The following is a 54,744-nucleotide window of genomic DNA, read 5'->3' on the forward strand; positions in this document are numbered from 1 at the left end:
GCCGGGATCAAGGCGCTGCTCGCCCAGGTCGCCGCCCCGGGCCGGCACTCGGTGCTGCTCGACGCGCTCGGCGGCGCCGTCGCCAGGGTCCGCCCCGACGCCACCGCCTTCCCGCACCGTAAGGCGTTGTTCAGCGTGCAGTACTACGCCCACTTCTCCGCTGCCGCCGCCTGGACCCGCGCCGCCCACGCCGCCATGCGGCCGCACTTCGGCGACCACGCGTACGTGAACTACGTCGACCCGGACCTCAAGAACTGGCGGCAGCAGTACTACGGTGCCAACGCCGCACGGCTGGCCCAGGTCAAGGCGGCGTACGACCCCGGCAGGCTGTTCCGCCTCCCCCAGGGCGTCTGAGGCCGCGGGCGCTCACGGGATCGCGGGTCCGCCGGGCTGACGGGATCACGGAGGGGGCCGCGGGCCTACGGGGTGCGGAAGGGCTCGATGCCGGCCGTGATGAACGTGGCCAGGGCGCGGACGTCCTCGTCGAGCACTCCGGGCGGGTGGTGGGCGAACCGCTGCGACGCCTGCCCGGCCGCCATGCCGAGCACGCTGGTGGTGACGATGCGTTCGAGCCGTTCGACGTGCTCGCCGCCGACGCCCGCCTGCCGGAGCAGGTCGTGGATGTGCGCGCGGACCTCGCGTGCGGCCGCGGAGGCCGCCGGCCTGCTCAGCAGCAGGCTGAAGGCCGCCGGATGCCGCGACGCCACCGCCCGTGCACGGCCGGCGATGTGGACGAGCGCGTCCGGCCAGGCGTCACCCCCGGCCGCCGGCCCCGGCGCGGACACGCCCTCCATGATGTCGGCCATCAGCAGCTCGACGATGCCGTCCAGCAGATCGGCCTTGTTCGCGACGTGCCGGTAGAGCGCCATCGGCGTCACCGCCAGCCGCTTGGCGATCGAGTGCATGCTCACGGCCGGCACGCCGTCGGCGTCGGCGACGTCGAGCGCGGCGGCCAGGACCGCCGTGCGGTCGATCGTCTTCGGGCGTGGCACCGGGCACCTCCGAGAAGTGAATGTATATGGCATATACTTACGCTGTGCGACCGTACTTCCGCCGTGTGCCGCGGCACACCGGCTGGGTTCTCCCGCTGTCCGCCGTCGCGTTCGTCGTGGTCTTCCTGCTGATCATGGCCGATGGCGACGCCGCGTACGCGCTGCGGGTGCTGGTGCGTCAGGACTCGAGCATCACCGACGTCCAGTGGAAACGGCACAGCTCGGTGTCGCCGGCCACGACGCCCCGGCCGTGGCGGACGACCGGCGACTGCCCGATCCGCCGGTCGCTGCCCACCGAGAACGCGCAGAGCATCGTGGTCGTCCACGACGGCCGGCTGACGTGCGAGTGGTACGGCAACGGAGGGGCGCCCGATCGCCCGGCCGCCGCGTTCTCGGTGTCCAAGACGGTGATCTCGCTGCTCGTGTCACGGGCCGTCGCGGACGGCACGATCGGCGGTCTCGACATGCCCGTCACCCGGGCCGTTCCCGAACTGGGCGCCAGGGACCCCCGGTTCGCCGCCATCACGCTGGCCGACCTGATCGACATGCGCTCGGGCATCGCCTTCTCCGACGACATCTCGTTTCCCTGGCTCAACCGGGACTATCCGTCGGTCTACTACGCGACCGACCTGGCCAGGACCGTCGTCCGGCGGCCGGAGATCGTGAGCCCGCCGGGGCCGTTCACCTACAACGACTACGCGCCCAACCTCGTCGGTTTGGCGTACCGGCGCCTGACCGGCACCCTGCTCACGGGGCGACCACTGCAACGCCTGTGGAACGACATGGGCGCGGAGCATCCCGCCGAATGGTGCCTCGACGACCACGGATTCCCCTACCACGAGAGCGGTCTCGTGGTGACGGCCCGCGACCTCGCCCGGGTCGGTCAGCTCGTGCTCGACGGGGGCCGGGTCGCCGGACGCCGGGTAGCGCCCCCGGCGTTCCTGGATCGCAGCCTCGACCCGGCCAATCGTGCCCCCGTGACCACCTTCGCCGGCATCGGCGTCGGATACCGCAACGGATGGTGGATCCTCCCCCGCGGCGACGGCGGACGCGACCTCGCCGCGATGGGCGCACACGGTCAGATCATGGTGGTCTCCCCGTCCACCCGGACGGTGATCGTCCGCATGGGCGACGACTACCAGACCAACATCCAGATCGCCGCCACTCTCCAGAGACTGGCCGGCCGGTTGGCGTCCGTCACCCCCGCCTGATCATGCTTCTCGGCGCCGCCTCGCCGTGCGAGGCGCTGTGGCGCCGGCCCGGCAAGCCGCCGCGCCGGAAGGCAGGCGACCCGCGAACCCGAGACACCAGCCGGCTAGATGACTACGGTCCCGGCCTCGCGGAGAATGCTTTGACAATCGGCACTCTCGGCCGCGTTTTTGTCAGAAGCGGCGATGATCCCGGAGGTGTCCGCGATGACGATCGCCCGCCGGCAACTCCCTTGGTCACCGCCGAAGTGATCTCATCGTTGGCGACCGGCTCGCCGCTTCCCTCGAAGGTCGGCCAGTCGAGCGGTTCGCCCCACACGCGGTTCGCCGTCGCAGCCAAGTGGATGCCCTCGCGGATGATCTCCGCCTCGAGAATGCCCCGGCGCTTCGCGGCCTCCTTGATGAGAGCAAGGTCCTCAGGATCGGCGTATACGTTCGTTCTCTTCATGGACATGTACCAACGCTGACACACGTGCTTCCCCACTGAGAGGCGTGCGGGCGATGTCGAATCACCAGCCCTTCGTCACCGACTGTGATAGTTAGTTTGCCGAGAGCAATCACTCGGGGGGATGTCCATGAACGTTTCTCGATCTCGCGCGTACCTGGCCGCCGGTCTCGGCGCCGCCACGGCGGGGGTGCTGGGCCTGGCCCTGACGATCGTCCCGTCGGTCGCCGAGGGCGCGTCGGGCGGCCGCGGCGCGAGCACCAGGCCGGTCGCCGACCCCTCGCCGAAGCAGGCGGGCGGCCACACCGTGCTGACGTGCGCGGTCGGCACCAACGGTCAGCCGATCACCGCCGACCCGGCGGTCGGCAAGGACGCCCGCACGGTGACCGCCAAGGGAGCGCTGACGCTCACGGGCTGCGCCTCTCCCGACGGGAGCTTCCCCAACATCCGCTCCGGAACCGCCACCCTCCAGGGCAGCGCGCAGGCGTCCTGCACCGGCGTCCAGAACGTCACCGGCACGGGCACCATCACCTGGAAGGACGCCCAGGGCCAGACGCTGGGCACCTCCACGATCCGCCCCAACCTCGAAGCGATCAACGCGTACAACCCGGGCGACATGATGCTGGTCGGCGAGGTCACCGAAGGCAGGATGAAGGGCAAGCGGATCGCCGGGAAGGCCGCGCCGACCTCGGACGTCAGCCAGTGCTCCAGCAAGGGCGTGAGCAGCGTCCAGGGCAGCGGCACCGTCGCCTTCATCGCCGTCGACACACCGAAGTAGCGCGGTTCGATGCCGTCGGATGGGCCCGTGCTGCGGGTGCGGGACGTGCGGAAGGGCTACCGGGGCGGCCCGGTCCTGTGTGGAGTGGATCTCGATCTGCCGCCCGGCCGGGTGGTGGGGGTCGTCGGGGAGAACGGCGCGGGCAAGACCACGCTGCTGCGCGTCCTCGCCGGCGACCTGCGGCCGGACGGCGGATCGGTGCGCTCCACCGGGCGCGTCGGTCACTGCCCGCAGGAAACGGTGCTGCACGACGCGTTCACGGTCGAGCAGCATCTGCGGTTCTTCCAGGTCGCGTACGGCCTGGAGAGCCCGCACAGGGCCGAGGAGCTCCTCGACGCCCTGCGGTTCTCCGGCTCCCGCCGGGCCCGTCCCGCCACCCTGAGCGGCGGCACTCGGCAGAAGCTGAACCTCGTCCTGGCCCTGATGCACGACCCGGACGTGCTCCTGCTCGACGAGCCCTATCAGGGCTTCGACTGGGAGACGTACGTCCGGTTCTGGGACCTGGCCGAGGAACTGCGCGCACGTGGCCGCTCGGTGCTGGTGGTCTCCCACCTCGCGTACGACGTGGCCCGCCTCGACACGCTCCATCGGCTGGAGGGCGGCGTGCTGCGGATCGCGGACCGGACCGGCGCGTTATGAGACGCCGTTGGAGCTGCTACGCCACCGCCGTGCGGATGACGCTCGTGGAGCATCTGCGCAACCGGCTGGCTCTCGTGATCGTCGTGGGCTTCATCCCGGTGTGGGCGATCGTTATCTACGCCCTGTCCCTGGAGGTCGCCCTCCCCTTCCATCTTCGCGCCGCCGGCCGGGTCGTCACCCTGCCGGCCAACGTCCTCAACCAGCTGGCCGGAGCGCTGCAGATCTCGGCGCTGATCACCGGGTTCATGATGTTCGTGACCACGATGAACGCGGCGTCCTTCGATCGCCGCCTGGTGCGGTCCGGCTTCCCGCGGCTGTGCCTGATCGCGGCGAAGCTGACCGCGCTGGTGGCGGTCGCGCTCTGCGTCGCGCTCTACGCGACCGGCCTGATCTGCCTGACCCACCCGACCGCGCAACCCCTGCTGCTCGCCGCCGCGCTCTTCGGTGGGGCGCTCATCTACGGCGGGATCGGCGTCGCGCTCGCCGCGGTGCTGACCAGCGACCTGGCCGGTCTGGTCCTCGTCACCGTGATCTGCTCGGTGGACCTGGCCCTGCAGAGCCCGCTCGCCACTCCGGCCGCGGCCAGCGTCGTGGTGCGCTACCTGCCCGATTACGGACCGATGCAGTGGGCCGTCTCGTCCGTTGCTCTGCACACGACACCATGGAACGCCGCGGGCCCGGCCGTGTGCTGGGCGCTGGTCACGGCGGCCCTCGGCATCCGCGCGTTCGCGCACCGCACACGCGTACACCGGCCGGCCACGGCGCGTCCATGAGTCCTCGTCTGGAGTCCCCATGACATCGCAGTTCTTCCCCGCCTTGGAGACCGACCTGGGACGGGTGCGCGAGATCCTCGGCCTCGCAGGCGTACGGGGCCGGCCCGATCTCGCCACGCTCAGCAGGCAGCCGGGCGGCCACGGCCGCCTGATCCGGCCCACTTTGACCCTGCTTTCGTATTATCTGCTCGCCGGTGCGGAGCGGGCCGCCGGCGTCCGTGCCGTACGCGCGGCGGCGGCCGTCGAGCTGCTGCACATGGCGTCGCTCTATCACGACGACGTCATCGACGACGCGCGGCAGCGCAGGGGCGGGCCGAGCGTCAACAGCGTGTGGGGCGCGCGCATGGCGGTCCTGGCCGGCGACCTCCTGGTCGTCAACAGCAGCCGGATGCTCGCCGAGCTGGGCGAACGCGAGGCGCTCGTGGCCGCCGAGGCCGGCGAACGCGCCTGCACGGGTGTCATCGCCGAGACCGCCGACCGCTTCCTGCTCTCCCGCACCGAAGAGTCCTACATGGAGGTGACCGGCGCCAAGACGGCGGAGCTGCTGTCCCTGGCCTGCCGGCTGGGCGCCATGCAGGCCGGGCGGGGACCGGAGGAGGAGCATGCGCTGGCGCGGTTCGGCTGGCATCTCGGCATGGCCTACCAGATGCGCGACGACATCCTCGACCTGACCGCGACGTCCGGGCACCTGGGGAAACCGGCCAACTCCGACATCGTGGAGGGCGTCTACACCCTCCCCGTGATCAGGGCGCTGGCCCGCGAGCCCGAGCTCGCCCGGCTGCTGCGCCGCGGTCTGACGGCGGCCGACGCCGAGACCGCCCGGCGACTGGTCCTGTCCAGCGGAGCCGTGGACGAGGCGCGCCGGGTCGCCGACGCCCACATGGAGGCGGCGGTCCGGCGACTCGACGGCCTCGGCGATCCGCGGTCGCGTGAGGCGCTGGCCGGCTACGCGCGCTCGGTCATGAGCACGGGCGGACCGGCTGGCCCGGCCCTCGTCACCGTGCCCGCACAGTCACCCTCACCGGCACCGGCACCGGCCGGTGTCCCCGGGCTGATGCGGCAGCGGGTGCAGGAGCGGCTGGACGCCTGGTTGGTGGAGACCGGGCTCGCCGCCACGCCGGAGGAGGCCCGTCATCCGCGATGGGGCGGCATGGCCGGGGCCGCAGCGCGAATGTGGCCGGGCGCCGACGCCGAGCAGGTCGAGACGCTGGCCCGGTGGATGCTGGTGTGCTACGTGCTCGACGACCTCCTGGAGGACCCGGAGCTCACCGATCCCGGAGAGGTCGTCCGGCTGCGGCAGCGGCTAACCCTGCTCATCCGCGGGCTCGGCCACACCCCACGGGCCGGTGGGGCGGTCGCCACCGCTCTGGCCCGGGCGTGGGCGGGGATCCGCCCGATGCAGCCGCCCTCGTGGCGGGCACGCGCCCTGGACCACCTCGCGGACTGGCTGGCGGCGTGCGAACGCGAGGCGTGCCATCGGCTCAGCGGGTTCGTCCCCAGCCTGCGCGACCAGCTCCCGCTGCGCCTGCGCAGCGCCGGGCCCGACCTCGCCCTGGACCTCTTCGAGGTGACGTACGGCGGGCGGATCGACCCGGGCGTGCGTGACCATCCGCTCTTCCGGCGGGCGCTCGACCTCGGGCTGGCCACCGCGCTCGCGGAGAACGACCTGCGGACCCTGGAACAGGACGAGGCCATCGGCGCCCCCTACAACCTGGTCAGGGTGCTCCGCCACGAGACCGGCCGCACCAGGCAGGAGGCGATCGACGAGGTGACCCGGCAGGTCGAGGACGGCCATGCCCAGCTCGACGCCATGCTCGCCTCGGCTCCCGCGCTGCTGCGGGCCGCCGCGGGCGACACCGCCCCCGGGCCCGACTTCGGTCTCCTGCACCTCATCCAGGAGCGGCTCCCCAGTTGGCGCGGTCTGCACGGCACCGACCGCTACAGCCGTACGGCCACCGGAAGCGGACCCGACCTGGCCCGGCTGCGCCGGGAGATCCTGCTCGATCGCGCCGAGGCCGGCGCGGCACGCTGACGCCGCCCTGCCGAGCGCTCCCGTCGAGGCGCGCAGGGAGCGTTTGACCTGGTAGTTCGTCCCCATTTAGCGTGAAGTGGTGGCCACCAGCGCGCCGCTCACGCGTCGGGTCGGCAACCTTCCGGCCGAGCTGACGAGTTTCGTGGGCCGCAGGCGGGACCTCACCGAGATTCGCCGGTTGCAGAACGTCTCGCGCCTGGTGACCCTGACGGGAGCGGGGGGCGTCGGCAAGACCCGCCTCGCTCTGCGGGCCGCCGCCGAGCAGCACCGGGCGTTCGACGCGGTCTGGCTGATCGACCTGGCCGCCCTCGACGACCCGGAGCTGGTCACCGAGACGGTGGCGGCGACCATGGGCGTGCGGGACCAGTCGGAGAAATCCTCCGTCACCTCGCTGATCCAGGCGCTGTCGGCACAGCGGACGCTGCTCGTGCTCGACAACTGCGAGCACCTGCGAGACGCCTGCGCGACGCTCGCCGACCGGCTCCTGCGGGCCGTACCCGATTTACGGATCATCGCCACCAGCCGCCAGTCGCTCGGCATCATGGGCGAGCACCAGATGAAGGTGGCGCCGCTCCCGCTTCCCGAGCCGGACCGGCGGCTCCCGGGCGAAGCGCTGGAGCTGTACGACGGAGTCCTCCTGTTCCTGGAGCGGGCGGCGGCCGTCGTGCCCGGGTTCCACCTGACAGCGGACAACAAGGACGCCGTGGTCGAGCTGTGCCGCCGGCTGGACGGGATCCCGCTGGCGATCGAACTGGCCGCCGTACGGCTGAGGGCGCTGTCGGTCGACGCGCTGCTCGAACGACTCGACAACAGGTATGGCCTGCTGGCGAGCGGGAGCCCGACCCTCGCCCCGCGCCAGCGGACCCTGCACGCACTGGTGGACTGGAGCTTTCAACTGCTCTCCCCGCCCGAGCGCACGCTGTGCAGCCGTGTTTCGATCTTCCCCGGCCACTTCGATCTCGCAGCCGTGGAGGCGGTCTGCACCGGCGGCGGCATCGAACAGCACGACGTGCTCGATCTGATCGACGCGCTGCTGGACAAGTCGCTACTGCTGCGTGAGGAGCACGAGGGCCAGGTCCGCTACCGCATGCTGGAGACGCTGCGGGAGTTCGGCAGGCATCGGCTGGAGGGGCCCGGCGAGCGGCGGGCGCTGGCCCGGCGCCATCGCGACCACTACCTCCGCCTGGTCGAGCGGGCGGTGGCCGAATGGTTCGGCCCCGCCCAGTTGACGTGGTACACCCGGTTGCGGCTGGAGCTGGCACATCTGCGCGCGGCCATGGAATTCTGCCTCGACGAGCCCGGCGAGGCGGAGACCGGGCTGCGCATGGCCGCGCTCCTGTTCGATCCCCTCTGGATGCCCAACGCGTTCTACAGCGAGGGCCGTTACTGGCTCGACCGGTTGCTGAAGGCGGCTCCGGCGCTGACCGCCGTACGGGCCGAGGCCCTGTGCACCGCCGCGCACTTGGCGTTCATGCAGGCCGACCCGACGACGGGGGAGCTTCGCATCGGCGAGGGCCGGGCGCTGGCCGAGAAGCTGGGCGACACCAGGATCCTGGCCTGGGCGTCGCTGATCGCCGGCATAGCGAGGCACCAGAGCGGCGACCACGCGCGGGCGGCCGTCCTCCTGGAGGAGGCCGTCGCGGGGCTCGCCGCCGCCGGGGAGGGCATCGCTCTCGTCGTCGGCCTCTTCGCGCTCGGGGCCGCGGTCGGCTACCTGGGCGACTCGGAACGGGCGGCGCTGTTACTCGAGCGCAGTCTCGCGATCGCCGAGCGCCATGGTGAGCGCTGGATCCGGTCCTGGGTGCTGACCGTGTACGCCATCCAGGCCTGGCAGCGGGGGGACACCGCCCGGGCGAAGTCTTTGGCCCGGGAGAGCCTGCGGATCGGCCGCGGCTTCGACGACCGTCTCGCCATCGGGACCTCGATGGAGGCGCTCGGCTGGATCACGCAGAGCGAGGGCCGGCACACCGCCGCCGCCCGCATGTTGGGCGCCGCGGTGGGGGTGTGCCGGACGGCCGGAATCAGCCCCTTGTGGATGACGCAGCACGGCGAGTTCCACGAGCGGTGTGTGCACGCGCTCCGGGCGCCGATGGGCGAGCGGGCCCTCGACCGCGCGCTGCGCCAGGGCGCGCGGTTGACGCTCGACGACGCCATCGCCGAGGCGCTCGGCGAGCCGGCGGACGCGCGCGGAATCGAGGACCGTGGCGAGGAACCGCAGGAGGCCGCCGTACCGGAGACGTCACCGCTGACCAGGCGCGAGAGCGAGATCGCCGAGCTGATAGCCCAGGGAATGAGCAACCGGGACATCTCCTCGGCACTCGTCATCGCCCTCAGAACCACGGAGGGCCACGTCGAGCACATCCTGACCAAGCTCGGCTTCAACTCCCGCGCCCAGATCGCCGCCTGGGTGACCGCACGCAGGGCAGGCGGTCAGGACGGCCGGGATCGCGGCGAAGCCACGCCGCCTCACCGTTCACGCTGAGGAACGCGCCGGTTCGCGGCGAGACGGTCGAGCCATTCGCCGAGCACGTGACGTTCGCCGTCGGTCAGGGCCGTGGCATCGGGCAGCGCGGCGCGCAGCGCCATCGCGGCCGCGGCGGGTCCGGGGGTCTCGACCGCGGGAGCGTCGGTGGTGATGGCGGCGATCGCCGCGTCGCGTGCCACCTCGGACAGTCGCGGGTCACGCTCCTCCGCGGGCATGGCGAGCAGGGCGAAGACCGTGCCGCAACCCGCGGCGTGCACGACGTCGGCCGCGAGGCGCTCGCCGACCTTCAGCCTGCCTGCGGCGGCGATCGCGCGGATGCGCTCCCCCAGCATGCGGAAGGCGGCGACGGCGGCGGGCGACCTCCGTCCCGGCGTGGGATCGCCGTACATCAGCGAGAACAGGGCGGGGTTCGCCAGCCCGAAGCCGACGTGCAGGTCCCATCCGGCCCGCAACCCTTCGACCGGGTCGGCGGCGGGCGGGCCGGCCTTCTTGTCCCGGAGGTATGAGCGGAAGCCATGCTCGGCGACCGCCTCGAGCAGGCCCTCCTTGTCGCCGAACAACCTATAGATCGTCGGCGCCTGGGTTCCCGCGGCGGCGGCCACCGCCCTGGTCGAGAGGGCGTCGCGCCCGCCGCTCGCGAGCAGCCGCGCCGCCACCGACACGATGTGCGCCCGCGTCCTGTCGCGGCCACTCTCCATCTCGCTCGCCGTCTCGCTCGCCGTCTCGCTCTCGGGTTCGCTCACGATTCCAACGATAGCAGCAATTTGATATCAGTGATTTTCCAGTGTTAGCGTGCTCTCGATATCACCGATAGCACACCGACAACACGGGAGATCGCCATGATCATCGTCTCCGGAGCGACCGGTCAGCTCGGCCGCGGCGTCGTCGAGCACCTGCTCGCACGCATCCCCGCCGACCGGATCGGCGTCAGCGTCCGCGACACTTCAAAAGCCGAGGACCTCACCCAGCGCGGCGTACGCGTCCGGCGCGGCGACTTCGACGACCCCGCGAGCCTGGCGAACGCGTTCGAGGGCGCGTCGCGGGTGCTGATCGTCTCCGGTCCGGCCGACGCCCGTCCGCACCGTACGGCGATAGAGGCGGCCAGGGCGGCGGGCGCCGAGCGGATCGGCTACACCAGCCACATGGGCGCGAACCCGGCCTCGCCCTTCCTTCCGATGCCGTCGCACGCCGAGACCGAGCAGGACCTGCGTGCGTCCGGGGTCGCGTTCACCGCGCTGCGCAACGGCTTCTACGCGACCACCGCGATCCAGCTCGTGCAGCAGGCGCTCCGGACCGGCACGCTCGTCGCGCCGGAGGACGGCCCGGTCTCCTGGACCGCCCACGCCGACCTCGCCGAGGCGGCCGCCGTCGCGCTGACCGAGGAGGGCCGGCTCGACGGGATCACGCCGCCGCTGACCGGCCCCGAGGCGCTCGACCTCACCGACGTCGCCGCGATCGCCTCCGATCTGACGGGACGCGAGATCACCCGCGTCACCGTCCCGGACGAGGAGTGGGTCGCGGGCATGGTGGCGCGCGGCGTTCCCGAGCAGCAGGCCCGGTTCCTGCTGGGCATGTTCGAGGCCAGCCGCCGAGGAGAGTTCGCCGAGGTCGGCCCGGCGCTCGGGGAGCTGCTCGGCCGCGAGCCGACCGCGCTCCGCTACCTGCTCGCGAACCGATAAGGGGTTGTCCGCCGGGCCGGAACCGCGCGACGCTGCGGCTGTGAACGAAAACCGGCGAAAATTGACCGATGCTCACGGCGTCGCGGTGATGAGCTACCTGAAAGGCGAGCGTGACGGCCTCCCCTGGGCTTACGCGATCGAGGACATCGGCCCGGACGCCGCCGAGGCGATCACGTCGCGGCTTCGGGGCTGGGCCGTCTCGGCGCCGATCGAGCTCGGCCGCACGCTGCTGGAGCGAGGCGGCCGGCTGCTGCGGCACATGACCGTGATGCAGTGTGATCTGCCGATCGCCCGGCCCGTCGAGGCCGCCGCTCCGGACGGCTTCCGGGTGGTTTCCTGCGACCGGGCGCCCGCCGACATCTTCCCGGCGTGGTTCGCGGCCTACCCGCCCGGCCATCCCGACCACCGTCCCCGGGACGGCGAGAAGGCCCTGAACGAAGAGCTCGTTCCACTGCTCAACGGCGAGATGATCGGTCCCCTGCTGGCGTGCAGCGTCCTCGCCGTACGGGGCGGCTCTCCCGGCGAGGTGGTGGGCGGCGTCATCGTCACCGACTCGGACCGGGGGCCGTGGGTCGCTGATGTGTTCCGGCACCCGGAGCGGTCGCCGCGGGGTCTCGGCACGGTCATGCTGTCGGCGGCCCTGGCCCGCGCCGGGGCGGACGGTCTGCCCTGTCTCGGTTTGGTGGTCACCGAGGGCAACCCCGCCCGCCGCGTGTACGAGAGGCTCGGGTTCCGCGTGATCGACACCACCCTGACGGTTCAGATCTGACGCCTGCCGCTCCGAGGAAACTTTCATCGGCCGGGCTCGCCCACCTGCCGCTCCGCGCTTCCCACGCCGTCACGGATGGCCGCCGGGCACCAGCGAATCTACTTATGGGTGAAGCGGCGAACAGGAGGCGCGAATGGCGCAGCACGAGGAAACGTACGGCGGAAACCGGCGTGGACGGCTCGCCGGCCGATCGATGATCGTGGGAGCGCTCGTCGCGGCGGGGATCGGCCTCGGCCCGGCCGCGGCCCACGCCGACACCTGGCGGACGGCGACCGCCACGGCATGGGGTCAGACCCAGACCACCGCGTCGGCCGCGGCCCAGGCCGGCGCCCGTGGCGAGCTCACCAGACTGGCCGCTCAGCTGGGAGAGGTCTGCACGAACGTGACCTCGTCGGCCACCCTCCAGTACGCCGTTCCCAGCGGGGGCGGTTACGTGTACGGCGGGACGGCGACCGGCCTGTGCGCGCCGGCGTCCCCGTCTCCCTACACCGTGCCGCGCAGCGCGACTGGTCGCGGTCAGGGCAGCACATCCTCGGCGGCCACGCAGAACGGCGCGGCGGCGGCACGCACCGCCATCCTCGCGGCCGGCGCCGACTGCACCGGCTACCAGACGACCGGCGTGACCACCGTGTACGCGACTCCTGACAGCAGCTGGTACATCTACGACGTCACGGTGTCCGCTCTCTGCGTGCAATAGGTCCTGCCTGCGGAGCCGGCCGCGTCCGGGGCGTTATCCGGCGTAATTCCCTTCGGGCTCTCTCGTTTTCCGGGTCGATTTCCCTGTCGCGAAATTCGGCGACCTCACCAAGTCCACGGATAAAGTGTCAGGAAACCGTGTGAGGAGGCCGGAAGTGTTGGTCGACTGGCTGGCGGCGGTGGCCGCGGCGGGCGGCACCGCGGTGGTGCAGGCCGCGGGCACGGACGTGTGGGTGACTGTGCGGCAGCGGGTCGCGCGGGTGCTCGGCCACGACGATCCCGAGCGTGAGCAGGCGGAACTGACGCGGCTGGATCAGACCGCGACGGATCTCGCCTCGCTCGCGCCGGGGGAGGCGGCCTTGGTACGGGCACGGCAGGAGGCGTCCTGGACGACCCGATTCGAGATGCTGCTGGAAAGTCTCGACGAGGCCGGACGCGAACGGGTCGCCCGCGAGCTGAACGACATCGCCGACCAGGCCCGGCAGGCGTCAGTGGGGGGAGTGTCGGGGAACGTCTTCCATGGACCGACCGCATTCCAGGTCGGGGACCACAACCATCAGGACAACCACTTCGGGCCGGGGGCATGACCCGCGACTCCGAATCAGGAAGAGACGGATTATCGGGAAACGTCTTCCACGGCCCGGCCCCTTTCCAACTCGGCGATCGCAACGTCCAGATCAACCACATCCACCAGCCGGCGCCGCAGGGCCGCCCGCTGGTCCTCGCGGGTGCGGCGGTTACGACCCGAGAGGAACTGGCCGCCGCCATCCGCGGCGACTGGGCCGCGGCGAGGCGTCAGTTCTTCGAGGGAGCGGCCACGCCCGGTGCGCCCTCCGACGGCTGGCGCGGCCTTCTGTCCTGGCTGCACGAGCTCGACGGTCTCACCGCCGATGACCTCACCGCTCAGATCGAACTCGTCGACCATCGGCTCCGGGACGACGGACTCCCGGCTGACCTGAAACTGCTTCACCTGCTGGGCTGGCTCGATCCGGAGGGAGAAGCCGTCTGGCGAGGGACGGTGGTGACCGCGGAGTCGCTTTCCGAGGCGCTCAGGATCGGTCGCCTGCGAGAAAGCGGCCCCGAACGGGAGCTCTACCGCGACCTCTGCGAAGGCGGCCTGCTGGACGCCCTCTCCGCGTTCACGGTGCTGAGCGCGCTGCGCGGAACGCAACGGGCCTGGGACGAGGTCTGGGATTCGTGGCGGCGGTTGGCCGCCAAGGTTCCCGGGCTACCGCCCGAAGCCCGGGAGTGGGCCGAGAGCGGGGCGCGCGGACTGCTGTTGGCGGCTCTTCTGCCCTATTCGGAGAGCAGGGCGTGGTTGCGCGCCGGCTGCGAGCGCGTGACGCCGCCCCCCGCCGGTGAGATCGAGTGGTACGACTGGTTGCGCGCGCGGGGCGGCGACTCGGACACCCCTGTCGGATGGCTCGTGCGCGCCGACTTCACCGCTTTCGCCGCGGCCCAGGCCGAACAACAGCGTCACCAGGCGGCAGCCGACCGGCAGCACCAGCGGGTGATGAGCGCGCTGGACTCCGCCTCGGCTCTGCGGGATCGGCAGTGGGCCGACTATGAGAGCCGGCGGCTGTCGCCCACCGCCCGGATGGAGGCGGTCGTCCGCGCGGCTCTGTGGCTCGGGACCTGGGGCGCGGCCACGATCCCGCTGCCCTGGATCATATGGGGCTGGGCTCGTCCGGACATCGCCACGACGCTGTCCTGGTATCTCGTCGCGCTGACCCTGGCGGCGTACGCGGGCCTGCTCCCGCGAGTCGTACGGCTCGGCGCGGCGTACCGGCCTCCGCTGCGGCGCCTGCGCGCGTGGAGCGAGCAGGCCCGGACCGACCGCGCGAGCGTCCGGAGGGGTCTGATCAGAGCCGGCGGCGTGGCCGGAGCCGTCCTGATCCTCGGGGTGCTCGTGCACGACGTCGGCTCCATAGTGACGACGGTCCTCCTCATTCCCCTGCTGGCCGCGGCGTTCCACTTCGCCCGCATCGGGGCCGTGCACGACTGGGCGGACGAGCATCGGGAACGCCTGCGGGACTACACGTCCAAGCGGCCCGGCTCCGGCGGGATCCCTCAGGGCGTCGCGCGTGGTGTTCGCTCGCCGTCGGCCAGAGTCCGGGCCGACGCCTATCAGGCGTACATGCGGCAGTTCATGGGCCTCGACCATGGCGGGAAGGACGAGACCGACCGCGAGAACGGCCGCCGCGACCGCTGACGGGGCGGCGTCGGCTCCCGCGTCAGGCCCTGGAGGGGCGCTGTCTCTGGGAGCCGTCGACCTCGAGCGGGAGATTGCGCAGCGACAGAGCACTCGGCGGAGGCAGGGCCCCGTGAGCCGCCTCGGTGCGGAACGACTGGAGCAGGTACGCCACCAGGCGCCGGGACGCGGCACTGTCATGCGGCAGCGCGGTGACCAGACCACAGTGGGACAACAGGGCCACGGCGAGGTCGGAAGGGTGGAAATCGGCCCGTAGCGCACCCGCTGCCTGGGCTCTGCGGACCAGGGTCATGAGGTCCTGCTCAGCCCGCTCCCGGGCCTGGGTGTGTTCCGCCATACTGCCCGGGAAGGCCGCGACGAACGCGGCCGGGAAGCCCTGTTCCTTCCGCTGAAGCTCGCAGACCGTCTCGAACAGCCGCTGGAAGCCCCGCCAGGGGTCGGGGTCGGCCAGCGCCTCGGTGAGCACCCGGGCGCAGGTCTCCATCTGCTGCGCGAACGCGGCCCGCACCAGGGCGTCGCGGGTCGGAAAACGCCGGTACAACGTCGCCACGCCGACCCCGGCCCGCCGGGCCACGGTCGCCATCGGCGCGTCGATCCCGTGCTCGGCGAAGACCGCACGGGCGGCGACGAGGATGCGGCCCCGGTTGCGCCGGGCGTCGGCCCGCAGCCCCGGGCCGGCGATTCGAGAGGAATCCTCCACCACTGTCTCTCACTTCCGATCCAAACGGACGGTGTCGTCCACTTATGAGCCTACGCTCGGGGCCAGACTCCGCACGGCCACTGGTGGCGAAGGTGAGAACGATGGACGACCGCACGATGAGAGCAGTGCTTTTCGACCGCTTCGGCGGCCCCGAGGTGCTGTACGTGGGCCGGGTGCCACGCCCCGAACCGGCGCCCGGCGAGGTGCTCGTACGGGTGCGCGCGTTCAGCGTCAACGGCGGCGAAACGGCGGCCCGTAGCGGCAGCCTCCGTCTCCTCACCGGGCGGAGGTTCCCGCAACGCGTCGGGGTGGACTTCACCGGAGAGGTCGCCGCGCTCGGCGCAGGGACGACGGACGTCGCGGTCGGCGACCGCGTGTGGGGCATCGTGGGCCGCACCGGATTCGGCACCGCCGCCGAGTATGTGACCGTCCGGGCCGAGCGGCTCGGCCGCGTCCCGGACGGGCTGGATCTCGTGGAAGCCGCCGCACTGCCGGTGGCGACCACGGCCATCACGGCGCTGCGCGACAAGGCCGGACTGCGCCCCGGCGAACGACTGCTCGTACGCGGCGCCGCGGGCGGCGTCGGCAACGCCGCCGTCCAGCTCGGACGGGCATACGGCGCCGAGGTCACGGCCCTGGCCCGCGCCGCCAACCTCGACTTCGTCCGTACGCTCGGCGCCCACCACGTCATCGACCACCGGACCGTCTCACCGGAGGATCTGGGCCCGTTCGACGTGGTCCTCGACACCGCGGGCACCGACCTGCGGGCCTTCCGGCGCCTGCTGGCGCCCGGCGGACGCATGGTCACCATCGCCTTCGACCTGACACGGCTCGCCGCCTCACTCGGCTACATCGCCGCCAGCGCCGTACACGGACGCGGCCGGGTGCGCTTCTTCAGCGGCAACCCCAAGCGGGCACTCTTCGACGACCTCGCCCGCGAGGTGGCGGAGGGGAGACTGCGCCCCGCGGTGGACAGGTGCTTCCCGCTGGAGGAGACGGCGGCGGCGCACCGGGCGCTGGAGGCGGGCGGGGTGCGGGGCAAGTACGTCGTCAGGGTCGGCTGAAGGCGGATCCCGGCCTGGTACGAGCCCGGTCACGAGCCCGTCCGGGTCCGCCACCCCGGGGAGTCCCCGGTGCCCGCGGGGCAGGCGAGCACCGTGCGAGCACACCGAATCGGCCGATGGTCTCTGCCGCCCATCGCGACGTGGAGCAGGTCAGGGCGCCGTGTTGAGGGTCTTACTCTCGGTGGCGAGCATGTTCAGCAGAGCCAGCGCGTCCGCGTCACGCGATCCCCGTGGCGTGGTGTAGAGCACGAGGTGCTGGTCGCGGTCCGTGAGTTTGAGAGAGTCGCAGTCGAGGGTGATCTCCCCGACGGCCGGATGACGGAAGGTTTTCGTCTGCGTGTGCGCCGCCTGCACGTCGTGCCGCTCCCAGAGCCGGGTGAACTCGGAACTGCCGTCGCGCAGTTCCTCGACGAGACCCGTCACCGCGGGGTCCGACGGATAGCGGGCGAGGGTGGACCGGAGTTCCATGACGACATGGTGCCGAAACTCGGCGGCGTCGGAGATGCCGTACATCGTCTCGTCAGGCCGCGTCGGCCCGAGGAACGCCTTACGTGCGAGGTTGCGGTCTTCGGGGGCGAGCGCGGCGAAGTCTTCCATCAGGGCTGCCGCGAGATCGTTCCAGGCGAGCACCTCGAACGTCGCGGAGATCACGAAACCGGCCGTCTGCGGAAGCCGCTCGAGGAGCGCGAGGATGCTCGGGCGCACGTCCCGCCGGTGCAGTCCGGTGTGGATCGGCGCGGTGCCCGCGAGGACGTGGAGGTGGTCGGACTCGGCGTCCGTGAGCCGCAGCGCGCCGGCGATCCCGGCGAGGACCTCGCCCGAGGGCCGCGGCGCCCTGCCCTGTTCGAGCCGCACGTAGTACTCGGTGGAGATGTGCGCGAGGACCGCCACCTCCTCGCGGCGGAGGCCTGGCGTCCTGCGTCGGGAGCCCGAAGGGAGACCGACGTCCTCCGGCCGGAGCCGCTCGCGACGGCTACGGAGAAATGTCCCAAGCTCGTGCTTGTCCATATCTCAAGTGTGCACGCTGCGCGGACGCTCATCGTGGTACCGCCTGTGCCTGTATGCGGGCCCCCGGGACCGCGCACGCTGGCGGCATGACAAACGACATCGACACCGCGCCCGTCGGCCTGCTCACCGGCAAGGTCGTGTTCATCACCGGCGCGAGCCGCGGCATCGGCGAGGCCGCGGCCCGGCTCTTCGCCCGGGAGGGCGCCGCCGTCGTCCTCGCCGCCCGTGACACCGGCGCCCTCGACCGCGTCGTCGCCGAGATCCGCGCCGGCGGAGGCGTCGCCGACGCCGTCACCATGGACCTCGCCGACCGCGAGAGCATCCGCGCCGCCGTCGACCGTGTCGAGAAGCTGCACGGACGGCTCGACGGCGCGTTCAACAACGGCGCGGTCATCCAGCAGCCCGGCCCGCTCGACACCACGAGCGACGAGGACATCGACCAGCAGTTCACGGTGAACTTCCGCGGGCACTGGACCGCCATGACCGCCGAGGCCGCACTCATGCGGCGCAACGGCGGCGGGGCGATCGTCAACACCTCGAGCATCGGCAGCCGCCGCGCGAACCCCGTCCTTCCCGCGTACGGCGCGATGAAGCGCGCGCTCAACAGCATCACCGAGACCGCCGCGGTGACCTGGGCCCGTGAGGGCATCCGGGTCAACGGCATCACCCCCGGCGGCACCGCCACGGAGATGATGGAGAAGTGGGAGGCAGTGACTCCCGGCATCATCGAGGCCAACAACGCGGCGACACCGCTCGGCCGGATGGCCGAGCCCCGCGAGGTCGCCGAGGTGGCCGCGTGGCTGCTCAGCGACAGAGCCTCCGTGGTGACCGGCGCGATCGTTCCGGTCGACGGCGGCGCCGGCGCCTGAAAGCGTCGACGGCGCCGCCGTCGGTGGCCCGGCCCGGCGGCGGTCAATAAGATCCCGTACTGACCTGACAATCGGGGCATGCCAGCGGGGGCGAGCGATGGCGGAATCCGGCACGAACGGCGGCGGGGCGGGGGGCTTACCCGGGCAGCACGAGTCTGGCCTGCGGACGGGTGACCCGGCCCAGGTCGGGCCTTACCGGCTGCTGCGCATGCTGGGCCAGGGCGGCATGGGCACCGTCTATCTGGGCGAGGCGCCGGACGGCACGCGCGTGGCGGTCAAGCTGCTCCATCACGCCATCGCCGCCGACCCCGAGTTTCGCCGCCGGTTCCGGCGGGAGGTGGAGGCGGCCAAGCGGGTCGCCCGTTTCTGCACCGCCGCCGTGCTGGACGCGGAGGTGGACGGCGAGACCGTCTATCTGGTCACCGAATATGTGCCCGGCCCGACTCTCCGGGAGGCCGTCGAACGGGACGGGCCGCTGCGCGGCTCCAGCCTGGACGGGCTCGCGGTCAGCGTCGCGACCGCCCTGCGGGCCGTCCACGCGGCCGGCATCATCCACCGCGACCTGAAGCCCGGCAACGTCCTGCTCTCCCCCATCGGGCCCAAGGTCATCGACTTCGGCGTGGCCCACCTGTCCGACACCGCCACGCAGATGAGCAGCGCGGTCGTCGGCACCCCGTCGTTCATGTCGCCCGAGCAGTTCTCGGGCGGCCCGCTCACGCCCGCCTCGGACGTCTTCGCCTGGGCGGGCACGGTCGCGTACGCGGGAACGGGCCGCGCTCCGTTCGGCAACGGGCCGCTGCCTGTCGTGCTCAACCGGATCATCAACGGGGAGCCCGACCTGGCCGGTCTCGACGGGCCGCTGGGCGCGCTGGTGGGACGCGCCCTGACCAAGAATCCGGCCGGACGCCCGACCGTGCAGGACATCCTCGACGCGCTCACCGGCTCTCCCGCGATGTCCCCTCCGGCGGCGGACGGGGCGCCCCCGTCGTCGGTGTCGCCGGGGTTCTCAATGTCGCCGGAGTTCTCAATGGCGCCGGAGTTCTCAATGTCGCCGGAGTTCTCAATGGCGCCGGAGTTCTCAATGGCGCCGGGGCCCTCGGTGATGTCGCAGTCCCCGCTGGTGTCGCAGTCCTCGGTGCCGTTCGGGTCTTCGGTCACGACGGTGCCCGGGGGCAGGAGACGGCGCCGCGGCCTCGTGGCCGGGGCCGCGGCCGGGGCGGCCGGGCTGGCGGTGATCGCGACGGTAGTCGCCGTCTGGCTCTCCGACGGCGACACCCAGGCCCCCGCCTCCGCCGCCTCCTCCACTGCCTCCTCCGCCGCCTCGACGCGCCCGGCCGCGGTGGACGCCGGGGGGCCTGCGCCCACCGCCCCGGCCGCGTCGAAGGCCCCGGCGGGCAGCGGCGGCAACCCGCTTCGCGAGCCCGGCGTGCGGTTCGCGTACCGGCAGGAACCCGACGCCCAGCGCCAGGCGAGCGTGTTGAACACGCAGGGCAGGAAGGCCGACGCCGCGCTGATGCGCGCCCTGGCCGCGGTGCCGCATCCCGTGAACCTGAACATGCCGGCCACCGACGCCGAGCACATGGTCGTGTCGACCGTACGGCAGGCCTCCGCCCGTCATGCCGTTCCCGTGTTCGTGGCCGATCACGTGCCGATGAAGGACTGTTCGCAGTGGGGTGAGCCGGACGAGCGGTCATACCGCGCCTGGATCGATCGTGTGGCGAAGGGGATCGGCCCGGCGCGGGCGGTGGTCGTGCTGGAGCCGAACAGCCTGACCAGGCTCCCGGGCGGGAACAGCTGTTCGCAGGGGAGCAAAGCGGGCGCGGCCGAGCGCTACCGCGAGCTCGGCTACGCGGTGAGCCGCCTGGGCAGGCTCCCGCACACGGCCGTGTATCTCGACGGCGGCATCAAGGGCTGGCCCAGCCTCGTCGAGATCGCCGACCGGCTCCTGAAGGCCGGGGTGAGGCGAGCCGACGGCTTCTACCTGAACATGGCGGACTTCCAGCAGACCGACGAGCTCCTCGGCTATGGGGAAAGCCTGTCGCGCTGCCTCTACGTGAAGACGAACGACGGCACGAGCACCTGCACCGGCGCCGAGATCGACGCGGTGCCGGCCGGGACGCCCCTGACCCACTTCGTCATCGACACCAGCAGGAACGGCAAGGGCGGGTGGCAACCGCCGGAGGGCAAGTACGCCGACCCCCAGCCATGGTGCAACCCCCCGGGCCGGGGCGTCGGCCCCCGCCCGACCACCGACACCGGCAGCGAGCTCGCCGACGCGTTCCTGTGGCTGCGCTCCCCCGAGCAGTCCAACGGCCAGTGCACGCGCGGCGGCAAGGGCCCCGAGGACCCCGTCTATCACCAGGTCGATCCGATCGGCGGCACCTGGTGGTCGGTGCTCGCCCTCGACCGCGCCCGCAACGCCGTCCCCCCGCTGCGCTGAGTCCCTCGGCGGTCGGCCCGACATGGCCAGGTCCCGGTTCCACCATGAGGAGAGGTTCAGTGGCAGAAATGATCAGCGAACTGCTCGATTGGCGCGAGATGTTGAGATATCTGACCGGCATCGCGGACGTCGATGCGGAGTGGGAGCTGTACGAAGTCGACAATGCCGGATGGGTCGCCACAGGCGACAACGGCATCGCGATCAACGAGGACGCCGAAAGATTCCTCATCAAATATGAGCTCTGGGATGGGCCACCTCCTCCCCTGGACTCCTGGGACAGCTCCTGGTCCGGAAGCGTCCGGTTCACCTCCGGCAAGGTGTACGCCGTGAGTGTTCATTCCGGCGATTCCTCCTACGGCGCAGAGTTCGACCTCGGCCGGCCGGACAGCGTCTGGCAGGTCAGAGTCCACCGCAAGTCCCTCGGCCACGAAGAGTTCACGCCGGAAATCGTCGGCTTCGCTCTGCTCAAATTGCAATTCTGGCTGCAGCCGTAGCCGGCAGTGCGGTGATCGGTCCGAGACCGCGTTTATGAGCACGCGCGATGCGGGCGCGATCAGCCGGAGTTGGCCTTGCGGAGGCGGCTGCGGACGGTGCGCCGTACGAGCGGGCCCATGTCCTCCAGCAGCGTGACCAGACCGGCGAGCTGCTCCAGGCTGTCGAACGCGCGCTCCGCACCGTCGCGGTCGACGCCCTCGTACAGTTCGAGGCCGACGAAGGCGGCCGCGGTGGCGCGGGCCAGCCCGGCGACGTCCACGAACTCCGCGAGGGGGGTGCCGGTCAGCACACGATTGAGAACCTCCTCGACCTCGGCGACCCACAGGGCGAGCCCCCCGGCGGTCGCGGGCGCGAGCCGTTCGTCCGTCTGGCTCCCGGCGAGCATCTGGGCGAGCACCGTCAGGTTCCCCTCGGCGCGCTCCTCGGTGTGCAGGGAACGGCCGAGGTCGAGCAGCTCCTTCAAAGAGGTCACGGACGCGAACCGGTCCCGGTAGACGGCGACCCGCTGCTCGGAGCCGTGCCGCATGGCCGCCGCGAGGAGCTCGTCGACGCTGCCGAAGTGATAGAAGACGAGCGCCTGGTTGACCCCGGCGGCGGAGGCGATCGCCCGCGCCGAGGCCTTCGCGATGCCCTGGGCGCGCAGCGTCTCCAGCGCGCCTTCGAGCAGCCTCGTCCGGGTGTCGCCCATCGTCTCCCCTCTCAGCGGCGTACCTCTTCGCGCCGCGGCATCACCGTAGCGGGCACGCCGTGCTCGGCGATGTCGACGTACTCGACCTGGAAGGCGCCTCGGTAGCCGAAGAACGGGCCCAGCGTGCGCTGGGAGACCGTCACCTCGATGCGGAACTCCCCCGCCTCGTCGTCGTACGACTCCCGGACCAGGGCGTTTCCGGTGACGGCTTTCGGCAGCCGGCAGGAGAGCCACCTCTCGTGCAGCCGGAAGCCGCCGGTGCGGAAGGTCAGCCCGCCACGCTCGTCCACCTGGAGATCCAGGTCGACGGACACGTGCTGGTGCGAGCCGACGTACTCGAGGATGCCGTTTCGAATGGGGTCGTACACCATCGTGGCGTCGAACCGTCTTCGGCGGCCGGACAGGTCGAAGGAGCGGACGAAGGTCAGGGCCTCCCGCCCGTAGGAGTCGACGTACGGATAGTTCTCGATGGTGAACGGCACCTGCCGGCCCTGTTCGGGAACCAGGATGTTGCGCTGCGCGCCGAGCAGGAGGAACGGCCGGGTGAAGCCCGCGTGCCAGACGTGCGTCATCACCCCCGTGCCGACGCAGGCCCGGCCGTCGGTGACGCTCACGTCATAGCGACGCTGTAGTCGCGGGTGCATCCGGGAGAAGTCGCCGCCGAGGGCACGCTTGAAGATCGACGTCATGGCGTCTCCAGTTCGGTCAGCTGATTGCCGTCGGGCGGGCTCAGAACGGCGTCTGGTGATCTCACAGGCGTGCCTCTTCGCGGCGCGGCCTGACGACGGCGGGCACGCCCTGCTCGGTGACGTCGACGTAGCGGGCCCGGAAGGCGCCCCAGTAGCCGAACATGGGGCCCAGCCTGGGGTGCGAGACCGTCACGCCGACGCGGAACTCCTCCGCGTCGTCGTCGTACGACTCCCTGACGACGGCCGTTCCCGTGACGGCCTTCGGGAGCCTGCACGAGAGCCGGCCCTCGTGGAAGCGGAACCCTTCGGAGCGGATGACGAGACCGCCGCACTCGTCCACCTGGAAGCTCAGGTCAACGGCCAGATGCTGGTGCGAGCCCAGGTAGTCGACGATGCCTCTGGCGGGGTCGTACACCATCGTGGCGTCGAACCGCCTGGGACGGCCGGGCAGATCGAAGGTGCGCACGAACGTGACGGTCTCCCGCCCATAGGAGTCGACGTACGGGTAGTTCTCGATGGTGAAGGGCACCTGCCGGCCCTGCTCGGGGACCAGGATGTTGCGGGTGCCGCCGAGGGCCAGGAACGGCCGGGTGAACCCGGCGTGCCAGATCTGCTCCATCACGCCCGTGCCCACGCAGGCCTGCCCGCCGCTGACGCTGACGCCGAAGCGGCGTTGCAGTTGAGGGTGCAGGCGGGCGAAGTCGGCGCCGAGGGCGCGTTCGAACATCGAGGTCATGGTGTCTCCAGGTGAGCGAGTGCGGCGGCCTTGCCTTGGTGTGGCGCGCGGCGCAGGCAGCGCCGGGCCGCCGGGGTCGACGGAAGCGGCGGCAGGAGGATCGCCGCCGCTCCTACCAGGCAGGCGACGGCGGCCGGGGTGGTGGTGACGGCGATGGCGGTCGTGAGGGTGCGCAGGCAGAGCTCGGCGAGGGCCTGCCATAGGGAGCGCTCGGGCGTCTGGCCTGTCTCCAGCCAGAGGCGGAGCCGGTCGAAGGACCAGGCCGTCGCCCAGCCGATGAGCGGGCGGAACACGAGGTCGACGGCCCTGCCCCAGCCGGGGCGATAGCCGTACCGGGTGATGAAGCGGACGCCGTCGGGGGCCTGGACGTACCTCCAGTAGCCGGAGCCGGAGCGGATCAGCGAGAGCGGGTGATCGGAGGAGAACCGCAGCGCCGACGTCCTGCTGCCGGTGTCGTGGCGGTCCCCGGTCGTGACGCCGTCGCCGGTCACAACCAGCCCGGGCAGGAGCCGGAAGGCATATCGGAACCGCTGCGGCTCGCCGTCCGCACGCGGCAGGTAGTCGATTGCGGTGAACCGCAGATCCCACCGCTGATGCAGCTCAGGCCGCTGCGTCCGCTCCCAGAGGGCCTCCATATCGGCCCGGACCAAGCACTCCACGTACACGAACCGCGCCATACGCCTCTCCCACGTCTTGAGCGATCGCTCAAAACCGAGAGTAAGCCGATTTAAGCGATCGCTCAAGTCACCTTGATCCTGGCGAAGGACATCCACGGGAAGGTTGGGGGCCACCGAGCGCTACCGCGACCGCGGCTACGCCGCGCCAGAACTGAGGACGCTTCCGTTCGAGGCCGATTGACCCTGCGGCAGCATCGAGCGCCTGGCCGACTTCGTGACGCCGCAGGCGGCCAGGAGTCGGAAGATCCGCCCTCCAAACAGCGACATTGGTTGCGTAGCGGGCCCACGCAGTGGAGCCGCTACCGCGGCGACCTGCGAAGGCGGTGGCCGTGCCGAGTCCCTCGGTGCACAAACCAGAACCTGTTAGATCCGGCTGGCGGCGCTGCTCTCGCTCACCTCAAAAGCTGAGCACACGACTCGAAACCCGCGTCTGCGCTTCAAATGATCCCGGTGCGCTCGGCCCTCAGATGCGTGACCGTCTCGTTCGTGAGGGCAGAACACAGGTCTCGAATCTGCTGATCAGAGAGCGCTCGCACATCTAGGAACGCCAGGAAACGACGGAGCCGGAGTGTGACGTCCCGAATCACTGCCCTCCGGGGAGCATCTGCAGCGAGTTCGGTAATAGAACGAGCGGCCTCACGGACGAGACGGGAATCGCCTCCGATGCTGCGACGTTCCAAGAGTTGGTTCAGATCGCTCTCGCTCAGCGCATCCAGAATGTGCTCATGGCCCGCGAACACCACCGCCTGCCACCACAGCCTCGCCCATGTGTGTCGAGTAAGATCGGTTGCGATCCACCGCTCCTTGTTGTCTTTGCCGAAGCGCCACATGGTCAAGTGCGGGAGTGCTACGAGGGACAGGAAGGACCAGAGGTCCCTGTTACCGGCTTCCGCCCAGGACAGATCCATCTTGCTACGGATCATTTTGGCCGCGTCTCTGTCGAAGGCGACTCGCGCATCGGGGCCGGCCTGCTTCGGGAAACCGTACTCGCCGGCCAGCGATGAGACCGCGTCGATCAACTCCTGTACTCGTTTTTCCGACACGCGCCCCCCTACGGGAGCCCACGTCTGGTCCGGGTGGTTCGCCCGCGGGATCAGGGGCTGCCCTGACGCAATCTCGGCATAAACGTATGCCCCAACGACTGCGGGGAGATGAGGCCACAGCTCGCTCACTCGAAGATCCGTCCCCTGCCGAGACTCCTGACCGCACCAGTGACCTGGGTCCGGAAATCCGAGAGGTCTGCTGGCGAAGGCGGTGCGACGAGCGGTAACGGCGACGCGGCGAGGGTTCTCGCCAGGACGTCGCCCACACTGTCTGGCGGCCATTCCTCCCGATCGAAGAGCTCGGTACGCAGGTGCAAGGCGAGCTCCAGCAGCAACGCTGCGACGCCTGCTTGCAGTTCGTCGAGCAAAGCCTGCTGCCGTCTGTCCTTGGCCCCACGGGCGACTGCTGCGCTCAACTCGCGGTCGCGCTTATTGATGAGCACGCGGAACGTTCCGTAGAAGGGCGCGGTCAGATCCGTACTCGTCTCCAGATGCCAACTGGCGGCGGGCGAAAGCCGCGTGTGGGAGAAGTCGATCTCATGCACCGGGAACATGGAGGACACGTTCTCCAGCACGATCTGCTGGATATCCTCCGCGAGGACGGACCCGGGGACTTTCGCCACGCCAGCCCTCCGCCCCTGTGAGGCGCGAACGAGGCTGACTGTGCTCCTAAGACTTAGAATTCCGGACAGACGTTCACCGACGAGGATCGTGTCTACGATGGCCGTGCCATTCGGATTAAATTTCACCGGAGGTGCCGCCTCGGTCATGGAGGTCGTCGAGCTAGTCCAAGAGACAGTGACTGCTACGTCCGCGAGGTCGAGCCCCGTCTCCTGGCCGAAGCGTCCGCTGTCGATATGCACTCGTCGTGCTGCTCGGAGGTCCGTACCGGGATCCCAGCCTTCGATCGCATCCGGCAACGGCTTCCACTCCTCTGCGTCCAGCAGCATCCATGGGTCCCACACCACAGTGCCCGGACGTGGCACCAGGTAGGGCCGAACGTCAGCCGGCATCAGACCTGCCCTGGCTCACCCGGAAGCGCACAACGGCGTCCGGCACGTGGGTGGCGTAGACGTACCACTCCGATTCCTCCCCGGCGGACATGCGGAGGGTCCTCCCTTGCACGACATCTCCGGCAGCCGACTGCCATTGCAAAATCTCCGGCGCAGCGGCACCGAGCGGGGGCTCACCTTCGCGGCCGCCTCCCTCGACAACGACATCGACGTCCGCGTACAGGACTCTTTCGACGTCTGCTGCAGGGACCTTGATTGCGGCCACCAGGTATGGCTGTCCCTGATGAACCTGCAATACCGGCGTTCCGACGATCCGGGGCTTCCCTCCTCGACGTGATGGCACACGACCACTCAAGTCGCTACCGCCGTTGATGCCGATCCCTCCTCCGCCGGCACTGCCGCCAGCGGGGGCAGGTGTGCTGTCCCTGTACTCACTGCTGCTGAACCGCGAGGGAACGACACTGGCGAGCAGCGCCGACAACTGCCCCAGTCCCTGGCCACCCGAGCCCCCCGCGTGGGGCGCGAGACCGAGCTTCTCATCCAACTGCTTCTGCAGAAAGGTGCGTGCCCCTACGACAACCCCTCGCGCAGCTCCGCTCAGTCCCTTGGAGACCCAGTCGTCGTGGGTCGGCGGCTCGGCGGACGCGAATAAGCGGTCGGCGTCCTCCGACGACTTGAACACGCCGCCGTAAGCTATGCGCGAGTCAGGGTGCGGTGGACCAGCTAGGTAATCCACTACGAGTTCGGCAACGCGCATACGGGCGACGTGATGGGGTGGGCCTTCGAACGGCTTCGCCGCCTTGACCAGGAGGCGGGTACTTTCCACGGCGGCTCCCAGCGCCAGACCAAAGGAGCCAGCGTTCTTAGGTGGGACAGTACGCGAGAAAGGCGCGCCTCCACCTGCCCGGACCTCGCGCAGGGCCTCAACAAAGGGCGCTAGCTCCTCGAACTTCTCAGGTTCGAGAATGAGAACGCCCGATCCATCGACGCCAACGCTGAAGCGCATTTGACACCCAAGCTCGTCAGGGACCATCTTCGGCCAGAGGTTCCACAAAATTGAGGATGCGAGAAAGGTTGCAGCCTCCTGAGGGGTGCGCTCATGCGGGTCAGACGTAGGCCCGGTAGATCCGAGGTTAGCGGCAAGGATCACAATGTCCGTACCAGTGCGGCCGTCTGCAAACCCCGGCAACTTTAAGGTCCCCGAGATTGCGTCCGCCTCAGCGGCGAGGACGGGGTCGGGCACGTCGTCTTCAGCCACAAGACCCCACCAGTGGCGACCCGTGAAGAGTCGATCTCCAAGGGACCAACTGTGCCCGAGTGCGGCACCCATGAATCGACGGCTGTTAGGACCCGCCTCAAACGTATGGGTATCTACAAGGATCGCTCCCACTCGGCTGAGCTGGTAGAAGATGCCCTTCCCGAATCCGTACGTCCCCCCACCGAACTGGTGATCGCTCGGCTCTCCGACGTTACGGAGGAACTGCACGAAATCAGGTATCTCCTCGTGGCGTGCTCGCTGACCGGCGCGGAGCGGACCACCTAGGCCCCTAGTGTTTCTGTCGGAAACCACCACCACGACCGCCTCTGGACACAGAGCCTTTTCGAGGTCAACCCTGGAATCGGGCGGCGGACCGGGCAGCAGCACTTCACGCCACGTGTGGGAATTGTCGCCGAGCGTACGAACATCCACGTGGAAGTCGACTATCCCGTCAGGCAGGTGTGCGTCCCAACTATTTTGGGCCGCCTCTCGAACCAGGATGGTCAGCGGGTCAAGCGCTGGCCGGCCCAACTGCTTGACGATGCCTTCCGCCGCAGCTGAGCCTTCCGGCGCGAAGGGCTGTGACCACCAGCGTCCGCTCAACGAACGGCCTCCTCAGCGATTTCGGCCAACGATGCCCCGTCGCTGATCGGGAGCAGCGCGGCAAGGTCAACCTGATAGCTCAGATTTCCGACGCCATCTGGCAGCGCACCCGCGATGAGGGACGATGGGACAACACGAGGCGTATCCGAGCCAACGACGAGCCTGCGCACCTCTTCAACCGCAAATGTGTCGAGGTCAGGTCGATCCGGTTGGTACGACCAGCCTGCCGCCGCCAGTCTCGTACGAAAGTCCACCCGAGATGCCACCATGCCGCGGAGTTGGTCGACGAGGTCACTCAGAGTCTGCCCGTCGGCGTCTTCCACCACCCGCAGAAGAATCACATCCAACGGACGCCCGTCGTGGGTATTCAACTGCTCCAAGCCGTGCACGACGATGCTGTCATTAACGACACCAAGGCCCTTCACCTCAAGGCACCGGGCGCTTGCCTCGAAGTCGTGCGGCTCGTTGAGTGGCCCTCGCCACGCTGTCACAGGGAAACCCGGATCAGCCTGAATCAGAGACAAGAGCACAGTGAGCTCGGCGAAGAGGCCCAGCTTGGCCTGGCGAGACAACCCGCGAAGCAGACTGCTTCGGAAAAGCCGCCGCCATCGGGTGACGGCTTGAATCGCTGCCGAAGCCGGTCTCTGTGCCCCCGATGCCGCCTCTAACACGTCGGTCACGACCTCATCGAACTCTGGGAAGAGCTCCGACTCGGCGCACGACACATCGACGTAAGCGACAGCAGGACCTCCAAAGGCGAGCTTACGAACCACCATCCCGAGGACAGCGGGTCTGGGGTCTACGGACACGGTTTCGTCGCCGACCGGAACAAGAAGATGACGAGTACCCGTGGCATCCAGTGCCACACGACATGGCTCCTCCCCGCACATTACTTCTAACGGAAAGGAGGCAAGATGCTTCCCGCGCGGTGGCGTCAGAACCGCCCATGCACGCTCAAGCATGGTCGGTTCAATGTCCGTCACGCCACCTCCTCCGTGTCTACGCCGAGAGCCTCATCGACGTTTTCACTCTCGACATCGGTGAGATCCACCGCAACGTGGGAGGCCTGAATGCTTTTCGTTTGAACGTCTCCAGGGAAAGTGATTCCTAAGCCGACCGCCGCCCGCACCGCTTCCAGCGCAAGACGCGGCGGGGGTGCCGCATCCGCGCTCTGCTTTGGGTTCACAGGTTCGCTTGTCGGATCGATCAAATACAGAACGACCAGACCCCGGTCACGATAGACAGGATCCTCGTTTCGCAGCGCGACGAGGTCACTCTCGCTCTTCGCTCTCGCCTCAGCGGCGGTCAGACCGAGATCGAGCGCACGGTCCTGCTTGCTCATCAACGTCTTGATATCGGCTCGCCCGGTTTGGCCGTCGTTCAGACGAGACCGAATCGAATACCTGATATCTAGGCCGCCGAGTGTCGCATCTCCGCCCTCTCCGACAACCACGGCGACGGACCAGGTTGTGAGACTCGGCGGGTCGCTCGTGAGCTGCTGGTCGATGTACTTGATCATAAGTGCCGGGTCCAGGTCCGGTGAGTCCTCATGCACCAGATAACGCGACAGGAAGGTCTTCACCAGCGACACAGGAACGTTCCGAATCAGCCGCGCCCCGCCCAATTCTTCAATCTGACCGTGCCGGATCGCCTCCTGAACCAGGGCCTCCGCGGCCTGGCGGTTATTGTCCAGCCAGTCCTCATCCCTGTGCCTGAAGTATCGGGTTTGCAGCCGGCGTCCTGCGTAGGAGATGAAGGCCGGCTGGGCGGCGCCCATTTTGGCTGTGATCCGGAGCGCCGGGTGCGTGCGGATTCTCACCGCCACCTGCGTCGGGGTCAGGTTCTCCCGCTGATAACGGTCGATGTCGTCCCGCATCTCGTGTTCGACAGTCGCAAGGTGCCGAAATGCTGCGGCGAGACTAGGCGTCATCCAGATTCTCGGGAGATCCTCAAACCCTGTCCTATACCCGAACCAGCGACCCATCTGCAGCAAGGTGTCGTACGCCGTCGCTGCCCGCACGAAGAAGCTGACGACGAGCCCTTCCAGGGTCAACCCTCGAGAGAGAGTGTTTCCGCCCACGGCGATGGCGACCACGGAGGGGTCGGAGTAGTCGAGTCGGTCCTGACTGCGATAGTTGTCGAGGACGATACGCGTCGCGTCGATGACTTCGTCGAGGTGAGGCAGTATCTCCTCAAAGGAGTTCTGCTCACGGCCGAAGTCCTGGGCGGGAACCCGCGAGGACTCCTTCTCCCATAGGTTTCGCCACTCGTCGAGGACTTCGGGGCGGCCGGAGGCGAGGCCAGCCCTAGCCTGCTGCCGTAGCTTCTCTAAGGGTGCCCGATAGCTCTCGTGAACTGCGATCTTGACGGATGTGTGGATGAGCATCGTGCTATGGCCGCTGTCACCGCGCGCCCGGCGAGCAGCCGTGGCAAGCCAGAACCAGCGCACGGCCGTGACTAGTTCGTCGATCATTGTGGGGGAGAACCCGTCCGCAGGCTCCTTGCTACCAGGACGCAGTAGAGGCACATCGGCCTCTGCGACGAGACGGACCATGTCATAACCGTCCGGCGGGCCTTGCTCGTCGGACGGCTCCCACTCGACCGCATCACGACCGAAAATCTTTTCGGGGCCGAAGTAGCCGTCGGGACGCGGCAGATTGAGGATGAACGACTTCGGATAGAGATCATCCTGCGTTGGATCCACGAAGACGTTGGCAAAAGGCGTTGCCGTGTAGCCGACATAGGTACACCGCGGCATCAGGCTCAACAACTTCCGGATGAGAGGGTTGATTCGTCCTGTAGCGACTGAAGCCTGATCCGCCTCATCGTCGACGATCAGTACCGGCGCCGACGCGAGCGCCTTCCGGCCGTTGGGCGTGTCGAGCCAGTTGATGAGCTTGCCCAGCACAGCGGCGTTCTTCTTGACGACTGCCAGCACCGTCTTCTCTGGACTGAGTGCGGCCGACACGTCGTGCGACGGCTTCACGAAGTCTCGGGACGCCTCCGTCAGCGTCACCCAACGATCGGGGTTGAGGTCCTTCAGATACTGGTCAAGGCGCACCTGTGTCTGTCGCCTAAGCCCGTTGTGGATACCAGACAGCACGATGACCAGGCGGTACTGCACGTCCGCTAACTTCGCGATGACGGCCGTGAAGTTCGTGGTCTTACCGCTCTGCACGTAACCAACCACGAGGCCCTTCGCGTCCCATTTGGAACGGTCCGGCCGAGGAGTGTGGGCGACGACGGTGCTTGACGAGTGGTCCACAGACAAGATCCGGTCACGGGGCCACCCTTCGACGTCGAAGCGGTCCTCCAACGCCAGCCAATATCGGTCAGACTCCCCCGGTCCGCTGTACCAGTCGTCCGAGCCAGCGGTGATGATCGGCGGACCTCCAGCCTGCACCTTCGCCTTGTCAGCTTCGAACTGTCGCCGGAACTTTTCGACGTCCGGCAACGACTCGAAGCTGGCCACCGCCGCTTCGATACCGTGCCGCCTGGCCCAATCGGCAAAGACCGTGTACAGGTTCAAGGTTCACCACCCACCCCTTCTACCTCAAGGGCAAAAAGTTAGCCCATGTAAGCAAGACGGGCGAGAGCCCGACAAGGAGCACAACGAATCGGCCAACCTCATTTCGCGCCCAGCAGCACCTGAAGGCGTCGTCTGTCCTCAGGACAGTCAGGCGCTACCGATGCGGGACATCTGAGTGATGGTGCTGACGCCCAAGACTCAACTGGCCGCCCTTTACGCCCATCGACGTCACCAGTTCGAACCGCGTCGGCGCAGAGTCGGCGCCGGTTCCCCGCCTGCCAGCCGGAGGGGCTGGTTGGCACAGACCTCCGGTCAAGGCGTCGGTGACACGCCGGCGGTTTGCGAGGCCCGTATTTCTCGAACTATCTTTGCGACCCGTTGCGCTGCCTCCGCCGGGTCCTCGTGCTCCCAGATCCTGATGACCGACCAGCCAGCCTCCTTGAGGAGGCAGTCAGTCTCGATGTCCCGCTCGCGATTGCGGCGCACCTTCGCCGCCCAGTAATCGGCGTTGGTCTTAGCCACACTGTGATGCGCAGGGCACCCATGCCAGAAGCAGCCGTCGAGAAACACCGCAACGCGTATGCGAGGGAAGACCAGGTCGGCCGTCCGCCGGACTGCGGGTAGTGGACGCGCGGCCACGTTGTAGCGCAGCCCGAGAGCGTGAACCGCTCGCCGCAATGCGAGCTCAGGCTTCGTGTCGCGAGGCCTGTTGGCTCTCATGCTCGCCCGAGTGCCTTCACTCGAAGCCCAGGACTCTGCTTTCGACCCCATAAGGGACAAGGTACGCGGGACCGAGCGACGACCGACATGCCACCGCTGTCTCCGGGCCGCTCACTTCACTGCTCCGGTAGCCCCTTCCTGCAAGAACCGCCGCTCACGCACCGTCCCCAGCCTTCAGCCATCTCTACTCACGCAGCACCCGCAGAGCGACCGGCTGATCGCGATTGGATGATGTAGAGCGTCGAGTACGGGCCGTCATGCCCTGTGGACAGGTCCCAGCGTCCACCATGCGGACGTGCGCAAAGTAAGAGTATGCTTTCGGACATCATGAAGATCCGTAACGGTTTGTCGACGGCGGGCACTCGCCAGCTTTACGCTCTGTGACATCGCCGGGCAGCCTGGAGATCATGTGTACAGGATCATCGATCTGTTCGCCGGCCCCGGCGGGCTCGACGTGGCAGCGACTTGGCTGGGCATTCCGGTCCACGGCATCGAGTGGGACGCAAATGCTTGTGCCACCCGAGGCGCAGCGGGGCTGCTCACGGAACAAGGCGACGTGCGCAAGTATGGGCCGAGCGATTTCGAGGATGCCGATGTCCTGGCAGCTGGGCCACCGTGCCAGACATATACCGTGGCAGGGTCCGGCGCAGGCCGGCGCGCCCTCGATGATGTACTCGCCTTCGCCAAACGCATGGCCGCCCGGGAGAACGTCAAAGCAGACTTATCGAAGTTGTCTGATGAGCGCACAGCTCTAGTGCTGGAACCGTTGAGATGGGCACTTGAGGCAATCGACGACGGCAAGCCCTATCGGGCAATCATCCTAGAGCAGGTGCCAGCCGTTCTACCAGTTTGGCGAGCGATGGGAGAGATTCTCGCCGGTGAAGGATACAGCGTAGTTTGCGACGTCCTTCGCACAGAACAATATGGAGTGCCCCAAACTAGACGACGCGCAGTCATGATCGCACGCCATAAGAGCGACGTGTCGTTACCCAGGCCGACTCACCGGCCGTTCCTCAAGGCGGTACCACGTGCCGAGGGAGACACCAGCCTGCTCCCCTGGGCCAGGATGCGTGATGTGCTGCAGCGGGCGACGCCTTTCGTCGTGGTCTCCAATTACGGCACTGGCGGCGACCCGAAAGCTCGTGGCCGGCGGTCTTCCGACGAGCCGGCCTTCACTGTAACTGGAAAGATCTCTCGCAATCGAGTCATAACGCCGTCTGGTAATAGCCTCGACCGATTCTCAAGCGCAGAGGCCGGACTACTCCAGACCTTTCCCGCCAACTATCCCTGGCGAGGGCGCGATATCGCGCAGCAAATTGGGAACGCGGTACCCCCACTGCTGGCCGCTCACGTCCTAGTCGCAGCACTCCAACTGGACCCGAAAATCCTTCCCAGGTTGAGAGCCTCAGATCTACCCAGATGGCCTTTAACAGCCTGACGAAGCCGCAGAGATCAGTTGGATTTATGGAGAGCCGTCAGCGGCAACCCTCACGATCTCGGTTCCGCTCCAAGAACTTCGGCGCCGTGGCCCGCTGCGACTGCGTCGATGTGTCGAGCTAGTTCGAAGTCCTTGACGGTCAGGCGGTTGCCAGCGTCGTGGGTGGTGATGACGAAGCGGATTCGCTGCCAGGTGATGTGAATGTCGGGGTGGTGGCCGACTTCCCTGGCCTTCGCCGCGACGTACATGGCCAGGTGGACGCACTCGTGGTAGGTGTGCTTGAACGTTCGAGCGATGCTGTCACCCTGGCGTTCCCATCCTGGTAGCTCGCTCAGATGCGTGGCGATCTCATCTTCCGACAGGGGCTGAGGGGTCATCCGTGTCTCCGCATGGGGGGTCAGGCGAACTGCCCGACGATATCGGCCAATGCGCGGCCGGAGGCAGTGCCGGCCCAGGCGGTCGCGTGACGCTGGATGGCCTTCAGCTCTTTGCGTAGCCTCACCGATCCGGTGACTCCCACGGAAGAAGCGGCGACAGACGCGATCTCGACAACGCGTTCCGGTTCTGGCACGGCTGCGAGAGCGGCAGCCTGACGCGCCCAGAACACTCCGTTGTCGCGGCGCGCTGATCCCGGGGCTACGCCGAGAATGCCGTCCCATAGGGCGACAGCCTCTCGATAGGCGCCCAGGCGCAGGTAGGCGGTCGCTCGCTGGACGTCGATGTACCGGAGAGTCCGACGGCAGGCGTTGCCCCAGGGGTATTCGTCGTCAACCCGGCTAACGAGTATGGCCGCCTGATCCAACAGTCGGTCGACCAGGTCCCTGTTCGTTGCTGGCAGCATCGAGTGTCCGAGTGCCTGATGGACCAGAGCGAGCACCCGTACTTTCGGGCATAGCTTGCTCTCGTCGGCCAATGCGGCCTCCGCATAGTCCACAACCATGCGCCCGTCATCCAAATCGAGAGCGAGCATGGCCTTGTTCGTGAGGGCGTAGCTGATGAGCTGCGGGTCCTGTGAACGGTGGGCCATGTCGAGGGCGACGGCTCGCCAAGCTCGGGAGCGGACGACGTCACCGGCGTCTTGGTACAGCCAACCCAGCAGTGCCGCGTACGCGACGCCGGCGCCCAGGAGACCGCGACGTACGGGCGCATCCGCGGCTAGGGCGAGTTCCTTGATGAGCTCCGCCTGCGTGGCGACGGTAGGAATGAGGTGGCGAGGGCCCAGGTACATGTCCGCCTTGTAGTGGCCTGGAAGCTGTTCCAGAAAGTACATGACGAGCTCCGGGGCTACGGGGGCCTGGTAAGGGAGATGAATGACGGCGCCGGTCCGGTTCATGTTCAGGATGTCGTCGGGCTGCCGGTATACACCGAGACCGTCGTCGGCTTCCCGAATACTGCGACCTCCAGCCTCGCCGAACAAATCGACTTCGCCAAGCCCGAAGGCTCGGGCGTACAGGACGCGGTAGGGGTCGCCGGGGCGGTTGTGGCCAGCCTCGTACGCCTTGATGCGGCGGATCATAGTCTCGCGCGAGGGCAGGCGGGGACGGATGTCCTCGTCGGCGGCCTCGACCAGACGGCGGGCCATCTCACGCTGGCTCCACAACCGGTTGCGCCGCTCGGCGCGCAGCCGTACGGCCCATGCGGGTAGGTCGTCGCTCATCGCCTGCACCTCTGCTCGGATCCGGGGGTGATCCCTGGCGCGCCCTCAGTTTCCCTCATCCGCACCTGTGCCGGGAAGGTTACGCAGCGCTGTCATAGCAGGTAACACGAGCGGGTCCACGCCATACGAGGACCCTTGAGCAGAAACGAGGTCCGAGCTGTGACAGACCGGAGAGGCACCGCACCGACCGAGGGCTGGCGGGTGATGACGAGCGATCGCGGACGACTATGGGCGACCCGTGAACGACCTTTCCCCGCGGCGGCCGAGGACGCGGGCGCCGCCCGGACCGTCGACGGCGACGACCTGACCGAGCTCTGCCGGGTTATCGCCGAGCAGGAGAGCCTGGCCGCCCTTGCCTCGGCTCCCTAACGACTGTCCCGGGTTGCATGTGGCGCCCGAGCAGCCGGGGTGCGTCGCGGTCCGGTGGATGCGCGAGACCAAGCGCACTGTCCGGGCCCGGGTCGTGGCCCACACCTGCGACCAGTGCGCGCCGCTGGCGTACGAACTCTGCGCGTCCGGCGGGCTGCTGTTCATCCGCCGGACGGACCGAGGCGGCAACAGACCGGAGATCCGGGAAACCGAACGCCTGCCGGACGCGCGGGCGCGTCGGTTGTGGCTGGACGTGCTGCTGGGCCGCGCCCGATGAAGCCCAGCCCAAGGAAGCCTGGCGTATGAAGACGCCCGCCCGGCGAACCGTCAGAGGCGGGACCACCAAACAGGAAGGGAACGCGATGGAGCTGTACGACCACGACCTCGCCGGAGTGCGCTTCCGGCGGCTGTGTGGCGGCAACCAGCAGGAAGAAGACATGGAGTCCTGCGTTGAGCTGGCCCCGATTCCGGGCGAGGCCGACGCCTTCGCCCTGCGTGACAGCAAGAACCCGGATGCCGGGACTCTCCGCTTCACCGGTGCCGAGCTTCGCGCGGCCGGCCTGACCACACTGTAGGAGCACGGTGGCCCCTGCCCGGTGATAGCGAGCGGGGGCCACTCCCACTGTACGGAGCGTCATGCACCTGCACTGCTACCTGTGGAGTGGGATCGGGGCAGACCTGCGCAACGAGGCCGAGAGACGGCCGCCACTGCCGCCCGCCGACCCCGGCCCGTTCACCGCTTCCCCGCTGCCGCCGATGCGGACCTGCGACTGGTTGCTGAAGCCGGCCCGCCGGATCGACGCCTCTCCGGCCGCGCTCGACGACGCGCTCGCCTGGCTGGCCGAGCGCCACCGGACAAACCAGAGCGCATTCCTCCGCCCGGCCGACGAGGCCCGGCTCGGGCTGGATTTCCGCCTGGAGACCGCCCGCGAGGCGCTCCACAACGGCGTGGACGTGCAGTGGGGCATCTGGTTGATTGGCGGCCGGTTCCTCACCTGCGGCGTGGTCTGCTGCTCACCCAACCGCCACGCCGCCTACCGCTGCCCCGCGTCCTGATTCATCAGAAAACCCTTGCTCGGCATCGTCTGAATGATCAGACTGATCGACATGCCGCGAATGACATCGAAAATCATCGACATCCAGCGGTGGAACGCAAGTCTGTTCCAGAACCCGTCCACGGACGGCGCCAATGGCAAGTGCAGTGCGCATGGCAAGAGCTCCTGTCACCGCCCGGCCGTCGCCTACGTCGCCCTGTCTGACGCGGGCGCGGACCGCATCCAGTGGGGTGCCTGCGACCAGTGGCTCGCCACGAACGAAGATGCGGTCGAGTATCTGAGGGCGCATCCCCTGGATTGAGAGCGTCCAGCAGGCCCACCATCGCGGTCACGGTTCGATGAGCCCTCATAGTGCCGGAGCGTCATGAGCGACTCTGCGTCATTCCTGGCCTACGTCGCCTCCGTACCGCGCCTGCGCGCCGGGGCGGGCGCATTGCTTCGAGACCAGGAGGGGCGGGTGCTGCTCGTGCACCCGGTCTACAAGGACGACTGGGAGATCCCCGGCGGGATCGTCGAGGCCGGGGAGTCTCCCGTCACTGCCGTGCTTCGTGAATTGCAGGAGGAGCTGGGCATCGCGCCGCCGGCGGTTCAGCTGGCATGCGTCGACTGGGTGCCACCGGCACCGCCGTGGGAGGCCGGGCTGATGTTCGTCTTCGACGCGGGCGTGCTCACCGACTCTCAAATCGCGGTGGTCCGCCTGCCGCCCGAAGAGCTCGACGACCATGTATTCGTTCCTCCCACCGACCTCGACACGTTCTTGCCGCCCGGCTTGGCACGGAGGATGAACGCGGCGATCTCGGCGGCGGACGCCGGCCGGACCGCCTACCTGGAGGACGGCCTCGTCCGCCTGCTCCCGTAGTCGCGATCCTCGCGGCCGGCGCGCATGGACGGCGCAGGCTCGGGCTCCCGGTCAGACCCCGCCGGTCACTTTGATGGCCTGGCCGGTGATGCCGGTGTTGGCGGCCGAGCCCAGGTAGACGACGGCGTTCGCGACCTCGGCCGCGTCGAGCAGGCGGCCGATCGGCGCCCGCGCGCTGTAGTGCCCGCCCCACTGCTCGGCCATCGCGAGGTTGGTCTCGGTCCTGGTGAAGCCGGGCATGACGACGTTGGACAGGATGTCTCCGTCTTTTCCGAGCCCGAACGCGGCGGACCTGCTGAAGCCGTGCAGTGCCGCCTTGGCCGCGCCGTAGTACTCCCCGCCGGGCATGCCGTCGACCGCGACGCTCGACGAGATGTGCACCAGCCAGCCCCATCCGCGCTCCCGCATGGACGGCACGACCGCCCGGCTGAGCCGTAGCGCGCCCTCGATGTTGGCCCGGACGACCTTCTGCCACCTCTCGTCCGGCACCGCCTCGAAGGGGAGATCCTCGTCCGGCTCGGCGGCGCCCCAGTGCACGGCGTTGTTGACCAGCACGTCGATCCGGCCGGACCACCTCAGCACGGTCTCGGCCAGGCCACGGGCCGATCCGTCGTCGTCGAGCGCGTACGGCGCGACGAGCGTGCGTCCGCCGATCTCCTTGGCGAGCAGCTCCGCGCCCGCCTGGGCCTGGTGATAGGTGAGCACCACGTCGGCCCCTTCGGCGGCGAACCCGCGGGCGATCTCGCGGCCGATGCCGCCGGAGGCCCCCGTCACGATGACCGTACGTCCGGTGAGTCCCAGATCCATGTCGACGCTCCTCTAATCAGTAAAACCGCGAACAGGACCGAGAATCCGGCGACGGGGACCGCCGGAGGGAGGCCGGGCCGAGACTGGCCCCCGCAGGGCCACGATCGGGAACGAGGCCGCTCGGTAGCCTGCGAACCGTGAGCGACAACACTCTGGGCGAGTTCCTGCGGGCCCGCCGCGAGGCCGTCACCCCTGCCGAGGTCGGGCTGCCCGGCGGTGGCCGGCGCCGCACCCCCGGCCTTCGCCGTTCCGAGCTGGCCACGCTCGCCGGGATCAGCGTCGAATACCTCACCCGGCTCGAACAGGGACGTGACCGCCACCCCTCGGTGCCCGTGCTCGCCGCCCTCGCCGACGCGTTACGCCTGTCCGCCGACGACCGCCTCCATCTGCTCCATCACTTCAAGGCGGCCGACGGTGCCGGCAGGCTCGTCGGCCCGTGCCAGGGACCGCCCACGCAGTCGGTCCGTCCCACCATCCGGGCACTGCTCGACCGGCTCGAACCCGCCCCGGCGTTAGTGATCAACCGGCTCGGTGACGTGCTCGCCCACACGGACGGCTACGAGCGGCTCGCCGGTCCCATCGGGATGTTGGACATCCGGCCGCCCAATCTGGTGCGCTACGTATTCGCCGACCCTCGGGCCAGGGCCGCGTATCCCGAGTGGGACCGGGTCGCCGACGAGCGGCTCGCCGGGCTGAAACTGGGCGTGTCCCGCGAGGACCCGCACGTCGAGCACCTCGTCAACGAGCTGACCCTCGCCGTCGGCGCCCCCTTCACCGACCGGTTGACGACTCCGCCCGGCCCGTCCCGGCGTACCGGACTCGAACGGCTCGCGCATCCGGAGGCGGGCGAACTACGGCTGGCCTACGAGACCCTCGGCCTGTCCGGCGACGACAGCCAGCTCCTGATCGCCTACCTTCCCGCGGACGACGTCACCGCCGCCAGGCTGGACCGCCTCACCGGCCGCCACCCCGGCTCCCTTCGCGCCGTCACGGGCTGATGATCTCGGCGCTAGTGTCGAAGAGCATCGACGGGAGGCGGCACGGTGAGCGCACTTGAGGTACGGCTGCGACCGGTGGCGGAGGACGACCTCGTCATGTTCCGGCGTTTCGTCACGGAGCCGGGGCTGATCGGCCTGGATTGGGCGGGGTTCCGTGACGCCCAGGCCCCGGCGCGGCGCTACGCCAAGGACGGGTACCTGGGCGAGGACGACAGCAGGCTCATCGTCGAAGCCGACGACACGGCCGCGGGCCTGGTGAGCTGGTCGGCGCGAGGCTTCGGCGTTTCCCGCTACTGGGAGATAGGGATCGGCCTGCTTCCAGACTGGCGCGGGCGTGGAATCGGCTGGCGCGCTCAGGCGATGCTGTGCGACTACCTGTTCACTCACACCCCTGTCGAGCGCATCCAGGCGACCACCCATCCGGAGAACATCGCGGAGCAGAAGTCGCTGGAGAAGGCCGGCTTCACGCTGGAGGGCGTCCTGCGCGCGGTGGAGTTCCGTGCCGGTCAGTGGCGTGACGGCTGGATGTACAGCAGGCTGCGCAGCGATCCGTACCCGCCGAATCCGTGAGCGGACGGCGACCGCCGCCGTCCCGTCTCCTGATCGGGCTACGAGTCTTGCGACCAGAAGAGTTGGAGTCGTGCGAGAGCCTGGTCCTTCGACATCCCCGCGACCTCGGCGTCGGCAAGCCCCACCCGGTGAATGAGGAGGTGCACGAGATCCGCGGGAAGCGCCCCCGGTGGTGTCTGAGAGCCGCCCCTGTCGGGCACGACCCCGTCTCGGACACAGCCCCAGAACTCCTCCTCGGAGACCTGGAGCTGGTCCCGCAGGATATGAGCCCAAAGGCTGGGCCCATAGGTCGTACGGTCAGGCGGATGTGAGATTCGCGTCCGCAGGATGCCGCCCGCGGGAAGGTCGAGCTCATACGTGACGTGATGGATGCCCGTCCGTCCCCTGGCGTCCCGGATTCGCCACCAGCCCTCGGCCTTGCAGAAGCGCTCGTGATCCTCTCGGGTCGGCTGGGGCCACGTCATGGAGCTACTCCGGTCAGCCACTCCCGTAGCTGGTCGTCGCTGCTCAGGCAGATCATCTGCACCAGACCCCAGTTGTCCCTGTGGTTGGCCGCGTTCAACAGGTGGTCCTGCCAGTCCTCGGCGTACTCCCGAAGGGCGTCGATCATCTCGTCGATGGCCTCGTCGAACGTCCGCCCGTCCGCGGCTACCGGCAGTCCTGGGATGAACACCGACCAGCCGCCATCCTCGGGCACCACTTGCGCATGGGATGGGCACACCCGGGTCAGGAAGTAACGGAGGCGCTCGCCGTCCACCACAGCGGCAGTCCGGTCATCACGGCTGACGGTCGCGCTGCGGCCTCGCTCCGCCGCGTCGAGAAGCTCCTTCAACTTCGCGCGAGCCTCTGTGTAGCTGGCGAAATGCACTCCCATATCAATTCCCTTCGCTCTCCCTGAGTATCCGTTCCGCCGTCAAGTACGTCAAGTACGTGAAGTACTTGGCTAACGGCTTCGGCGTTCAGGCCGGGCGATGCTCGTGCACTCGGTCGAGCCATTCGGTCATGAGCGCGGTGACCAGCCCGGACTGCTCGTGCGGCAGCGCGTGGCCGGCGCGGTCCAGGACGGCGTACGTGGCGCGCGGATACCGCTTCACCAGCTCCCACGCACCGGCGTACCCCACGGTGGCGTCCTGGCGCCCGGCGAGGATCAGAGCCGGGCCCGTGTACGGAGGGGTGTCCGCGGGAGCGTCGCTCAGCCGCCACCGTTCGAACACCCGCCCCAGGCCGTCCCGGTCGACGAGGGGCAGGGCCGGTGCCACGTACTCCCGGAATCGCTCGACAGTGGTGGGCGTCTGCACCACGAAGTAGTCCCGGAACTGGGCCTGCTCGGCAGGATCCAGCACATCGGCCACGCCGGCCGAGGCATGTAGCACCGCGTGCGGGGGCACGTCACGCGTTTCCTCGCCGAGTGGGCAGATCAGCGCCAGTCCCGCGACCTGGGCCGGACGCCGGTCGGCGACGGCCGCGGCGAGATACCCGCCGAAGGAGTGGCCGACGACCGCGAACCTCTCATCGCCGACGACGGCGTCGATCAGGCCGAGCAGGAGATCGAGGACGTCGTCGGAGCCACGCAACCAGTCCGGCACCGGAGTGCGCCCCATTCCCGGCAGGTCCGGGTAGACGCGCCGATAACCGGGCCGGTCGCGGAACACCGGCTCCAGCGCCCCGGCCATCTCGCGATGGTCGACCCCCGCGCCGTGCAACGCCACCACCGGGAGTCCGCTTCCGAGTTCGGCGTAATGCACCCTCACGCCGCCGACCTCTGCCTCCATTGCGACAACTATCGCGCTTTGGCAACTCGGGAGGCGAGCCACTGCTCTCGGGTGATCGCGTACTCGACCTCACCGAGATCACTGCCGGGGAGCGGTTCTTCCCAGTCCGCGTGGAACGTGCGGACGTACCGCATGCCGATCGCGGTCATCGTGGCACGGGAGGCGGTGTTGACCGCCATGGTTTCGGCGAAGACGCGGGTCAGCCCGAGATCTTCGAATCCGTGGCGGAGAAGCTCGCGGGCTCCCTCACTGGCCAGGCCCTGACGCCAGTAGCGGCGCAGGAGCCGGTAGCCGAGCTCGGCCTGCCCTTCGACCGGGCCCTGGTCGGGACGCTCGGGCGGCTGCAGGATCCACCAGCCGACGAACCGCCCGTCCACGAAACCCACCCAGAAGCCGAGCCCCGCGACGCGCTCCGCGGCGGCGAGCCGCCGGCGGTGAAAGTCCTCGACCTCCTCACGGCTACGTGCCCGGCCGGCGAGGTGACGCATGACTTCGGGATCGGCGTCCAGCTCGACCTCGTGTTCCAGATGCTTGTCGGACAGCGGGACGAGTGTGATGCGGTCGGTGCGCAGTGTCGCCTGAGACATGCGACGCATTCTCGCGCTCCCGCCACCCGCCGGTCATTCGCTTTTCGGTCAGAAGGCGGCGGCAGGAGTGGCCGCCAAGCGGCTCCGGAGAATTCCGAATTTCCCGATTCCGACGCGATCACAGAATCATCCCAGGTGAGAAACGCGGACAATCGAATTCCGCTCCTTATTGGATGATGAATCGTCGGCCTATTCCGAGGAGTCTTTTGTGTATCCCACACCACCGTCCGCTCCGCTGCAACCCATAAGGGGCCTGGGCACGGCGGCCGTCGTGATGCTGGGCGTCGATTCCCTGATGTGCCTGATCGCCTCGGCCGTCGACGCACAGCGGGTCGTGCTCGTCGACAGGTTCCAGGCCGACACGGATTCCGTCCCCCTCAGCGACCTCGAAGCCAATGACGCGCTTTACAGCCTGTCCGGCCTGGTGGGGACCGTCGTCTATCTCGCCACCGCCGTCATGTTCCTGGTCTGGCTGTTCCGCGCCCGCGCGAACGCCGAGACGCTGAGCCCGTGGCCGCACCGGCGGGCCAGGCCCTGGCTGATCTTCGGATGGATCGTGCCGATCGTCAACTTCTGGTTTCCGAAACAAATCGTCGACGACATCTGGACATCGTCCGAGCCCTATGCGATCGAAGGGACCGGGAATTTCGCGACCGCCCGCCGTTCCGGCCTCGTCTGGGCCTGGTGGCTGGCATGGCTGGTCGCCGTCATCATGGCGAGGATCGTGAGCCGGCAGTACGCGAACGCCGAGGAGCTGCCGGAGATCCGCGACGCCGCCGTTTTCGACATCGTCTCCAACGTCCTGACCATCGGCGCGGCCGCCCTGGCCGTCGCGGTCGTCCTGGCGATCACCCGCTTCCAGGAGGACCGCCGTCGCACCGCGTCCTGGCCGTACACGGTGTGAGCCTCTAGAGCCAGCCCTGCTCCTCGGCTATCAGGGCGGCCTCGGCGCGGGTGCCGGCGCCGGTCTTGCCGATGGCCGCCGACAGGTGGTTGCGTACGGTCCCGGCGGACAGGTGCAGGCTCCGGGCGATCTCCGCCACCGTGCCGCCCTGCCGGGCCGCGCGCAGCACGTCGCGTTCCCGCCCCGTGAGCGGGCTCGCCCCGCTGGCGAGCGACTCGGCGGCCAGGGCGGGATCGACCACGCGCAGGCCCGCATGGACCCGGCGCAGCGTGTCGACCAGGTGCTCGGGCGGCGCGTCCTTCACCACGAAGCCCGAGGCGCCGTTCTCCATCGCGCGGGCGAAGTAGCCCGGCCTCCCGAAGGTCGTGCAGATCACCACCCGGCAGGACGGCAGCGCGGCGCGCAGGTCGGCGGTGACCTCCAGCCCGTCCTTGCCCGGCATCTGCACGTCCACCAGCGCCACGTCCGGCCGGCTGCGCCGCGCCGCCTCGACGACCTCCTCGCCCGTGCCGACCTGGGCGACCACCTCGATGTCGGGCTCCAGCGCGAGCATCGCCGCCAGCGCACCCCGTACGAGCGCCTGGTCGTCCGCCAGCAAGACCCTGATCATGTGCGGCTCGCCCGCAGCCGGAAGCCACCGGGTGGCAGCGGACCCGCCTCGATCCGCCCTCCGACGGCGCGCAACCGTTCGGCCAGCCCGGAAAGGCCGTTGCCCGGCGCCGCCGCGCGTCGCCCGGGGCCGTTGTCGCGGATCTCCAGCCAGTCGTCTCCGAACAGCACCTCGCATCGCGTGGCGCCGCTGTGCCGGATCACGTTGGTGACCCCCTCTCTCAGGACGTACGCGAAGGGCTCGGCCAGGTCGGCCGGGACGTGGCCCGCGGACGGCGGCAGGGCGGCGGTGATCCCGGCGGCCCGCAGCGCCGCGCGGGCACCCGCGAGCTCGGCGGCGAGGGAGGGCCGGCGGCGGCCGGACACCGTCAGGCGCACCTCGCTGTGCGCCTGACGCGACAGCCGCTCGATGTCGCGCAGCTCGGCCACCGCGAGTTCCGGGTCGCCGCCGCTCTCCAGCACCCGGCGGGCGAGGCCACTTTTCACCGTGATCGTGGTGAGGCTGTGCCCGAGCACGTCGTGGAGGTCCCTGGCCAGCCGGTCGCGCTCGGCCGCCGCCGCCAGCGCCTCGATCTCCTCGCGGGCGTGATTGAGCTGGACGACGAGCCGGATCAGCAACGTCACAGCCACCGGGATCACGATCCCGGGCACGAGCCCGCCCAAATGTCCCCAGTCGACGGGACCGGGGGCCGCATGGTGCGTGAGCACCTGAACTGCATACTGCGCGAGCGCCTGAACCGCCCAGGTGCCCAGCCCGAGCAGCACCCCCCACCGCGCCGGGAGCAGCCAGGCCGCCACCCCGAGCACGTAGCTGAACACTCCGGTGTGGCCGAGGTAGAGCGGGCCGTTGCGCAGCAGCGCCGCCACGGTCGCCAGCGCGAACAGCGCCCCGACGAGCAGGACCCGCCGCCGGGGCGTCAGGCGGATCCCGGCGATCATGGCGCCCAGCCAGCCCACGGCGTACAGGAGCGTGACGACGCCGATCGCGATCCGCACCGCGACGGCCTCCGGCCAGCCCCGGTCCGGCCGCAGCGCCTCCCACAGCGGCCAGAGCAGCAGGAGCGACAGCACGACGACGCCGCGAACGCGGGCCGTACGGGAGCCCGGTCTCGCCGGGTTCCACATCGGCCAGGCGGCCTGGCCCCACACGCCCTGATCGCCCACGTACGTCACCCTAGAACCTGTCTCGGAAGCTGGTCAGCCGGTCGTCGCCGGACGGGCGAGGCGGAGGGCGGCCTCGTGAAGACGCGGCGTAAGGCAGGAACCTCATGGAGCGGTCCGCGTGGTCACCGGCAGGTACGTTCCGCCGCACGCCTCGGCCAGCGACGGGCCGAACAGGGCGGCCGGTGTGTACGCTCCTGGCCGGCCTTCGCCGGACAGCAGGCGGCGCACCACCTCGGCCGGGACGGCGCCGGTGAATTCCTGCGCCTCACCGACGCGCAGCCAGCCCTCCTCGACGGTGCCGTCGGCCCATTCCAGGCGCGCGTGTCCCCAGGAGTGCGGGCGTGGCTGCGGATGGGCCTTGACCTGCACCCGGGCCAGCCGGCGCCGGGCGAAGTCCCGGATCCGGGCGCTGGCCAGCAGCGCGGTGGCCGCAGGCAGGACCACCCGCATCAACGGCGAGGCGGGTGCCTCGCTGGACGCGGCGACGACGTCGGGGGCCCCGCTGGCGCGCTGAGCCGCGACCAGCTCTCCGGACGGGAGGCTCGCGGTGGTGACCCGCTCGCCGTCGGGGAGCACGAGGTGGGCCGGTTCGCCGCCGATGGGCGCCGGTGCGAGCCGGCCGTCCCGGTAACGGCGGCCCCCATACCGGCGGCCCCCCTCGACCCCGGGGATGCCCTCGACGAGGGTGGCGGCGAGCGCCTCGCCGATGTGCCCGGCGGCCACGGCGATCGAGGGCACCATGTCGACCCGTACCCGTACCGGCGCCGGACGGCCGGCGCACAGTTTGACCACGACGCTCTCGGTGGCCGTGACGCCGAACCCGGCCCCGGTCACCAGGCGTCGCCCCGCCGCCGAAGCCGCCTCGTGCAGGCCGAGCACGCCGGTCACGGCGGCCACGTCGTTGGCCAGGTCGACGTAGTCGCCGACGGCCAGGCAGGCGCGTGTGACCGTCGGCGCGGTCGCGGTGAACGGCCCGACCGTGTTGACCACCACGGCCGGTCCCTGCCGGCGGATCTCGCCGGCCATCGCTTCGGCCGAGCCGGCGACCACCGTGCGCGCGCCGCCGGCCCGCGCCGCCGCGGCGGCCAGCCGCTCGGCGTGCCGGCCGACCAGCACCGGCGCCACACCCCTGCGTGCCAGCTGCGCCGCGATCGCTTGGCCGCTGCGGCCGCTGCCGCCCAGGATCCAGACCTCGCCGCCCATGTTGTGCTCCTCTCCGCGGTCACCATCGGTGATGACACGCCGTGTCGTCACACTAGTCAATGATGACACGGCATGTCATCATCTAGACTGGCCCGGTGAGTAGATGGCGGCCGGACGCGCGCGAGCGCCTACAGCGGGCGGCGCTGGAACTGTTCACCGAGCAGGGGTTCGCCGCGACGACCGTGCCCGAGATCACCGCCCGGGCGGGCCTGACCACGAGGACCTTCTTCCGTCACTTCGCGGACAAGCGCGAGGTGCTGTTCGCCGGAGACGAGTTCCCGCAAATGGCCGCCCGGCTGCTGGCCGACGCGCCGGCGTCGATGGACCCGATGACGGTGCTCGTGGAGAGCCTGCGCGCCGTGTCCGAGACCCTGTTCGACGGGCGGCGGGCCGAGCTGCGGCAGCTGCGCGCCATCGTCCAGTCCGACGACGGCCTGCGCGAGCGCGACCTGCGCAAGCGCGCCGCCCTGCGGGAGGCGGTCCGGGACGGTTTCGTGCGCCGCGGTCTGGCCCCGCTGACCGCGGCCATGCTCGCCGACACCGGCGTCACCGTGCTGACCGTGGCGCTCGACGAGTGGCTGGAGCGAGACGACGAGCGCACCCTGTTCGAGATCGCCGTGGACGCCCTGGAGTCGCTGCGGGCGGCCCTGGCCGTAGGGGGCTAGTCTCGCGCGGTGTCGAGGCGATATCGGGCGGCCACGGCGGCGCCCAGCACGAGTGCGTACACCGTCAGGACCAGCGCGGCCTGCCCGAGGGCGGTGGCGTGCCCGATCTGGGCGAGCCAGTAGCTCGGCAGGGCCTTGGCCACCGTCGCGAGCGTCTGCGGGAACGTGCTCACCGGGATGAACAGCCCGCCGAGGAAGCTGAGCAGCAGCACCACCGCCCCCTGATACGCCTGCAGGTTCTGCGCGGTGGCGAACTGGCCGATCAGCAGGCCGAGCAGGGCGAACGGCACCGTGCCCGCCCACACGCCGAGCACGGCCAGCGCCCACCCGCCGGCCGACAGGCGCACCCCGCTGACAAGTGCGGCCACCAGTGCCACCCCCGCCACCGGCGGCAGCGCCACGACCATCGCCACCGACGCCTTCGCCAGAAGGTAGCCGACGCCGCTGAGCGGGGTCAGCCGCAACTGGCGCTGCCAGCCGGCGCCGCGCTCCACCGCCGTGCGGGCACCGACGTCGAGCGCCGTCTTCACCGCCCCGAACGCCGCGACGCTGCCCATGACGTACGACGCGGGCAGGCCCATGTCGTCGAAGCGGTCGGCCATCAGGAGGTACAGCCCCACCGGCAGGGCGACCGCGAACAGCAGGAACCTGGCGTCGCGCAGCGTCCGCCTGATCTCGAACGCGAGATACCCGGTCATCTGACAACCTCCACGGTTTCGGTGAGACGGAGGAACGCGTCCTCCAGGCCCAGCGCGCCGACCTCGACGTCGCGGGCGTCCGGATAACGGGCCAGCAGTTCCCGCAGGGCCAGGTCGGAGTCGGCGCAGTGCAGCTCGGCCCGGCCGTCGCGGACGTGCGCCGCCGTCACGCCCGGGAGCACGCCCAGGTCCACGGCCCGGGCGCCGGGCACGGTCGCGGTCACCGTACGGCCGGACACCTCGGCCATGACCGCGGACACCGGGCCGTCGGCCACGACGCGGCCCGCGTGCATGAGCACGACCCGGTCCGCGTACGCCTCGGCCTCCTCCAGATAGTGCGTGGAGAACAGCACGGTGCGGCCGGTCTCGGCGAAGGCGTGCATCGACCGCCAGAAGTCGCGCCGGGCCGCCACATCCATGGCCGCCGTCGGCTCGTCGAGCACCAGCAGGCCGGGGCCGGGCACCAGTGCCATGGCGAACCGGACCCGCTGCTTCTGGCCGCCGGACAGCCGCGCGGCCCGCCGGTCGGCGAGGTCGGCCACCCCGGCGCGGCTCAGCGCCTCCTCCACCGGCAGCGGCGTCCGGTGCAACGACGCGATCAGCGCCACGGTCTCCCTTACGGTCACGTCGTCGAGCAGCGCGCCCTCCTGCGGCAGCACGCCCACCAAGCCGCGCCGCACCGCCTCGCGGGGGGACACGCCGGACACGGCGATCTCCCCGGCGTCCGGGCGGGAGAGCCCGACGACCATGTCGATGGTGGTGGACTTGCCCGCGCCGTTCGGGCCGAGCAGGGCGACCACCTCACCCCGGCCCACGACCAGGTCGACCCCGTCGACCGCACGGGTCTCGCCGTACGTCTTGCGCAGTCCCGCCACGGACAGGGCGGGGGCGCCGTCGTGAATGTCCATGCGGCAAGCCTCCGCCGCCGCCCCGGCGCGTACCTCCGCCGTCTGTCACGACCCGGCCACGACAGATGTCATGGGTCCTGAAACTTTCCCGCCGCGGCTCCGGTCTCTGCCGCGTCCTCCGAGGCCCTTTGCTGCGGAAGGAGCGTATGCGGACGGGTCCTTTCCTTACTGCGGACCTGAGTGCTCATGACTGAGTCTTGTCGACTTGCAACATTTCGGTGAGACTCCGAAACATTCGGTCACGGCGAAGACCAGGATTCTCAGGAGGAAGGACGGACGTCGTGAAACCCCTCGAGGTCATGGCACAACCCGCAGGTCGGCCCTTTCCAGGAGGAGACCGATGATCGACCGACTCCTCTCCAGCAGCCGAGTCATCCGCCGCACGCTCGTCCTCGGCGCCGTCGCGGCACTGTCGATGGGCCTCGCGATGGCCGAGATTTCCCGAGCGAACGCCGCCGCCGACCCGTCCGGCACCACGCTGGGCGCCGCGGCGGCCCTCAGCGGACGCTACTTCGGCACCGCGATCAACGCGAGCAAGCTCGGCGACACGGCGTACACCACGATCGCCGGGCGTGAGTTCGACATGGTGACGCCCGAGAACGAGATGACGATCGACGCCACCGAGCCGCGGCAGGGGCAGTTCGTCTTCACCAACGCCGACCGGGTCGTCGACTGGGCGGTGCAGAACGGCAAGCGGGTGCGCGGCCACGCCCTGCTCTGGCACTCCGGGCAGCCGCAGTGGTTGCTGACCCTCGGCGGCGCCGCGCTGCGCCAGGCGATGACCGACCACATCAACGGCGTGATGGCCCACTACAAGGGCAAGATCTACGCCTGGGACGTGGTGAACGAGGCGTTCGCCGACGGCAGCGGAGCGCGGCGTAACTCGAACTTCCAGCGCACCGGCGACGACTGGATCGAGGCCGCGTTCCGCACCGCGCGGGCCGCCGACCCGGCCGCCAAGCTCTGCTACAACGACTACGCCATCGAGAGCTGGACCTCGGCCAAGACGCAGGCCGTCTACACCATGGTCAAGGACTTCACCTCCCGCGGCGTGCCGATCGACTGCGTCGGCTTCCAGGCCCACCTGAGCAGCGGCAGCGACCCCTATCCCGGCGACTTCCGCACGACGTTGCAGAACTTCGCCGCCCTCGGGGTCGACGTGCAGATCACCGAGCTCGACGTCCCGGGCGCCCCGGCCGCGACGTACGCCGCCGTGGTCGGCGACTGCCTGGCCGTCTCCCGCTGCACCGGTGTCACCGTGTGGGGCGTACGCGACCCCGACTCGTGGCGAAGCGGCGACACCCCGCTGCTGTTCGACGGCGACGGCGGCAGGAAGCCTGCGTACACAGCGGTGCTGAACACCCTGAACGCCGCCGTTCCCGGCGCCTCGCCCAGCCCGACGCCGCCCGGCGGGAGTTGCACCGCGACCCTCCACCCGGGCGCGAAGTGGCCCGCCCGGTACAACCTCGGCGTCACCGTCACCGGTTCGGACCACTGGGTCGTGACCATGACCCTGCCGCGCACGCAGAGCGTCGTCGCGACCTGGAACGTCCGCGCCAGGTGGGACTCCGCGAGGAACGCGCTGACCGCCCGGCCCGGCGGCCACGGCGGCTCCTGGGGCGTGACGATCAAGCACCACGGCAGCCCGGCCTTGCCCACGGTCTCCTGCCGTCCCGCCTGACGACCCGCTCCGCAGGGCCCGCTAGATCGGATCTAGCGGGCCCTGCCCCGCGTCTGGCGCCTCTTCTGTGTACGCGGACTGTGTACGCGGAGAACAAAGGAGACGGCAGATCATGCGGGACCGGACAACGGACCTGGCGATAGAGACATCGGGCTTGATCAAGACATTCGGCGAGAACCGCGCGGTGGACGGGCTCGACCTGAAGGTGGCCGCGGGCATGGTGTACGGCGTGCTCGGCCCCAACGGGGCGGGGAAGACCACCGCCGTCAAGATGCTGGCGACCCTGCTGCGCCCGGACGGCGGGGAGGCCAGGGTGTTCGGCCACGACGTGCTGCGCGAGCCCGACGCCGTACGCAGCCGGGTGAGCCTCACGGGCCAGTACGCCTCGGTGGACGAGGAGATGACCGGGATGGAGAACCTGGTCCTGCTCGGCAGGCTGCTGGGGCACAGGAAGCCCGCCGCCAAAGACAGGGCCATGGCGCTACTCGAGGCCTTCGGGCTGACCGAGGCCGCCGGCCGGCAGGTCAAGACCTACTCGGGCGGCATGCGCAGGAGGCTGGACATCGCGGCCAGCATCCTCAACACCCCCGATCTGCTGTTCCTGGACGAGCCCACGACCGGTCTCGACCCCCGCAGCCGCAACCAGGTCTGGGACATCGTCAGGATCGTGGTCGCCCACGGCACCACCGTGCTGCTCACCACGCAGTATCTGGACGAGGCCGACCGGCTGGCCGGGCGCATCGCGGTCATCGACCACGGCAGGGTCATCGCCGAGGGCACTCCGGGCGAGCTGAAGTCGTCGGTCGGCTCGGGGGCGGTGCACGTGCGGTTGCGGAACGCGGCGCAGCGGCCTGAGGCGGAGCGCCTGCTGGCCAGGGAGCTGAACGCGTCCGTCCACCTCGAAGCCGATCCGGTGGCCCTGACCACCCGCATCCCCGGCGAGGACGCCGACGCCGGGGCGGAGCGGGCCGCGCGCGCCCTCGCGGCGCTGGCCGCGTCCGGCATCGTCGTCGACGACTTCTCCCTCGGCCAGCCCAGCCTCGACGAGGTCTTCCTCACGCTGACTGGCGCGCCCGCCACGGACCCCCACGACCCCGCCACGGACCAGGAGACGCAGGAGACAGCGGCATGAGTGCGACGACCACCGAGACCGGCACGTCCTTCGTCCCCGCGGCCGAGACGCTGGGCGCGGTCCTGGCCCCCGGGGCACGCCCGCCACGCCCCAGCGCGCTGTCGGCCTCGCTGACGTTCGGCTGGCGGGCGATGCTGAAGATCAAGCACGTGCCCGAGCAGCTCTTCGACGTCACCGCGTTCCCGATCATGATGACGCTGATGTTCACCTATTTGTTCGGCGGCGCGCTGGCGGGCTCGCCGACGGAGTACCTGCAGTTCCTGCTGCCGGGCATCATGGTGACGAGCGTCGTGATGATCACGATGTACACGGGGGTCGAGGTCAACAAGGACATCGAGAAGGGCGTCTTCGACCGCTTCCGTACGCTGCCGATCTGGCGGCCGTCGACCATGGTCGGCTATCTGCTCGGCGACGCGTTCCGCTACACGATGGCGGCGACGGTCATCCTCGTGGTCGGCCTGGTGCTGGGCTTCCGCCCGCAGGGCGGCGTCGCCGGCGTGCTGGCCGCGATCGCGCTGCTGGTGGCCTTCTCGTTCGCGTTCTCGTGGATCTGGACGATGTTCGGGCTGCTGCTGCGCAGCGAGAAATCGGTGATGGGCATCAGCATGCTGGTGCTGTTTCCGCTCACCTTCCTCAGCAACGTCTATGTGGACCCGCAGACCATGCCGGGCTGGCTGCAGGCGTTCGTCGGTGTCAACCCCATCTCCCACCTGGTCAGCGCGGCGCGGTCGCTGATGGCGGGCAGCCCGGACACCGGGGAGATCACCTGGGTGCTGGTCTGCGGCGCGGCGTCGATCGTGGTCTTCGGGGCGCTGACCATGCGCCTCTACAACCGCAAGTGAGCGCGGGTCACAGGCGCCAGGTGAGATCGTGCTCGGGCTGGTAGCGGCAGGTGGCGCCGGTGGAGACGGCGGCACGCAGGTGGGCGGCCATCGCGGGATGCAGCCGGTCGAGCTTGCGCAGCACGTCACGGATCCGGGCGGTGACGGCCTTGCGGGCGCGCTCCGCCTCGTCGCCGAGGCGGCGGTCGCGCCCGCCGAGCCCCGAGGCGGAACGCAGCTCGGCCAGCAGGGCCGCCCGCTCCCGGTCGAACTCGGCCGCCCTGTCGTCGTCTCCCCGCTCGGCCGCCCGGTCGATCTCCTCGTCCAGCAGAGCGAGCCTGCGCCGGTATCGCGCCTTGGCCTCCTCGTCGAGGACCGCGTCGCCGCCCATCGCCCGGGCGGCGACGACGATCTCCCCACCCTCGGGGTCGAGCAGCCGTACGGCGGGCAGGTCGGCCCCGGGACGACTCAGCAGGCGGTGCAGGTCGCGCAGTCCCTTGGCGTCGGGCAGGTGGACGGTGTGACCGCCGAACCCCAGGGTCCAGACCGCGCCGTCCCGCCGGAACTCGGCCGGAGGGCCGGCGACAGGACCGGGCACAGTGGTGGACACAGGACCGGGCACGGTGGTGGACACAGGACCGGGCGCGGGGGCGCGTGCCCTGAGACGAGCCAGGCGGACGCGCTCCGCGATGTGCCGCATGCCGAGCCGCGCCGCTTCGCCCTCCACGTCGCCGAGCAGCTTCCCGGCCTCCTCCGCGTCGCCCGGACGGCCCCGGCGCAGCAGCGCCTCGCCGAGATGGGCCCGCGCCTCGACGGACCACGGGCGGGCGAGGAGCAGATCGGCCGACTGCCAGGCGGCGGTGAACCCGTCGACCGCCTCGTCCCAGCGCTCCTGCGCCGCGTCGATCAGAGCGCGCTGGAGGATCACCGGGCCGCCGACGTCCCAGCCGTACATCGAGACCGTCCAGTCGCCGAGATACGGCTCGAGCGCGGCCCTGGCCCTCTCGCACAGCTCGGGGTCGCGCGACCACGCGGCGACCATGGCCTGGAACCGCAGCCACAGGGGCTGCAGCGAGCGCCCCGGCTCGCCCCTGTCCATGGTGTCGCGCAGATGGCGCAGTGCGGCGTCGCCGTCTCCCCTGTGCAGCGCGGTCATGGCCTCCAGCAGGCCCGGGCAGGGGTGCCGGCTTCTGCGCAGCGCACGGTGGATCTCGTCCAGGTCGTCGTAGCGGCCCTGGAGCATCCGCATCGCCCAGCGGTGGTGATCCAGCATGTACGCGAAGTGGTCGTGCCCGTGCTCGAACCCGGCCAGCTCGTCGAGCAGGGTCTCCGCCTGGTCGAAGTCGCCCATGAGGGCGGCGATGATGCTGCGGTCGCTGGCCGTGGCCATGTCGATGCGCGGCAGGCCGGCGCGGCCGCCGAGCGTGACGAACTCGCGGAACTGGCCGAGATAGGCGGGGTCGCCCTGCTCGAGGAGAGCCACCCAGCGCAGCGACGCGGCGATGCTCTCCATCTCCGCGTCGCCCGTACGGTGGGCGAGGGTCAGCAGCTCCCCGGTGAGCTCCGCCCTCTCCGGTGCGGTGCCCGGCCCCCAGATGGCGTCGTGGCAGGCCCACAGACTGAACGCCAGCGCCTCGTCGTCCTCGCCCCGCCGGGCGAGCACGGCCACATGGATGGCCAGGTCCCGCGCGAGGCGGTCGAGGGAGCGATCGCCGTCGGGGGGCCGCCCGTCGCGGACCAGCTCGCCGTGCGCCTCCCGCAGCAGGTCGGCACCCAGCGGGCCGCTCTCGCCGAGACAGGTCGCGTAGACGGACAGCGCCACCCGGGCGATCAACTCGGGATCGGCGGTCTCCCGCGCGACGGCGGCCGCCTCCTCGAAGGCACGCCGGCCGCTGTCGCGGTCGTCCCCGTGGTAGAGCTCACGGCCGAGCTCGAGCGCGATCACGACACGCCGGCGATGCTCCCCGGCGCCGGCGACGCGTTCGAGCGCCCTGCGGTAGTGCCCGAGCGCCTCTTCCGCGGCCAGGCGGGCGGCGGCGTCACGGGCCGCGGCGAGCAGCCGGTCCACCGCGTGGAGCGGCTCCACGTGGTCACCGGCGAGGTAGGCGTGACGTGCCATGTCGGCGGGGAGCACATGCTCCGCGAGGCCGGGAGTGCGGTCGACGGCGTGGACGACCGCGGCGTGCCGGCGGGGCGCCGCCCCGTCGTCGAGGGACTCGTAGAGCGCCTGGCGGACCAGGTCGTGCGCGAACGCGAAGACCTCTCCGCCCCTCGCACCCTTCGCCACGACAAGCCGGGCGGCGATCGCCTGGTCGAGCAGCCGCTCCACCTGGAGCACGGGAGCGGCGGCGACGGCGGCCAGCACCCGGCGGTGGAACTCCCGGCCGAGCACCGCGGCCGTGACGAGGAGGTCCACGACGGGCGCGGGCAGCAGGGACAGCCGCCGCATCAGCGTGTCGCGGACGCCGGGGGCGATCGTGGTGACCGAACCGCCGCTGCGCCACAGACGCGCCGTCTGCTCCACGAAGAAGGGGTTGCCGCCGGTGCGGCGGTGCACCTCGGCCACGAGGTCGGCGGACGGTTCGCGCCCCGCCGCGCGGGCCATCA

57 protein-coding genes (2 of these 57 running past the window's edge) are annotated in these 54,744 nt (G+C 69.9%); 30 read left to right on the plus strand and 27 right to left on the minus strand.

Annotated elements, in window-relative coordinates:
• Window positions 1-354, plus strand: partial view of an FAD-binding oxidoreductase gene (locus AB0O28_RS30195; protein ID WP_363645943.1) — the 3' end only. Its footprint begins 1,113 nt before the window's first position; 354 of the gene's 1,467 nt are visible here — the last part of the coding sequence; the start codon falls outside the window, past its left edge; its stop codon occupies window positions 352-354.
• Between the two features lie 65 nt (window positions 355-419).
• On the opposite strand, the gene AB0O28_RS30200 is transcribed toward AB0O28_RS30195, so the two are convergent.
• Entirely contained in the window at window positions 420-992 is a 573-nt protein-coding gene (locus AB0O28_RS30200; protein ID WP_363645944.1) for a TetR/AcrR family transcriptional regulator, read from the minus strand.
• A gap of 44 nt (window positions 993-1,036) precedes the next feature.
• Here AB0O28_RS30200 and AB0O28_RS30205 point away from each other — a divergent pair, with 44 nt between their 5' ends.
• Window positions 1,037-2,203, plus strand: coding sequence for a serine hydrolase (locus AB0O28_RS30205; RefSeq protein ID WP_363645945.1), 1,167 nt, complete (start codon window positions 1,037-1,039; stop codon window positions 2,201-2,203).
• Between the two features lie 112 nt (window positions 2,204-2,315).
• Here the strand turns inward: AB0O28_RS30205 and AB0O28_RS30210 are convergent, their stop codons facing one another.
• On the minus strand, window positions 2,316-2,654 hold the full coding sequence (locus tag AB0O28_RS30210; protein WP_363645946.1) for a CopG family transcriptional regulator: 339 nt from the start codon (window positions 2,652-2,654) through the stop codon (window positions 2,316-2,318).
• 121 nt (window positions 2,655-2,775) lie between these two features.
• Here AB0O28_RS30210 and AB0O28_RS30215 point away from each other — a divergent pair, with 121 nt between their 5' ends.
• From AB0O28_RS30215 to AB0O28_RS30235, 5 genes are all read left to right on the plus strand, one after another.
• Window positions 2,776-3,423: a hypothetical protein gene (locus tag AB0O28_RS30215; protein ID WP_363645947.1), complete on the plus strand. Its 648-nt coding sequence runs from the start codon at window positions 2,776-2,778 to the stop codon at window positions 3,421-3,423.
• Window positions 3,424-3,432: 9 nt separating this feature from the next.
• On the plus strand, window positions 3,433-4,062 hold the full coding sequence (locus AB0O28_RS30220) for an ABC transporter ATP-binding protein (RefSeq protein WP_363645948.1): 630 nt from the start codon (window positions 3,433-3,435) through the stop codon (window positions 4,060-4,062).
• The gene (locus AB0O28_RS30225) at window positions 4,059-4,835 is read left to right on the plus strand and encodes an ABC transporter permease (RefSeq protein WP_363645949.1); all 777 of its coding nucleotides are present in this window, start codon (window positions 4,059-4,061) and stop codon (window positions 4,833-4,835) included. Before AB0O28_RS30220 ends, AB0O28_RS30225 begins: the two co-directional genes overlap by 4 nt.
• Window positions 4,836-4,854: 19 nt before the next feature.
• Window positions 4,855-6,867 (plus strand): polyprenyl synthetase family protein, encoded by a 2,013-nt coding sequence (locus AB0O28_RS30230; RefSeq protein ID WP_363645950.1) that lies wholly within the window; start codon window positions 4,855-4,857, stop codon window positions 6,865-6,867.
• A 79-nt stretch (window positions 6,868-6,946) separates the two neighbouring features.
• Window positions 6,947-9,349: a LuxR C-terminal-related transcriptional regulator gene (locus AB0O28_RS30235; RefSeq protein ID WP_363645951.1), complete on the plus strand. Its 2,403-nt coding sequence runs from the start codon at window positions 6,947-6,949 to the stop codon at window positions 9,347-9,349.
• On the opposite strand, the gene AB0O28_RS30240 is transcribed toward AB0O28_RS30235, so the two are convergent.
• Complete coding sequence (locus tag AB0O28_RS30240; RefSeq protein ID WP_363645952.1) at window positions 9,334-10,095, minus strand: TetR/AcrR family transcriptional regulator; 762 nt, start codon at window positions 10,093-10,095, stop codon at window positions 9,334-9,336. The two genes, AB0O28_RS30235 and AB0O28_RS30240, sit on opposite strands and share 16 nt — an antisense overlap.
• A 96-nt stretch (window positions 10,096-10,191) precedes the next feature.
• Here AB0O28_RS30240 and AB0O28_RS30245 point away from each other — a divergent pair, with 96 nt between their 5' ends.
• The 5 genes from AB0O28_RS30245 (at window position 10,192) to AB0O28_RS30265 (ending at window position 14,708) form a co-directional block, all read left to right on the plus strand.
• Window positions 10,192-11,031: an NAD(P)H-binding protein gene (locus AB0O28_RS30245; protein ID WP_363645953.1), complete on the plus strand. Its 840-nt coding sequence runs from the start codon at window positions 10,192-10,194 to the stop codon at window positions 11,029-11,031.
• Between the two features lie 88 nt (window positions 11,032-11,119).
• Window positions 11,120-11,800 carry a GNAT family protein gene (locus AB0O28_RS30250; RefSeq protein ID WP_363645954.1) on the plus strand — a complete coding sequence of 227 codons (681 nt, stop codon included), beginning with the start codon at window positions 11,120-11,122 and terminating at the stop codon, window positions 11,798-11,800.
• Window positions 11,801-11,933: 133 nt separating this feature from the next.
• Entirely contained in the window at window positions 11,934-12,497 is a 564-nt protein-coding gene (locus tag AB0O28_RS30255; protein WP_363645955.1) for a hypothetical protein, read from the plus strand.
• A 154-nt stretch (window positions 12,498-12,651) separates the two neighbouring features.
• Complete coding sequence (locus tag AB0O28_RS30260) at window positions 12,652-13,083, plus strand: hypothetical protein (RefSeq protein ID WP_363645956.1); 432 nt, start codon at window positions 12,652-12,654, stop codon at window positions 13,081-13,083.
• A complete protein-coding gene (locus tag AB0O28_RS30265) occupies window positions 13,080-14,708 on the plus strand; it encodes a hypothetical protein (protein ID WP_363645957.1) in 1,629 nt (542 codons plus the stop codon). The genes AB0O28_RS30260 and AB0O28_RS30265 overlap by 4 nt, the downstream gene beginning before the upstream one ends.
• A 22-nt stretch (window positions 14,709-14,730) precedes the next feature.
• On the opposite strand, the gene AB0O28_RS30270 is transcribed toward AB0O28_RS30265, so the two are convergent.
• Window positions 14,731-15,411, minus strand: coding sequence for a helix-turn-helix domain-containing protein (locus tag AB0O28_RS30270; RefSeq protein WP_363645958.1), 681 nt, complete (start codon window positions 15,409-15,411; stop codon window positions 14,731-14,733).
• Window positions 15,412-15,509: 98 nt separating this feature from the next.
• On the opposite strand from AB0O28_RS30270, the gene AB0O28_RS30275 reads away from it, so the two are divergent.
• A complete protein-coding gene (locus AB0O28_RS30275; protein ID WP_363645959.1) occupies window positions 15,510-16,472 on the plus strand; it encodes an NAD(P)-dependent alcohol dehydrogenase in 963 nt (320 codons plus the stop codon).
• 150 nt (window positions 16,473-16,622) lie between these two features.
• Here the strand turns inward: AB0O28_RS30275 and AB0O28_RS30280 are convergent, their stop codons facing one another.
• Entirely contained in the window at window positions 16,623-17,480 is an 858-nt protein-coding gene (locus AB0O28_RS30280; protein ID WP_363645960.1) for a helix-turn-helix transcriptional regulator, read from the minus strand.
• Between the two features lie 86 nt (window positions 17,481-17,566).
• On the opposite strand from AB0O28_RS30280, the gene AB0O28_RS30285 reads away from it, so the two are divergent.
• From AB0O28_RS30285 to AB0O28_RS30295, 3 genes are all read left to right on the plus strand, one after another.
• Window positions 17,567-18,349: an SDR family oxidoreductase gene (locus AB0O28_RS30285; RefSeq protein WP_363645961.1), complete on the plus strand. Its 783-nt coding sequence runs from the start codon at window positions 17,567-17,569 to the stop codon at window positions 18,347-18,349.
• Between the two features lie 97 nt (window positions 18,350-18,446).
• Window positions 18,447-20,789 (plus strand): glycoside hydrolase family 6 protein, encoded by a 2,343-nt coding sequence (locus AB0O28_RS30290; protein WP_363645962.1) that lies wholly within the window; start codon window positions 18,447-18,449, stop codon window positions 20,787-20,789.
• A gap of 59 nt (window positions 20,790-20,848) precedes the next feature.
• Window positions 20,849-21,283: a hypothetical protein gene (locus AB0O28_RS30295; protein ID WP_363645963.1), complete on the plus strand. Its 435-nt coding sequence runs from the start codon at window positions 20,849-20,851 to the stop codon at window positions 21,281-21,283.
• 59 nt (window positions 21,284-21,342) lie between these two features.
• Here AB0O28_RS30295 and AB0O28_RS30300 read toward each other — a convergent pair whose 3' ends face one another.
• The 10 genes from AB0O28_RS30300 to AB0O28_RS30345 all read right to left on the minus strand — a co-directional run bounded on the left by AB0O28_RS30300 (window position 21,343) and on the right by AB0O28_RS30345 (window position 32,291).
• Entirely contained in the window at window positions 21,343-21,972 is a 630-nt protein-coding gene (locus AB0O28_RS30300; protein ID WP_363645964.1) for a TetR/AcrR family transcriptional regulator, read from the minus strand.
• A gap of 11 nt (window positions 21,973-21,983) precedes the next feature.
• Window positions 21,984-22,661 carry a DUF4166 domain-containing protein gene (locus tag AB0O28_RS30305; RefSeq protein WP_363645965.1) on the minus strand — a complete coding sequence of 226 codons (678 nt, stop codon included), beginning with the start codon at window positions 22,659-22,661 and terminating at the stop codon, window positions 21,984-21,986.
• Window positions 22,662-22,722: 61 nt separating this feature from the next.
• Window positions 22,723-23,397 carry a DUF4166 domain-containing protein gene (locus AB0O28_RS30310; protein WP_363645966.1) on the minus strand — a complete coding sequence of 225 codons (675 nt, stop codon included), beginning with the start codon at window positions 23,395-23,397 and terminating at the stop codon, window positions 22,723-22,725.
• Window positions 23,394-24,074: a hypothetical protein gene (locus AB0O28_RS30315; protein WP_363645967.1), complete on the minus strand. Its 681-nt coding sequence runs from the start codon at window positions 24,072-24,074 to the stop codon at window positions 23,394-23,396. Before AB0O28_RS30315 ends, AB0O28_RS30310 begins: the two co-directional genes overlap by 4 nt.
• A 437-nt stretch (window positions 24,075-24,511) precedes the next feature.
• Window positions 24,512-25,117 (minus strand): hypothetical protein, encoded by a 606-nt coding sequence (locus tag AB0O28_RS30320; RefSeq protein WP_363645968.1) that lies wholly within the window; start codon window positions 25,115-25,117, stop codon window positions 24,512-24,514.
• A 125-nt stretch (window positions 25,118-25,242) separates the two neighbouring features.
• Window positions 25,243-26,067 (minus strand): hypothetical protein, encoded by an 825-nt coding sequence (locus AB0O28_RS30325; protein ID WP_363645969.1) that lies wholly within the window; start codon window positions 26,065-26,067, stop codon window positions 25,243-25,245.
• A gap of 52 nt (window positions 26,068-26,119) precedes the next feature.
• Complete coding sequence (locus tag AB0O28_RS30330; RefSeq protein ID WP_363645970.1) at window positions 26,120-27,991, minus strand: hypothetical protein; 1,872 nt, start codon at window positions 27,989-27,991, stop codon at window positions 26,120-26,122.
• A complete protein-coding gene (locus AB0O28_RS30335; protein WP_363645971.1) occupies window positions 27,988-28,974 on the minus strand; it encodes a PD-(D/E)XK motif protein in 987 nt (328 codons plus the stop codon). The genes AB0O28_RS30330 and AB0O28_RS30335 overlap by 4 nt, the downstream gene beginning before the upstream one ends.
• Entirely contained in the window at window positions 28,971-31,520 is a 2,550-nt protein-coding gene (locus tag AB0O28_RS30340) for a Z1 domain-containing protein (RefSeq protein WP_363645972.1), read from the minus strand. The genes AB0O28_RS30335 and AB0O28_RS30340 overlap by 4 nt, the downstream gene beginning before the upstream one ends.
• Before the next feature lie 312 nt (window positions 31,521-31,832).
• On the minus strand, window positions 31,833-32,291 hold the full coding sequence (locus AB0O28_RS30345; RefSeq protein ID WP_363645973.1) for a very short patch repair endonuclease: 459 nt from the start codon (window positions 32,289-32,291) through the stop codon (window positions 31,833-31,835).
• Between the two features lie 358 nt (window positions 32,292-32,649).
• Between AB0O28_RS30345 and AB0O28_RS30350 the strand changes: the two genes are divergently transcribed.
• Window positions 32,650-33,678 (plus strand): DNA cytosine methyltransferase, encoded by a 1,029-nt coding sequence (locus tag AB0O28_RS30350; RefSeq protein WP_363645974.1) that lies wholly within the window; start codon window positions 32,650-32,652, stop codon window positions 33,676-33,678.
• A gap of 50 nt (window positions 33,679-33,728) precedes the next feature.
• On the opposite strand, the gene AB0O28_RS30355 is transcribed toward AB0O28_RS30350, so the two are convergent.
• Window positions 33,729-34,055, minus strand: coding sequence for a 4a-hydroxytetrahydrobiopterin dehydratase (locus AB0O28_RS30355; RefSeq protein WP_363645975.1), 327 nt, complete (start codon window positions 34,053-34,055; stop codon window positions 33,729-33,731).
• Window positions 34,056-34,075: 20 nt separating this feature from the next.
• On the minus strand, window positions 34,076-35,335 hold the full coding sequence (locus tag AB0O28_RS30360) for a hypothetical protein (RefSeq protein ID WP_363645976.1): 1,260 nt from the start codon (window positions 35,333-35,335) through the stop codon (window positions 34,076-34,078).
• Window positions 35,336-35,494: 159 nt separating this feature from the next.
• On the opposite strand from AB0O28_RS30360, the gene AB0O28_RS30365 reads away from it, so the two are divergent.
• The 6 genes from AB0O28_RS30365 to AB0O28_RS30390 all read left to right on the plus strand — a co-directional run bounded on the left by AB0O28_RS30365 (window position 35,495) and on the right by AB0O28_RS30390 (window position 37,618).
• Window positions 35,495-35,704, plus strand: coding sequence for a hypothetical protein (locus AB0O28_RS30365; RefSeq protein WP_363645977.1), 210 nt, complete (start codon window positions 35,495-35,497; stop codon window positions 35,702-35,704).
• Window positions 35,705-35,762: 58 nt separating this feature from the next.
• The gene (locus tag AB0O28_RS30370) at window positions 35,763-35,981 is read left to right on the plus strand and encodes a hypothetical protein (RefSeq protein WP_363645978.1); all 219 of its coding nucleotides are present in this window, start codon (window positions 35,763-35,765) and stop codon (window positions 35,979-35,981) included.
• An 85-nt stretch (window positions 35,982-36,066) separates the two neighbouring features.
• Window positions 36,067-36,279 (plus strand): DUF397 domain-containing protein, encoded by a 213-nt coding sequence (locus AB0O28_RS30375; RefSeq protein ID WP_363645979.1) that lies wholly within the window; start codon window positions 36,067-36,069, stop codon window positions 36,277-36,279.
• Window positions 36,280-36,340: 61 nt separating this feature from the next.
• Entirely contained in the window at window positions 36,341-36,760 is a 420-nt protein-coding gene (locus AB0O28_RS30380) for a hypothetical protein (RefSeq protein ID WP_363645980.1), read from the plus strand.
• Between the two features lie 33 nt (window positions 36,761-36,793).
• Window positions 36,794-37,060 (plus strand): hypothetical protein, encoded by a 267-nt coding sequence (locus AB0O28_RS30385; RefSeq protein WP_363645981.1) that lies wholly within the window; start codon window positions 36,794-36,796, stop codon window positions 37,058-37,060.
• Between the two features lie 63 nt (window positions 37,061-37,123).
• Window positions 37,124-37,618: an NUDIX hydrolase gene (locus AB0O28_RS30390; RefSeq protein WP_363645982.1), complete on the plus strand. Its 495-nt coding sequence runs from the start codon at window positions 37,124-37,126 to the stop codon at window positions 37,616-37,618.
• Window positions 37,619-37,669: 51 nt separating this feature from the next.
• On the opposite strand, the gene AB0O28_RS30395 is transcribed toward AB0O28_RS30390, so the two are convergent.
• Window positions 37,670-38,425: an SDR family NAD(P)-dependent oxidoreductase gene (locus tag AB0O28_RS30395; protein WP_363645983.1), complete on the minus strand. Its 756-nt coding sequence runs from the start codon at window positions 38,423-38,425 to the stop codon at window positions 37,670-37,672.
• 137 nt (window positions 38,426-38,562) lie between these two features.
• Here AB0O28_RS30395 and AB0O28_RS30400 point away from each other — a divergent pair, with 137 nt between their 5' ends.
• Window positions 38,563-39,423, plus strand: a complete 861-nt coding sequence (locus tag AB0O28_RS30400) for a helix-turn-helix transcriptional regulator (protein ID WP_363645984.1) — start codon at window positions 38,563-38,565, stop codon at window positions 39,421-39,423.
• 45 nt (window positions 39,424-39,468) lie between these two features.
• A complete protein-coding gene (locus tag AB0O28_RS30405) occupies window positions 39,469-39,993 on the plus strand; it encodes a GNAT family protein (RefSeq protein WP_363645985.1) in 525 nt (174 codons plus the stop codon).
• A gap of 460 nt (window positions 39,994-40,453) precedes the next feature.
• Here AB0O28_RS30405 and AB0O28_RS30410 read toward each other — a convergent pair whose 3' ends face one another.
• The 3 genes from AB0O28_RS30410 to AB0O28_RS30420 form a co-directional block, all read right to left on the minus strand.
• Complete coding sequence (locus tag AB0O28_RS30410; protein ID WP_363645986.1) at window positions 40,454-40,867, minus strand: prevent-host-death protein; 414 nt, start codon at window positions 40,865-40,867, stop codon at window positions 40,454-40,456.
• 85 nt (window positions 40,868-40,952) lie between these two features.
• Complete coding sequence (locus AB0O28_RS30415; RefSeq protein WP_363645987.1) at window positions 40,953-41,765, minus strand: alpha/beta hydrolase; 813 nt, start codon at window positions 41,763-41,765, stop codon at window positions 40,953-40,955.
• 8 nt (window positions 41,766-41,773) lie between these two features.
• Window positions 41,774-42,352: a GNAT family N-acetyltransferase gene (locus AB0O28_RS30420; protein ID WP_363645988.1), complete on the minus strand. Its 579-nt coding sequence runs from the start codon at window positions 42,350-42,352 to the stop codon at window positions 41,774-41,776.
• A 208-nt stretch (window positions 42,353-42,560) separates the two neighbouring features.
• Here AB0O28_RS30420 and AB0O28_RS30425 point away from each other — a divergent pair, with 208 nt between their 5' ends.
• The gene (locus AB0O28_RS30425; protein ID WP_363645989.1) at window positions 42,561-43,256 is read left to right on the plus strand and encodes a DUF4328 domain-containing protein; all 696 of its coding nucleotides are present in this window, start codon (window positions 42,561-42,563) and stop codon (window positions 43,254-43,256) included.
• A gap of 4 nt (window positions 43,257-43,260) precedes the next feature.
• Here AB0O28_RS30425 and AB0O28_RS30430 read toward each other — a convergent pair whose 3' ends face one another.
• From AB0O28_RS30430 to AB0O28_RS30440, 3 genes are all read right to left on the minus strand, one after another.
• Window positions 43,261-43,866, minus strand: coding sequence for a response regulator transcription factor (locus tag AB0O28_RS30430; RefSeq protein WP_363645990.1), 606 nt, complete (start codon window positions 43,864-43,866; stop codon window positions 43,261-43,263).
• On the minus strand, window positions 43,863-45,029 hold the full coding sequence (locus tag AB0O28_RS30435) for a histidine kinase (RefSeq protein WP_363645991.1): 1,167 nt from the start codon (window positions 45,027-45,029) through the stop codon (window positions 43,863-43,865). The genes AB0O28_RS30430 and AB0O28_RS30435 overlap by 4 nt, the downstream gene beginning before the upstream one ends.
• A gap of 102 nt (window positions 45,030-45,131) precedes the next feature.
• Window positions 45,132-46,283: a saccharopine dehydrogenase NADP-binding domain-containing protein gene (locus AB0O28_RS30440; protein ID WP_363645992.1), complete on the minus strand. Its 1,152-nt coding sequence runs from the start codon at window positions 46,281-46,283 to the stop codon at window positions 45,132-45,134.
• A 44-nt stretch (window positions 46,284-46,327) separates the two neighbouring features.
• Here AB0O28_RS30440 and AB0O28_RS30445 point away from each other — a divergent pair, with 44 nt between their 5' ends.
• Window positions 46,328-46,897: a helix-turn-helix domain-containing protein gene (locus tag AB0O28_RS30445; RefSeq protein WP_363645993.1), complete on the plus strand. Its 570-nt coding sequence runs from the start codon at window positions 46,328-46,330 to the stop codon at window positions 46,895-46,897.
• On the opposite strand, the gene AB0O28_RS30450 is transcribed toward AB0O28_RS30445, so the two are convergent.
• On the minus strand, window positions 46,894-47,595 hold the full coding sequence (locus AB0O28_RS30450) for an ABC transporter permease (protein ID WP_363645994.1): 702 nt from the start codon (window positions 47,593-47,595) through the stop codon (window positions 46,894-46,896). The two genes, AB0O28_RS30445 and AB0O28_RS30450, sit on opposite strands and share 4 nt — an antisense overlap.
• Entirely contained in the window at window positions 47,592-48,503 is a 912-nt protein-coding gene (locus AB0O28_RS30455; protein ID WP_363645995.1) for an ABC transporter ATP-binding protein, read from the minus strand. The genes AB0O28_RS30450 and AB0O28_RS30455 overlap by 4 nt, the downstream gene beginning before the upstream one ends.
• Before the next feature lie 340 nt (window positions 48,504-48,843).
• On the opposite strand from AB0O28_RS30455, the gene AB0O28_RS30460 reads away from it, so the two are divergent.
• From AB0O28_RS30460 to AB0O28_RS30470, 3 genes are all read left to right on the plus strand, one after another.
• On the plus strand, window positions 48,844-50,184 hold the full coding sequence (locus AB0O28_RS30460; RefSeq protein WP_363645996.1) for an endo-1,4-beta-xylanase: 1,341 nt from the start codon (window positions 48,844-48,846) through the stop codon (window positions 50,182-50,184).
• Between the two features lie 112 nt (window positions 50,185-50,296).
• Window positions 50,297-51,316 carry an ATP-binding cassette domain-containing protein gene (locus tag AB0O28_RS30465; RefSeq protein WP_363645997.1) on the plus strand — a complete coding sequence of 340 codons (1,020 nt, stop codon included), beginning with the start codon at window positions 50,297-50,299 and terminating at the stop codon, window positions 51,314-51,316.
• Window positions 51,313-52,158, plus strand: a complete 846-nt coding sequence (locus AB0O28_RS30470) for an ABC transporter permease (protein ID WP_363645998.1) — start codon at window positions 51,313-51,315, stop codon at window positions 52,156-52,158. Before AB0O28_RS30465 ends, AB0O28_RS30470 begins: the two co-directional genes overlap by 4 nt.
• A 7-nt stretch (window positions 52,159-52,165) precedes the next feature.
• Here the strand turns inward: AB0O28_RS30470 and AB0O28_RS30475 are convergent, their stop codons facing one another.
• Window positions 52,166-54,744 carry the 3' portion of an AAA family ATPase gene (locus tag AB0O28_RS30475; RefSeq protein ID WP_363645999.1) on the minus strand. It continues 679 nt past the right edge of the window, so only the last 2,579 of its 3,258 coding nucleotides appear in the window; the start codon falls outside the window, past its right edge; the stop codon is at window positions 52,166-52,168.

Origin of the sequence: Microbispora sp. NPDC088329, from assembly GCF_040685655.1 — a bacterium.
Classification (GTDB): Bacteria; Actinomycetota; Actinomycetes; order Streptosporangiales; family Streptosporangiaceae; genus Microbispora.

Excerpts from the sequence above, each read along its gene's own strand:
- AB0O28_RS30360 (WP_363645976.1), bottom strand. The coding sequence starts at position 35,335 with ATGAGCGACGACCTACCCGCATGGGCCGTACGGCTGCGCGCCGAGCGG.
- AB0O28_RS30380 (WP_363645980.1), top strand. The coding sequence starts at position 36,341 with ATGCACCTGCACTGCTACCTGTGGAGTGGGATCGGGGCAGACCTGCGC.
- AB0O28_RS30465 (WP_363645997.1), top strand. The coding sequence starts at position 50,297 with ATGCGGGACCGGACAACGGACCTGGCGATAGAGACATCGGGCTTGATC.
- AB0O28_RS30430 (WP_363645990.1), bottom strand. The coding sequence starts at position 43,866 with ATGATCAGGGTCTTGCTGGCGGACGACCAGGCGCTCGTACGGGGTGCG.
- AB0O28_RS30470 (WP_363645998.1), top strand. The coding sequence starts at position 51,313 with ATGAGTGCGACGACCACCGAGACCGGCACGTCCTTCGTCCCCGCGGCC.
- AB0O28_RS30280 (WP_363645960.1), bottom strand. The coding sequence starts at position 17,480 with ATGGACAAGCACGAGCTTGGGACATTTCTCCGTAGCCGTCGCGAGCGG.
- AB0O28_RS30245 (WP_363645953.1), top strand. The coding sequence starts at position 10,192 with ATGATCATCGTCTCCGGAGCGACCGGTCAGCTCGGCCGCGGCGTCGTC.
- AB0O28_RS30215 (WP_363645947.1), top strand. The coding sequence starts at position 2,776 with ATGAACGTTTCTCGATCTCGCGCGTACCTGGCCGCCGGTCTCGGCGCC.
- AB0O28_RS30415 (WP_363645987.1), bottom strand. The coding sequence starts at position 41,765 with ATGGAGGCAGAGGTCGGCGGCGTGAGGGTGCATTACGCCGAACTCGGA.
- AB0O28_RS30455 (WP_363645995.1), bottom strand. The coding sequence starts at position 48,503 with ATGGACATTCACGACGGCGCCCCCGCCCTGTCCGTGGCGGGACTGCGC.
- AB0O28_RS30220 (WP_363645948.1), top strand. The coding sequence starts at position 3,433 with ATGCCGTCGGATGGGCCCGTGCTGCGGGTGCGGGACGTGCGGAAGGGC.
- AB0O28_RS30325 (WP_363645969.1), bottom strand. The coding sequence starts at position 26,067 with ATGCTGCTGGACGCAGAGGAGTGGAAGCCGTTGCCGGATGCGATCGAA.
- AB0O28_RS30230 (WP_363645950.1), top strand. The coding sequence starts at position 4,855 with ATGACATCGCAGTTCTTCCCCGCCTTGGAGACCGACCTGGGACGGGTG.
- AB0O28_RS30265 (WP_363645957.1), top strand. The coding sequence starts at position 13,080 with ATGACCCGCGACTCCGAATCAGGAAGAGACGGATTATCGGGAAACGTC.
- AB0O28_RS30375 (WP_363645979.1), top strand. The coding sequence starts at position 36,067 with ATGGAGCTGTACGACCACGACCTCGCCGGAGTGCGCTTCCGGCGGCTG.
- AB0O28_RS30355 (WP_363645975.1), bottom strand. The coding sequence starts at position 34,055 with ATGACCCCTCAGCCCCTGTCGGAAGATGAGATCGCCACGCATCTGAGC.
- AB0O28_RS30345 (WP_363645973.1), bottom strand. The coding sequence starts at position 32,291 with ATGGGGTCGAAAGCAGAGTCCTGGGCTTCGAGTGAAGGCACTCGGGCG.
- AB0O28_RS30370 (WP_363645978.1), top strand. The coding sequence starts at position 35,763 with ATGCGCGAGACCAAGCGCACTGTCCGGGCCCGGGTCGTGGCCCACACC.
- AB0O28_RS30210 (WP_363645946.1), bottom strand. The coding sequence starts at position 2,654 with ATGTCCATGAAGAGAACGAACGTATACGCCGATCCTGAGGACCTTGCT.
- AB0O28_RS30420 (WP_363645988.1), bottom strand. The coding sequence starts at position 42,352 with ATGTCTCAGGCGACACTGCGCACCGACCGCATCACACTCGTCCCGCTG.
- AB0O28_RS30275 (WP_363645959.1), top strand. The coding sequence starts at position 15,510 with ATGGACGACCGCACGATGAGAGCAGTGCTTTTCGACCGCTTCGGCGGC.
- AB0O28_RS30225 (WP_363645949.1), top strand. The coding sequence starts at position 4,059 with ATGAGACGCCGTTGGAGCTGCTACGCCACCGCCGTGCGGATGACGCTC.
- AB0O28_RS30310 (WP_363645966.1), bottom strand. The coding sequence starts at position 23,397 with ATGACCTCGATGTTCGAACGCGCCCTCGGCGCCGACTTCGCCCGCCTG.
- AB0O28_RS30290 (WP_363645962.1), top strand. The coding sequence starts at position 18,447 with ATGGCGGAATCCGGCACGAACGGCGGCGGGGCGGGGGGCTTACCCGGG.
- AB0O28_RS30460 (WP_363645996.1), top strand. The coding sequence starts at position 48,844 with ATGATCGACCGACTCCTCTCCAGCAGCCGAGTCATCCGCCGCACGCTC.
- AB0O28_RS30315 (WP_363645967.1), bottom strand. The coding sequence starts at position 24,074 with ATGGCGCGGTTCGTGTACGTGGAGTGCTTGGTCCGGGCCGATATGGAG.
- AB0O28_RS30450 (WP_363645994.1), bottom strand. The coding sequence starts at position 47,595 with ATGACCGGGTATCTCGCGTTCGAGATCAGGCGGACGCTGCGCGACGCC.
- AB0O28_RS30255 (WP_363645955.1), top strand. The coding sequence starts at position 11,934 with ATGGCGCAGCACGAGGAAACGTACGGCGGAAACCGGCGTGGACGGCTC.
- AB0O28_RS30285 (WP_363645961.1), top strand. The coding sequence starts at position 17,567 with ATGACAAACGACATCGACACCGCGCCCGTCGGCCTGCTCACCGGCAAG.
- AB0O28_RS30390 (WP_363645982.1), top strand. The coding sequence starts at position 37,124 with ATGAGCGACTCTGCGTCATTCCTGGCCTACGTCGCCTCCGTACCGCGC.
- AB0O28_RS30410 (WP_363645986.1), bottom strand. The coding sequence starts at position 40,867 with ATGGGAGTGCATTTCGCCAGCTACACAGAGGCTCGCGCGAAGTTGAAG.
- AB0O28_RS30305 (WP_363645965.1), bottom strand. The coding sequence starts at position 22,661 with ATGACGTCGATCTTCAAGCGTGCCCTCGGCGGCGACTTCTCCCGGATG.
- AB0O28_RS30300 (WP_363645964.1), bottom strand. The coding sequence starts at position 21,972 with ATGGGCGACACCCGGACGAGGCTGCTCGAAGGCGCGCTGGAGACGCTG.
- AB0O28_RS30250 (WP_363645954.1), top strand. The coding sequence starts at position 11,120 with ATGAGCTACCTGAAAGGCGAGCGTGACGGCCTCCCCTGGGCTTACGCG.
- AB0O28_RS30395 (WP_363645983.1), bottom strand. The coding sequence starts at position 38,425 with ATGGATCTGGGACTCACCGGACGTACGGTCATCGTGACGGGGGCCTCC.
- AB0O28_RS30385 (WP_363645981.1), top strand. The coding sequence starts at position 36,794 with ATGATCAGACTGATCGACATGCCGCGAATGACATCGAAAATCATCGAC.